Source organism: Streptomyces sp. BK79, assembly GCF_044142145.1.
Lineage (GTDB): Bacteria > Actinomycetota > Actinomycetes > Streptomycetales > Streptomycetaceae > Streptomyces.
This window is the reverse complement of record NZ_JBHVOC010000012.1, coordinates 1-56,748: the sequence shown is the minus strand read 5'-3', so window position 1 is coordinate 56,748 and position 56,748 is coordinate 1. Positions and strand designations below refer to the sequence as shown.

At 71.9% G+C, this 56,748-nt stretch carries 49 protein-coding genes, 1 tRNA gene and 1 pseudogene (1 of these 51 only partly in view); 18 read left to right on the top strand and 33 right to left on the bottom strand.

Going from position 1 to position 56,748, the window contains the following annotated elements; all coding sequences use genetic code 11:
- From ACFIF2_RS16720 to miaA, 5 genes are all read right to left on the bottom strand, one after another.
- Positions 1-574: the 5' portion of a M1 family metallopeptidase gene (locus ACFIF2_RS16720; protein ID WP_395573432.1), read on the bottom strand. Its footprint begins 953 nt before the window's first position; the window shows 574 of its 1,527 coding nt (coding positions 1-574); its start codon is at positions 572-574; its stop codon lies beyond the left edge, outside the window.
- A 302-nt stretch (positions 575-876) separates the two neighbouring features.
- The gene (locus tag ACFIF2_RS16715; RefSeq protein WP_395573431.1) at positions 877-3,042 is read right to left on the bottom strand and encodes a RelA/SpoT family protein; all 2,166 of its coding nucleotides are present in this window, start codon (positions 3,040-3,042) and stop codon (positions 877-879) included.
- 231 nt (positions 3,043-3,273) lie between these two features.
- Positions 3,274-4,143 (bottom strand): diaminopimelate epimerase, encoded by an 870-nt coding sequence (dapF, locus tag ACFIF2_RS16710; RefSeq protein ID WP_395573430.1) that lies wholly within the window; start codon positions 4,141-4,143, stop codon positions 3,274-3,276.
- Positions 4,144-4,284: 141 nt separating this feature from the next.
- Complete coding sequence (locus ACFIF2_RS16705) at positions 4,285-4,785, bottom strand: hypothetical protein (RefSeq protein ID WP_395573564.1); 501 nt, start codon at positions 4,783-4,785, stop codon at positions 4,285-4,287.
- 107 nt (positions 4,786-4,892) lie between these two features.
- Positions 4,893-5,831 (bottom strand): tRNA (adenosine(37)-N6)-dimethylallyltransferase MiaA, encoded by a 939-nt coding sequence (gene miaA, locus ACFIF2_RS16700; RefSeq protein ID WP_395573429.1) that lies wholly within the window; start codon positions 5,829-5,831, stop codon positions 4,893-4,895.
- A 183-nt stretch (positions 5,832-6,014) separates the two neighbouring features.
- Between miaA and ACFIF2_RS16695 the strand changes: the two genes are divergently transcribed.
- Both ACFIF2_RS16695 and ACFIF2_RS16690 read left to right on the top strand, forming a co-directional pair.
- Positions 6,015-6,281 carry a hypothetical protein gene (locus ACFIF2_RS16695; RefSeq protein ID WP_395573428.1) on the top strand — a complete coding sequence of 89 codons (267 nt, stop codon included), beginning with the start codon at positions 6,015-6,017 and terminating at the stop codon, positions 6,279-6,281.
- 24 nt (positions 6,282-6,305) lie between these two features.
- Positions 6,306-6,602 carry an antitoxin gene (locus ACFIF2_RS16690; protein ID WP_395573427.1) on the top strand — a complete coding sequence of 99 codons (297 nt, stop codon included), beginning with the start codon at positions 6,306-6,308 and terminating at the stop codon, positions 6,600-6,602.
- Positions 6,603-6,842: 240 nt separating this feature from the next.
- Here ACFIF2_RS16690 and ACFIF2_RS16685 read toward each other — a convergent pair whose 3' ends face one another.
- The 4 genes from ACFIF2_RS16685 to ACFIF2_RS16670 all read right to left on the bottom strand — a co-directional run bounded on the left by ACFIF2_RS16685 (position 6,843) and on the right by ACFIF2_RS16670 (position 11,031).
- Positions 6,843-7,568 (bottom strand): class III extradiol dioxygenase subunit B-like domain-containing protein, encoded by a 726-nt coding sequence (locus ACFIF2_RS16685; protein WP_395573426.1) that lies wholly within the window; start codon positions 7,566-7,568, stop codon positions 6,843-6,845.
- A gap of 49 nt (positions 7,569-7,617) precedes the next feature.
- Positions 7,618-9,135 (bottom strand): tRNA (N6-isopentenyl adenosine(37)-C2)-methylthiotransferase MiaB, encoded by a 1,518-nt coding sequence (gene miaB, locus ACFIF2_RS16680; RefSeq protein ID WP_395573425.1) that lies wholly within the window; start codon positions 9,133-9,135, stop codon positions 7,618-7,620.
- 67 nt (positions 9,136-9,202) lie between these two features.
- A complete protein-coding gene (locus tag ACFIF2_RS16675) occupies positions 9,203-9,862 on the bottom strand; it encodes a response regulator (protein WP_395573424.1) in 660 nt (219 codons plus the stop codon).
- Entirely contained in the window at positions 9,862-11,031 is a 1,170-nt protein-coding gene (locus tag ACFIF2_RS16670; RefSeq protein WP_395573423.1) for a sensor histidine kinase, read from the bottom strand. Before ACFIF2_RS16670 ends, ACFIF2_RS16675 begins: the two co-directional genes overlap by 1 nt.
- Before the next feature lie 102 nt (positions 11,032-11,133).
- Here ACFIF2_RS16670 and ACFIF2_RS16665 point away from each other — a divergent pair, with 102 nt between their 5' ends.
- Complete coding sequence (locus ACFIF2_RS16665) at positions 11,134-11,619, top strand: cation:proton antiporter regulatory subunit (RefSeq protein ID WP_395573422.1); 486 nt, start codon at positions 11,134-11,136, stop codon at positions 11,617-11,619.
- Positions 11,620-11,623: 4 nt separating this feature from the next.
- Positions 11,624-12,865 (top strand): cation:proton antiporter, encoded by a 1,242-nt coding sequence (locus ACFIF2_RS16660; protein ID WP_395573421.1) that lies wholly within the window; start codon positions 11,624-11,626, stop codon positions 12,863-12,865.
- 87 nt (positions 12,866-12,952) lie between these two features.
- Here ACFIF2_RS16660 and ACFIF2_RS16655 read toward each other — a convergent pair whose 3' ends face one another.
- Complete coding sequence (locus ACFIF2_RS16655; protein WP_395573420.1) at positions 12,953-13,381, bottom strand: MazG nucleotide pyrophosphohydrolase domain-containing protein; 429 nt, start codon at positions 13,379-13,381, stop codon at positions 12,953-12,955.
- Positions 13,382-13,511: 130 nt separating this feature from the next.
- On the opposite strand from ACFIF2_RS16655, the gene ACFIF2_RS16650 reads away from it, so the two are divergent.
- Complete coding sequence (locus tag ACFIF2_RS16650) at positions 13,512-14,507, top strand: TAXI family TRAP transporter solute-binding subunit (protein ID WP_395573419.1); 996 nt, start codon at positions 13,512-13,514, stop codon at positions 14,505-14,507.
- Here the strand turns inward: ACFIF2_RS16650 and ACFIF2_RS16645 are convergent.
- Positions 14,486-15,925: an ATP-binding protein gene (locus ACFIF2_RS16645; RefSeq protein ID WP_395573418.1), complete on the bottom strand. Its 1,440-nt coding sequence runs from the start codon at positions 15,923-15,925 to the stop codon at positions 14,486-14,488. The genes ACFIF2_RS16650 and ACFIF2_RS16645 overlap by 22 nt on opposite strands.
- A gap of 9 nt (positions 15,926-15,934) precedes the next feature.
- On the bottom strand, positions 15,935-16,621 hold the full coding sequence (locus ACFIF2_RS16640) for a response regulator transcription factor (RefSeq protein ID WP_395573417.1): 687 nt from the start codon (positions 16,619-16,621) through the stop codon (positions 15,935-15,937).
- Positions 16,622-16,905: 284 nt separating this feature from the next.
- On the opposite strand from ACFIF2_RS16640, the gene ACFIF2_RS16635 reads away from it, so the two are divergent.
- The 8 genes from ACFIF2_RS16635 (at position 16,906) to ACFIF2_RS16600 (ending at position 23,295) form a co-directional block, all read left to right on the top strand.
- Entirely contained in the window at positions 16,906-17,682 is a 777-nt protein-coding gene (locus ACFIF2_RS16635) for an amino acid ABC transporter ATP-binding protein (RefSeq protein ID WP_395573416.1), read from the top strand.
- 126 nt (positions 17,683-17,808) lie between these two features.
- A complete protein-coding gene (locus ACFIF2_RS16630) occupies positions 17,809-18,648 on the top strand; it encodes a glutamate ABC transporter substrate-binding protein (RefSeq protein WP_395573415.1) in 840 nt (279 codons plus the stop codon).
- 84 nt (positions 18,649-18,732) lie between these two features.
- A complete protein-coding gene (locus ACFIF2_RS16625) occupies positions 18,733-19,401 on the top strand; it encodes an amino acid ABC transporter permease (protein WP_395573414.1) in 669 nt (222 codons plus the stop codon).
- Positions 19,398-20,297: an amino acid ABC transporter permease gene (locus tag ACFIF2_RS16620; protein ID WP_395573413.1), complete on the top strand. Its 900-nt coding sequence runs from the start codon at positions 19,398-19,400 to the stop codon at positions 20,295-20,297. Before ACFIF2_RS16625 ends, ACFIF2_RS16620 begins: the two co-directional genes overlap by 4 nt.
- Before the next feature lie 175 nt (positions 20,298-20,472).
- The gene (locus ACFIF2_RS16615; RefSeq protein WP_395573412.1) at positions 20,473-22,098 is read left to right on the top strand and encodes an FAD-dependent monooxygenase; all 1,626 of its coding nucleotides are present in this window, start codon (positions 20,473-20,475) and stop codon (positions 22,096-22,098) included.
- A gap of 19 nt (positions 22,099-22,117) precedes the next feature.
- Positions 22,118-22,294, top strand: coding sequence for a putative leader peptide (locus tag ACFIF2_RS16610; RefSeq protein WP_395573411.1), 177 nt, complete (start codon positions 22,118-22,120; stop codon positions 22,292-22,294).
- Between the two features lie 39 nt (positions 22,295-22,333).
- Positions 22,334-22,906 (top strand): cysteine dioxygenase, encoded by a 573-nt coding sequence (locus tag ACFIF2_RS16605; RefSeq protein ID WP_395573410.1) that lies wholly within the window; start codon positions 22,334-22,336, stop codon positions 22,904-22,906.
- The gene (locus ACFIF2_RS16600; RefSeq protein ID WP_395573409.1) at positions 22,903-23,295 is read left to right on the top strand and encodes a rhodanese-like domain-containing protein; all 393 of its coding nucleotides are present in this window, start codon (positions 22,903-22,905) and stop codon (positions 23,293-23,295) included. Before ACFIF2_RS16605 ends, ACFIF2_RS16600 begins: the two co-directional genes overlap by 4 nt.
- Before the next feature lie 229 nt (positions 23,296-23,524).
- Here the strand turns inward: ACFIF2_RS16600 and recX are convergent, their stop codons facing one another.
- Together recX and recA are read right to left on the bottom strand one after the other, a co-directional pair.
- Positions 23,525-24,343 (bottom strand): recombination regulator RecX, encoded by an 819-nt coding sequence (gene recX, locus ACFIF2_RS16595; RefSeq protein ID WP_395573408.1) that lies wholly within the window; start codon positions 24,341-24,343, stop codon positions 23,525-23,527.
- A 3-nt stretch (positions 24,344-24,346) separates the two neighbouring features.
- On the bottom strand, positions 24,347-25,477 hold the full coding sequence (gene recA, locus ACFIF2_RS16590; protein WP_395573407.1) for a recombinase RecA: 1,131 nt from the start codon (positions 25,475-25,477) through the stop codon (positions 24,347-24,349).
- Positions 25,478-25,757: 280 nt separating this feature from the next.
- On the opposite strand from recA, the gene ACFIF2_RS16585 reads away from it, so the two are divergent.
- On the top strand, positions 25,758-25,958 hold the full coding sequence (locus ACFIF2_RS16585) for a DUF2191 domain-containing protein (protein ID WP_395573406.1): 201 nt from the start codon (positions 25,758-25,760) through the stop codon (positions 25,956-25,958).
- Between the two features lie 11 nt (positions 25,959-25,969).
- On the opposite strand, the gene ACFIF2_RS16580 is transcribed toward ACFIF2_RS16585, so the two are convergent.
- Positions 25,970-27,238, bottom strand: coding sequence for an AI-2E family transporter (locus ACFIF2_RS16580; protein WP_395573405.1), 1,269 nt, complete (start codon positions 27,236-27,238; stop codon positions 25,970-25,972).
- 60 nt (positions 27,239-27,298) lie between these two features.
- Positions 27,299-27,493: a DUF3046 domain-containing protein gene (locus ACFIF2_RS16575; protein WP_395573404.1), complete on the bottom strand. Its 195-nt coding sequence runs from the start codon at positions 27,491-27,493 to the stop codon at positions 27,299-27,301.
- An 81-nt stretch (positions 27,494-27,574) separates the two neighbouring features.
- Here ACFIF2_RS16575 and ACFIF2_RS16570 point away from each other — a divergent pair, with 81 nt between their 5' ends.
- Positions 27,575-28,528 (top strand): hypothetical protein, encoded by a 954-nt coding sequence (locus ACFIF2_RS16570; RefSeq protein ID WP_395573403.1) that lies wholly within the window; start codon positions 27,575-27,577, stop codon positions 28,526-28,528.
- A 6-nt stretch (positions 28,529-28,534) separates the two neighbouring features.
- On the opposite strand, the gene ACFIF2_RS16565 is transcribed toward ACFIF2_RS16570, so the two are convergent.
- Genes ACFIF2_RS16565 through ACFIF2_RS16555 form a run of 3 tightly spaced genes read right to left on the bottom strand, consistent with a single transcriptional unit; the run spans position 28,535 to position 30,452 of the window.
- The gene (locus ACFIF2_RS16565) at positions 28,535-28,843 is read right to left on the bottom strand and encodes an AzlD domain-containing protein (protein ID WP_395573402.1); all 309 of its coding nucleotides are present in this window, start codon (positions 28,841-28,843) and stop codon (positions 28,535-28,537) included.
- The gene (locus ACFIF2_RS16560; protein WP_395573401.1) at positions 28,840-29,586 is read right to left on the bottom strand and encodes an AzlC family ABC transporter permease; all 747 of its coding nucleotides are present in this window, start codon (positions 29,584-29,586) and stop codon (positions 28,840-28,842) included. The genes ACFIF2_RS16565 and ACFIF2_RS16560 overlap by 4 nt, the downstream gene beginning before the upstream one ends.
- The gene (locus ACFIF2_RS16555; protein ID WP_395573400.1) at positions 29,583-30,452 is read right to left on the bottom strand and encodes an AraC family transcriptional regulator; all 870 of its coding nucleotides are present in this window, start codon (positions 30,450-30,452) and stop codon (positions 29,583-29,585) included. Before ACFIF2_RS16555 ends, ACFIF2_RS16560 begins: the two co-directional genes overlap by 4 nt.
- Before the next feature lie 126 nt (positions 30,453-30,578).
- On the opposite strand from ACFIF2_RS16555, the gene ACFIF2_RS16550 reads away from it, so the two are divergent.
- Together ACFIF2_RS16550 and ACFIF2_RS16545 are read left to right on the top strand one after the other, a co-directional pair.
- A complete protein-coding gene (locus ACFIF2_RS16550; protein ID WP_395573399.1) occupies positions 30,579-35,687 on the top strand; it encodes an ATP-dependent helicase in 5,109 nt (1,702 codons plus the stop codon).
- A gap of 18 nt (positions 35,688-35,705) precedes the next feature.
- Complete coding sequence (locus tag ACFIF2_RS16545; RefSeq protein ID WP_395573398.1) at positions 35,706-36,545, top strand: Fpg/Nei family DNA glycosylase; 840 nt, start codon at positions 35,706-35,708, stop codon at positions 36,543-36,545.
- Positions 36,546-36,560: 15 nt separating this feature from the next.
- Here the strand turns inward: ACFIF2_RS16545 and ACFIF2_RS16540 are convergent, their stop codons facing one another.
- From ACFIF2_RS16540 to ACFIF2_RS16485, 12 genes and pseudogenes are all read right to left on the bottom strand, one after another.
- The gene (locus ACFIF2_RS16540; protein ID WP_395573397.1) at positions 36,561-37,046 is read right to left on the bottom strand and encodes an SRPBCC domain-containing protein; all 486 of its coding nucleotides are present in this window, start codon (positions 37,044-37,046) and stop codon (positions 36,561-36,563) included.
- Complete coding sequence (locus ACFIF2_RS16535; protein ID WP_395573563.1) at positions 37,046-37,471, bottom strand: ArsR/SmtB family transcription factor; 426 nt, start codon at positions 37,469-37,471, stop codon at positions 37,046-37,048. The genes ACFIF2_RS16540 and ACFIF2_RS16535 overlap by 1 nt, the downstream gene beginning before the upstream one ends.
- Positions 37,472-37,680: 209 nt before the next feature.
- Positions 37,681-37,902, bottom strand: a pseudogene (locus ACFIF2_RS16530) (hypothetical protein); the annotation flags it as partial.
- A gap of 19 nt (positions 37,903-37,921) precedes the next feature.
- Positions 37,922-38,392: a Dps family protein gene (locus ACFIF2_RS16525; protein WP_395573396.1), complete on the bottom strand. Its 471-nt coding sequence runs from the start codon at positions 38,390-38,392 to the stop codon at positions 37,922-37,924.
- 192 nt (positions 38,393-38,584) lie between these two features.
- The gene (locus ACFIF2_RS16520) at positions 38,585-38,965 is read right to left on the bottom strand and encodes a helix-turn-helix domain-containing protein (RefSeq protein ID WP_007387871.1); all 381 of its coding nucleotides are present in this window, start codon (positions 38,963-38,965) and stop codon (positions 38,585-38,587) included.
- Between the two features lie 109 nt (positions 38,966-39,074).
- Complete coding sequence (locus ACFIF2_RS16515; RefSeq protein ID WP_395573395.1) at positions 39,075-39,620, bottom strand: CinA family protein; 546 nt, start codon at positions 39,618-39,620, stop codon at positions 39,075-39,077.
- Positions 39,617-40,387: a CDP-diacylglycerol--glycerol-3-phosphate 3-phosphatidyltransferase gene (pgsA, locus tag ACFIF2_RS16510; RefSeq protein ID WP_395573394.1), complete on the bottom strand. Its 771-nt coding sequence runs from the start codon at positions 40,385-40,387 to the stop codon at positions 39,617-39,619. The genes ACFIF2_RS16515 and pgsA overlap by 4 nt, the downstream gene beginning before the upstream one ends.
- Positions 40,384-41,865, bottom strand: coding sequence for a 30S ribosomal protein S12 methylthiotransferase RimO (rimO, locus tag ACFIF2_RS16505; protein ID WP_395573393.1), 1,482 nt, complete (start codon positions 41,863-41,865; stop codon positions 40,384-40,386). Before rimO ends, pgsA begins: the two co-directional genes overlap by 4 nt.
- 91 nt (positions 41,866-41,956) lie before the next feature.
- Positions 41,957-42,817: a helix-turn-helix domain-containing protein gene (locus tag ACFIF2_RS16500; protein ID WP_395573392.1), complete on the bottom strand. Its 861-nt coding sequence runs from the start codon at positions 42,815-42,817 to the stop codon at positions 41,957-41,959.
- A 263-nt stretch (positions 42,818-43,080) separates the two neighbouring features.
- Positions 43,081-45,834 (bottom strand): DNA translocase FtsK, encoded by a 2,754-nt coding sequence (locus ACFIF2_RS16495; protein WP_395573391.1) that lies wholly within the window; start codon positions 45,832-45,834, stop codon positions 43,081-43,083.
- A gap of 224 nt (positions 45,835-46,058) precedes the next feature.
- Positions 46,059-46,733 carry a two-component system response regulator gene (locus tag ACFIF2_RS16490; protein ID WP_395573390.1) on the bottom strand — a complete coding sequence of 225 codons (675 nt, stop codon included), beginning with the start codon at positions 46,731-46,733 and terminating at the stop codon, positions 46,059-46,061.
- Between the two features lie 417 nt (positions 46,734-47,150).
- Entirely contained in the window at positions 47,151-52,628 is a 5,478-nt protein-coding gene (locus ACFIF2_RS16485) for a HAMP domain-containing protein (protein ID WP_395573389.1), read from the bottom strand.
- A gap of 392 nt (positions 52,629-53,020) precedes the next feature.
- On the opposite strand from ACFIF2_RS16485, the gene ACFIF2_RS16480 reads away from it, so the two are divergent.
- A complete protein-coding gene (locus ACFIF2_RS16480) occupies positions 53,021-55,771 on the top strand; it encodes a SpoIIE family protein phosphatase (protein WP_395573388.1) in 2,751 nt (916 codons plus the stop codon).
- A gap of 55 nt (positions 55,772-55,826) precedes the next feature.
- Here ACFIF2_RS16480 and ACFIF2_RS16475 read toward each other — a convergent pair.
- Together ACFIF2_RS16475 and ACFIF2_RS16470 are read right to left on the bottom strand one after the other, a co-directional pair.
- A tRNA-Thr gene (locus tag ACFIF2_RS16475) sits at positions 55,827-55,902 on the bottom strand.
- 77 nt (positions 55,903-55,979) lie between these two features.
- Positions 55,980-56,642 carry a DegT/DnrJ/EryC1/StrS family aminotransferase gene (locus ACFIF2_RS16470; RefSeq protein ID WP_395573562.1) on the bottom strand — a complete coding sequence of 221 codons (663 nt, stop codon included), beginning with the start codon at positions 56,640-56,642 and terminating at the stop codon, positions 55,980-55,982.
- Between the last annotated feature and the right edge of the window lie 106 nt (positions 56,643-56,748).

Genomic DNA, 56,748 nt, shown 5'->3' with positions numbered 1-56,748 from the left:
GGAACGTGAAACGCGCCTTGTCGGAAGGGTGGTCGTTGCAGGGGAACACCAGGTGGGCGACGTCGGCCTGGTTGGCCATAGCGAGGCCGTCGGCGGTGCGCACCCAGCCGCCCTCGCGGTCCTGCGGGTACACGGGGTCGCTGCTGTGCCGCACGGTGATCGTCGTCCACTCGCCCTCGTCGAGCGGGTCCTCAGGGGTGATCACGAGGTCCTCGCCGGCCGTGGCGAAGCCGGCGGGCTCGCCGTCGACCTCGACGGAGTCGACCTTTCCGTGGGCGAAGTCGAGGTTGACCCGGTCCAGGCCGGCCGTCGTCCGGGCGTCGATGGTCGTGACGGCCCGAAGCGGCTCGGTGTTGCTGCCGGAGTAGGTGAAGGAGAGGTCGTACGCCGACACGTCGTAACCGGGGTTGCCCAGGTGCGGGAAGAGGCGGTCGCCGACGCCCAGGGGGGTCGGCGGGGCGCTCGCGGCGACCAGGCAGACGGAGACGGCCGAGGCGAGCAGCGCCGCGGCCCTGAGCCGGCGGCGGGCTCCCGCGCGGAGGCGGGAAGCCGGGAGGTGAGGGGTGTGCAGCATGCCCCACGGCTATCAGCGCGCGCGTGCGCGACAGCGGCGACGCGCGCCCGGGACACCCGAACGGGTACGTCGCCGCGCCCGGCGACCGGTACGGGTATCGCGTCTCGCGGTCGGCGACCGGTCGGGGGCTCGGACCTCCCGGTCGGGTACCGGTCCAGGCCCGGACCACGCGATCGGGAACCGGTCCAGGCTCGGACCACGCGACCGGGAACCGGCCCCCGGCTCGGACTCCGCGCGGGAGCCCGCCGCCGGCTCAGGGCTCAGACTCCGCGGCCCGACCCCGTCCGGGGTCGCGGCCGGGCTCAGACCCCCGTGGTCTGCGGCTGGGCCCGGCTCACGTCGTAGACGCCGGGCACGTCGCGCATGGCGCGCATGAGGGCGGGCAGCCGGGCCGCGTCCGCGAGCAGGACGGTGTAACTGTGGCGGACCCGCTGCTGGTCGGGGGGTTCGACGGTCGCGGAGACGATCTCGGCGCCTTCGAGGGCCATGGCCTCGGTGAGGTCCGCCAGGAGATGCGGGCGGCCGAACGATTCGGCGAGCAGCGTCACCCGGCACTGGGAGCTCTCCCCCCAGCGCACGCCGACCTCGGGGCGCCCCGCGCTCCTCATGCGCGCCACCACCGCGCACCCCGCGCGGTGCACGGTCACCACTCCCCCGCGCACGGCGAAGCCGGTGATCTCGTCGGGCGGTACGGGGGTGCAGCACCCGGCCAGCCGTACGGTCGCACCCGGCGGGTCGACGAGGACGTCGGGGGCGGTGGGACGGGCGGCCGGCCCGTCGGACGCCGGACGCGAGGCGGGGGCGTCGCCCGCGGCGTCACCGCGAGGCGCCTCGGCCACGGTGGCCGCCGGCTCCGGGTGGGCAGCGAGCCGGCGCTGGATGGCGATCCGCGCGGCGGGGGTGTGGGCGTGCTCCAGCCACTCCCTGGAGGGCTCGGAGGCGGGGTCCTGCCCCATCAGGAGCTGCACGGTGTCACCGTCGCGCAGCACCGTGCTCATCGTCGCCAGGCGGCCGTTGACCCGTGCGCCCATCGTCGCGTGCGCGTCCTCGCCGTACTGGGCGTACGCGGCGTCGACGCAGGTCGCGCCCTCGGGCAGGCCGAGGGTGCCGCCGTCGGGGCGGAAGACGGTGATCTCGCGGTCCTGGGCGAGGTCCTCGCGGAGGGTGGACCAGAAGGTGTCCGGGTCGGGGGCGCCCCGCTGCCAGTCGAGCAGCCGGGAGAGCCAGCCGGGCCGGGTCGGGTCGACGCGCTCGCCGTCGCCCGCGCTCTGCTCCTCCGACGGCGTGGCGTAGGGATTGCCGAGCGCGACGACACCGGCCTCGGCGACCTTGTGCATCTGGTGGGTGCGGATGAGGACCTCGACGACCTGACCGTCCTGCGGGCGGGCCACCGCGGTGTGCAGCGACTGGTACAGGTTGAACTTGGGTACGGCGATGAAGTCCTTGAACTCCGAGACGACGGGGGTCATGCAGGTGTGCAGTTCGCCCAGGACGGCGTAGCAGTCGGCGTCCTCCTGCACGAGCACCAGCAGGCGGCCGAAGTCGGCGCCGCGCAGTCGGCCGCGTTTGCGCGACACGCGGTGCACGGACACGAAGTGGCGCAGCCGGATGAGGACTTCGGCGGTGATGTCGGCCTCGCGCAGCACCTTGCGCACGTCGTCCGCGACCTCGGCCAGGGGGTCGTCCGCGCGGGCGGCGTTCTCGTCGATCAGCTTCCGCGTGTGCTCGTACTCCTCGGGGTGCATGACCGCGAAGACGAGGTCCTCCAGCTCGGACTTGAGCGCCTGGACGCCGAGCCGTTCGGCGAGCGGGATGAGGACGTCCCGGGTCACCTTGGCGATGCGCTCCTGCTTCTCGCGGCGCATGACGCCGAGGGTGCGCATGTTGTGCAGCCGGTCGGCGAGTTTGATCGACATCACGCGCACGTCGTTGCCGGTGGCGAGGAGCATCTTGCGGAAGGTCTCGGGCTCGGCGGCGGCGCCGTAGTCGACCTTCTCCAGTTTCGTGACGCCGTCGACGAGGTAGCGCACCTCGGCGCCGAACTCCTCGCCGACCTGGTCGAGCGTCACCTCGGTGTCCTCGACGGTGTCGTGGAGGAGGGAGGCGGTCAACGTGGTGGTCTCCGCGCCGAGTTCGGCGAGGATCAGGGTGACGGCGAGGGGGTGGGTGATGTACGGCTCGCCGCTCTTGCGCATCTGGCCGCGGTGCGAGGACTCGGCCAGGACATAGGCGCGGCGCAGCGGGTCGAGGTCGGCGTCGGGGTGGTGGGCGCGGTGGGCCTCGACGACGTGGCCGATGGCGTCGGGCAGCCTGCCGCGGGCGGTGGTGCCGAGCAGCGCGGCACGGCCCAGGCGGCGCAGGTCGATCCGGGGGCGTGCCTTCCTGCGGGGCGCCGCCGGCGCGACGGCTCCGGTGGCCGCGGGCGGCACGGGGCCCGGGCTCGCTGGATTCACGGCCTCCGCGTTCATGGGCACCTCCGGCTGCGCGGACCGGCGGACGGGGTATCCCAGGGCGGACACGGCTCAGGGGATGGTGTCGTTCCCCCGTCCGGGCCGGTGCTTGATGCTATCGAGCCCATCACGTGCGGCTGACCGCCTCTCGCCGAGCGTGAAACGGATCACCCATTCGAGCGATGGTCCGAGGGTTTACGTTTTCGCACTGACTGTCATGGTCCGGGCTGTGGTTCTGCGCGTCGTACTTCAGGCGAGTACCCCTTCCAGCCATACGGCGTCGAACTCGCCCTCCGCGACGATCACCGCGGGCCCCGTCATCTCGATCTCGCCGTCGGGGCGCTCGGTGATCACCAGGGTGCCGCCGGGCACGTCGACGGTGTAGGTCGCCGGGGTGCCGGTGACCGCGGGGTCGGCGCCGTCCCTGCGGGCGGTGGCGACGGCGACGGCGCACGCGCCCGTGCCGCACGACCGGGTCTCCCCGGAGCCGCGTTCGTGCACGCGCATCGCGACGTGTCGGGCACCGCGGTCGACGACGAACTCGACGTTGACCCCGTCCGGGTACGCGGCGGCGGGCGCGAAGGGCGGCGGGGAGTACAGGTCCCCGGCGTGGGCGAGGTCGTCGACGAAGGCGACCGCGTGCGGATTGCCCATGTCGACGTTCCGCGCGGGCCAGCTGCGCTCGCCCACGCTCACCACGACGTCGCCCTCGGGGAGCCGCGCGCGGCCCATCCCGACCGTGACGTCGCCGTTCTTGGCGAGGTGCACGGTCTTCACACCTCCGCGGGTGGCGACGGCGAGGTCGCCCGCGGCGGCGTGCCCGGCGCGCTGGAGGTAGCGCGCGAAGACCCGCACGCCGTTGCCGCACATCTCCGCGACCGAACCGTCGCCGTTGCGGTAGTCCATGAACCACTCGGCCTCGGCCGCCATGTCCTTGGCCTCCGGGTGCGCCGCGGACCGCACCACGTGCAGGAGTCCGTCGCCACCGATCCCCGCGCGTCGGTCGCACAGGGCGGCGACGGCTTCGGGCGACAGGTCGAGGGCGTTCTCCGGGTCCGGGACGATCACGAAGTCGTTCTCGGTGCCGTGGCCCTTGAGGAAGGCGATCCGCGTGCTCATTCCTCGATCGTACGGGGTGGGGCGGACACGACGACGCGGGGCGGGCGAGCATCGACCGGGTGCGTACGCGCACGTACGCGCCGTGCGCGTCCCCACCGCGCGTGTGCACGGGGAGGGGAGCCGGTGGCGCCGCTCAGCCGCTCAGCCGCGCAGTCGGGCCACTCGCCACACGGCCAGGACGATGACGGCGGCGACCGCCAGGGAGTACACCAGGATCATCCGCCAGTCGGCACGGCGTCCCGAGCCGCGCTGCGGCAGGCCCGGCCAGGTGTAGCCCACCCGGCGGGCGGCCATCATGCCCCAGCCGGCCGCGCAAGAGCAGATCAGCAGCCCCAGCATCGCGATCACGGCACCGCTGTCCCCGAAGTCGAAGGCGAGCGGGAACGCGAACATCAGGGACCCGACCGCGGCCAGGCACACGATGGGCGCGAGCTGCCAGATCCGCAGCCGTCGCTGCGGACGCAGTTCGACCTCGACCTCGTCCCCGTACATCTCCTCGGGCTCGGGGCCGTCGGCGGACACGTGCTCCGGCGTCTCGTCGGGGCCGTCGGGGCTCAGAGCGGCCCCGTCCGGCTCCGGTCCGCCGTGGGCGGCGGTGCCGTGCTCGGTGCTCGGTGCGGTGTCGCGAGGGCCGGCCTCCATCGCCACGCGCCCTCCCAACTAGGACTCACTCGGTCGATCGAAGCTCGATGATGGCACGCCGTCACAGGCCGGGATGACGGCCGGGGCGTCCCGATGCCATCACGTGATCAGGCTGTAACCGGTCGTTCGACCAACGACAGCGCGAGCCGCGGAAGTTCCGTGCGGTCCGCCACAGCCCCACTCAACCAGTGCACCCGCGGGTCGCGCCTGAACCATGAATCCTGGCGGCGCGCGAAGCGTTTGGTGGCACGGACGGTCTCCGCCCGCGCCTCCTCCAGCGTGCACTCCCCGGAGAGCGCCGCGAGCACCTGCTGGTAGCCGAGCGCGCGCGAGGCCGTACGCCCCTCGCGCAACCCCTGCGCCTCCAGTGCCCGCACCTCGTCGACCAGACCCGCCTCCCACATCCGGTCGACCCGGCGGGCGATGCGCTCGTCCAGCTCGGGGCGTGCCACGTCGACGCCGATCTGCACGGTGTCGTAGACGGAGTCGTGACCGGGGAGATTGGCGGTGAAGGGCCTGCCGGTGATCTCGATCACCTCGAGGGCGCGCACGATCCGGCGGCCGTTGCTGGGCAGGATGGCCCGCCCGGCCTCCGGGTCGGCGGCGGCCAGGCGGGCGTGCAGCGCCCCCGAGCCGCGCACCGCGAGTTCCTCCTCCAGCCGGGCCCTGACCTCGGGGTCGGTGCCGGGGAACTCCAGGTTGTCGACCGCCCCGCGGACGTAGAGACCGGAGCCGCCCACGAGGACCGGCCAGCGGCCGTCGGCGAGCAACGCGTCGATACGCTCCCGCGCCAGCCGCTGGTACTCGGCGACGGACGCCGTGACCGTCACGTCCCAGATGTCGAGCAGGTGGTGCGGGACGCCACCACGCTCCTCGGGCGTCAGCTTGGCGGTCCCGATGTCCATCCCACGGTAGAGCTGCATGGAGTCGGCGTTGACGACCTCACCGCCGAGCCGCTGGGCCAGGAAGACGCCCAGATCGGACTTTCCGGCCGCGGTGGGTCCGACTACGGCGATGACGCGGGGGGTGGGGGGTGCGCTGCTCACCGCACCAGTCTCGCAAACCTCCCACCCCGCCCTCGAACGAGTTACGTGACGGAGGGGCGCCGGGGTCGTTGCCCGTTGCGAGGTTCCCGCTTCCCGGGGCCACCGGGGCCGGGCCCCGGCCAGGCAAACGGACGCACCGGATGCCGCGGGATTTCGCCCGCACGAGTAACGTATGGAGTTGATATGGGCGTTTTTGCACGGCTTTTTCGGAGGTCGACGACCACAGAGGAGGCGCCGGCCGCCGAGACTCGGGCCGACACCCCGGACACCGAGCGCGCGGCCGAGGACGACGCGGCGAAGGCCACGGAGACGGTCGAGACCGGGCCCCGGAACACGGCACAGCCCGCGGAGACCGACGAGGCCGACGACTCGGAGAGCGTCGGCATCCCCAAGCAGCAGTCCGCCGGGGAGGCCGTCGACAACGAGGCCGACAAGGGCGCCCGCACCTGACTGCCCCGTGAGGGAAGGCGAACCATGGGTCTCCTGGACAACTTGAAAGCCAAACTGGGACCAGCGAAGGGCAAGGTCTCCGACCTCGCGCAACAGCACGGGGACAAGATCGACCGCGGTCTCGACAAGGTGGCGAAGACCGTCGACGAGAAGACCAAGGGCAAGTACAGCGACCGCATCCAGACCGGCACCGGCAAGGCCAAGGGCGCCATGGACCGCCTCGCGCACAAGGACGCCGACGGCACGGACGGAAGCGGCGGCACACCGGGCACCACCCCCGGCGGCACCACCCCTCCGGCCGGGCCGCCCCCGGCTTCCTGACCCCCCACGCGCCCGCGCACCGGCGACTGCCGGTGCGCGGGCGCGTGCTTGTGCGGGGACGCTGCTTGTGCGCGGGCGCGTACTTGTGCGCGGAGGCGTTGCTTGTACGCGGAGGCGTTGCTCGTACGCGGATAGGTGCCGACGCGCCGGGTGCGAGCCCGCGCACGGGATGGGCGCCGACGTACGGGCCGGGACTGCCCGCTCGGCCCGGCTCGTCCGGTGGTGGCCTTCCGCGCCGCCCTACGACCAGGTGGCCGCGATGTACCCCACGCCGTACGGCGCGTCCTCGTACAGGGGCGTTCCGGCGAGGGCCGTGTCCTCGGCCGCGCCCGCGAGGACCTGCCAGGGGGCCCGGCCGGACACCTTCAGCTCACGGGCCAGCACGATGTCGAGGGCCAGCAGCGCGGGCACGTCCGCCGCTCCCAGCGCCCGACCGACCGCCGCGTCGAAGGGGGCCGCCCGGTCGTCGAGGTAACCGGGTGCCTTGAGCGTGCGGCACGCGCTCGCGTCGCCGAGCACCAGCAGCGCGGTCCGTCCGGCCCGTGCGACGATGTCCCGTCCTACGGCCGCGCAGCGCTCGGCCGTCAGGGACTCCCCCACGCCGATGCCCTCCACGGGGGCGTCGGCCCACCCGGTCCGGGCGAGCAGCCAGGCGCCCACGGCGAGCCCGTACGGCAGTCCGGGCACGCCCGGCTGCCTGGCCGCACCGGGGTCCGGCCCCAGGGTCACGTCGAGATCCACGCCGAAGCCGCGGAACGAGCCCCGTGCGCCCTGCGGGTAGACCTCGGGCCCGGTCGTTCCGTCAGCGGGCCCGACGACCACGAGCCGGTCGGGTCGGGCGGCCGCGAGCACGCCCAGGGCGTCCGCGCACGCGGCGCGCGCCGGGTCCAGCTCGGGTGCGGCACCCGCGGCGACCTCCGGCACGAGGAGCGGCGGGCAGGGACAGACGGCGGCGGCGACAAGCATGATCGGCAGCGTATCCCCGCGCCGCGGCCCGCGACCGCACCCCCTGCGGTCAGTCGCAGCCGCAGCCGCTCGCCACCGCAGGCTGGGGCTCGGGAACCCCGATCTTCGGCAGGCCCAGCATCACGCCCACGGGCTTGGCCTGCTCGGCCGCGTTGCGCTTCGCCCAGGCGTCGCCCGCGCGGGTGGGGCGCACGTCGAGGACCGCGCCCTCGGCGAGCAGGTGGTGCGGGGCGGCGTAGGTGATCTCCACGGTCACCACGTCGCCCGGCCGGACCTCCTGGTCGGGCTTGGTGAAGTGCACCAGGCGGTTGTCGGGGGCGCGGCCGGAGAGGCGGTGGGTGGCGCCGTCCTTGCGGCCCTCGCCCTCGGCGACCATCAGCTCCAGGGTGCGGCCGACCTGCTTCTTGTTCTCCTCCCAGGAGATCTCCTCCTGGAGGGCGACCAGACGCTCGTAGCGCTCCTGGACGACCGCCTTGGGGATCTGGCCGTCCATCTCGGCGGCCGGGGTGCCGGGGCGCTTGGAGTACTGGAAGGTGAAGGCCTGGGCGAACCGGGCCTCGCGCACCACGTGGAGGGTCTGCTCGAAGTCCTCCTCGGTCTCGCCGGGGAAGCCCACGATGATGTCGGTGGTGATCGCCGCGTGCGGGATGGCGGCCCGCACCTTCTCGATGATCCCCAGGTAGCGCTCCTGCCGGTAAGAGCGGCGCATCGCCTTGAGCACCGGGTCGGAGCCGGACTGGAGCGGCATGTGCAGCTGCGGCATCACGTTCGGCGTCTCGGCCATGGCGGCGATGACGTCGTCGGTGAAGTCGCGCGGGTGCGGGGAGGTGAAGCGGACGCGCTCCAGGCCCTCGATCTTCCCGCAGGCCCGCAGCAACTTGCTGAACGCCTCTCGGTCGCCGATGTCGGAGCCGTAGGCGTTGACGTTCTGCCCGAGGAGGGTGATCTCGGAGACACCCTCGGCCACCAGGGCCTCGACCTCGGCCAGGATGTCGCCGGGGCGGCGGTCCTTCTCCTTGCCGCGCAGCGCCGGGACGATGCAGAAGGTGCAGGTGTTGTTGCAGCCGACGGAGATGGAGACCCAGGCCGCGTACGCGCTCTCGCGGCGGGTCGGCAGCGTGGACGGGAACGCCTCCAGCGACTCGGCGATCTCGACCTGTGCCTCCTCCTGGACGCGGGCGCGCTCCAGGAGCACCGGCAGCTTGCCGATGTTGTGCGTGCCGAAGACGACGTCCACCCAGGGGGCCCGCTTCACGATGGTGTCGCGGTCCTTCTGCGCCAGGCAGCCGCCGACCGCGATCTGCATCCCGGGCCGGCTCGCCTTCTTCGGGGCGAGGTGGCCGAGGTTGCCGTACAGCTTGTTGTCGGCGTTCTCCCGCACGGCGCAGGTGTTGAAGACGACGACGTCCGCGTCGCCGTCGGCACCCTCGGGGGCGCGGACGTAACCCGCGTCCTCCAGCAGACCGGACAATCGCTCGGAGTCGTGGACGTTCATCTGGCACCCGTAGGTGCGTACTTCATAGGTGCGCGTGCCGCCCACTGACTGGCTCCGGTCGATGCTGCTCATGGCAATAAGGGTAGGTGGTCGGCGGCCATGGCCCGGGCCGCCTGTGGACAACCGGGGTCCTTGCTGGTCAGGGCTCGATGAGGCCCGCGCGGATCGCGTACCGGGTGAGTTCCAGGCGGTCCCGTACGCCGAGCTTCTGGAGGAGGTTCGCGCGGTGGCGTTCCACCGTCTTGGCGCTGATGAACAGCAGCTCGCCGATCTCCTTGGAGGTGTGGCCCTCGGCGACCAGCTTGAGGATCTCCTCCTCCCGTTCGGTGATGGGCCGCTCGGGCAGGCCGCCGCCGCCGTGCAGGCGGTCCAGGTAGGAGCGGACCAGCGCCCGCTCGGCGCCCGGGTAGATGAACGGCTCGTCGCGCACGGCCGCCCGGCAGGCCTCGACCAGGTCGCGGTCGGCGACGGACTTGAGGACGTAGCCGCAGGCCCCGGCCTTGAGGGCCTCGAAGAAGTACTGCTCGTTGTCGTACATGGTCAGGATGAGGATGCGCAGCTCGGGCAGGCGGCGGGAGAGTTCGCGGGCCGCCTGGAGGCCGGTCATGCGGGGCATGGCCACGTCCAGGACGGCCAGGTCGACCTCGGTGGCCCGCGCCGCGGCGACCGCCTCGGCCCCGTCGCCGGCCTCGGCGACGACCGTCAGGTCCGGTTCGCCGTCCAGGATGAGGCGTACGCCGCGGCGTACGAGGGTGTGGTCGTCGGCGAGCAGGACGCGGATCGGGGGCCGTGCGGGCATCAGGGGCGCTCTCCGGTTCGGTCTGCGGCTGGGTCCTCGGCCCGCTGGCCGGACCGGGCGCCGGCCGGGTCCTCGAACCCCTCGCGCGGGGCGTCCGCGGCTGCGGAACCGGGTCCGGCGCCGGCTCGGGCCCCCGGTGGGGCGGGGACACGCAGGCGTACGTCGGTGCCCCCGCCGGGGGCTGGTGCGAAGTGGATCTCGGCTCCTGTCAGCAGGGCCCGTTCGCGCATGCCCCGGATGCCGGCGCCCTCGGGGGCGGCGCCGAGGCCGGTGCCGTTGTCGCGTACGAGCAGTTCGACGCCACCGCCGGGCAGCGGGCGGAGGCTGAGCTCCGCGCGGTCGGCACGGGCGTGGCGGGCGGTGTTGGTCAGGCCCTCCTGGGCCACCCGGTAGATCACCAGTTCCGCCTCGGGTGCGAGCGGGCCCAGGTCGCCGGGGACGTGGTGCTGGACGGTCAGTCCGTGGTGCGTGTACTCGGTCGCCAGCGAGCGCAGGGCGCTGGCGAGGCCGAGTTCCTCGAGGACGCCGGGGCGCAGGCGGCGGGCGATGCGGCGGATCTCGTCCAGTCCGGCCCGGGTGGCCTCCTGCGCCAGGGACACTTCCTCGCGCAGTTCGCCGGGCACCCGGTCGGCGACGCGTTTGAGCTGGAGGAGAACGGCGGTGAGGGTCTGTCCGACCTCGTCGTGCAGTTCGCGGGCGATGCGGTGGCGTTCACGTTCCTGGGCGTGCAGGGCGCGCCCGGCGCCGGCGGCGCGCTCGGCCTGGAGGCGGTCCAGCATCGTGTTGTACGTCGCGATCAGTTCCGCGGCCTCGGCCGGTCCGGAGACCGCCGGGCGGGCGCCGGGCACCAGCAGGTCGGCGGTGGCCATGGCCCGGCCCAGCCGGTGCAGCGGGGTGAGGCCTATCCGCAGGACGACCGCGTTGCCTGCCAGCAGCGCGGCGAGGCCGGCGAGCAGGATCAGTGCCTCGTCCGGCAGGACCGGGGTCGACACGGTGACCGGTCCCAGCAGGAGTGCGGTGGCGACGACGAGGCCCGCGGCATTGAGCGAGAAGATCCGCCAGAACAGCGACACGGTCCTCTTTCCGCTCCTCCCGGCCTCGGCGCGCGACACGGCCTCGACCAGCTTCGCCGCCCGCGACCGGCCGCGTATATCCGTCACGACACCCATATCGCCACCGTACGCGCGGATGACAGCATGGCGTGGCCGCGAGCACGTCACGGGCGTGACGCGAGCACGGCAAGGCACGCAGGACGAATGAGGGGAAAACTCGTGTCAGCTCCACGCCTGAGGGCGACGCCGCTGCCGGGTATCGGGGTCCAGTACGACCTGGTGACCCGGGAACACCGCCATCTGTCGGTGGTGGCTCACCGCGACGGGGCCCGCACGGTGAACGTGTACCGGTCCGACGACCCCGATTCCTGCGCGCACTCGCTGCGGCTGGCCGCGGCGGAGGCCGGCGCGCTGATCGACGCGCTCAAGCCGTCGCACCACAGCGCGAACCTGCTCTACACCACCGACCTGGGGCTGGTCGCCGAGCGGATCGAGGTGTCCGCGACGTCCCGCTGGAACGGCCGTCTGCTGGGCGAGACGTGCATGCGGACCGAGACCGGCGCGTCCGTCGTCGCGGTGCTGCGGCGGGCCGAGGCGATCCCGTCGCCGGCGCCGGACTTCCGGCTGGTGGGTGGTGACACCTTGATCGTCATCGGCACCCGCGAGGGCGTCGACGCGGCCGCGGCGATACTCGGGCAGGAGTGAGCCGGTGCACTCCGCGGTTCTGCTGATCGAGTTCGGCTCCATCATCCTGGGGCTCGGGCTGCTCGGCCGGTTCGCCGGCCGGTACCGCCTCTCCCCCATCCCGCTGTACCTGCTGGCCGGTCTCGCCTTCGGCGAGGGAGGGCTCCTGCCGCTGGGGGCGAGCGAGGAGTTCATCGCCGCCGGCGCGGAGATCGGCGTCATCCTGCTGCTGCTGATGCTGGGCCTCGAGTACACGGCCAGCGATCTGGTCACCAACCTCAAGTCCCACTATCCGGCCGGTCTCGTCGACTGCGCGCTCAACGCCGTGCCGGGCGCGGTGGCGGCGCTGCTGCTGGGCTGGGGCCCGGTGGCCGCCGTGGTCCTCGCGGGGGTGACGTGGATCTCGTCGTCCGGTGTCATCGCCAAGGTGCTCGGTGACCTCGGCCGGGTCGGCAACCGGGAGACCCCGGTGATCCTGAGCGTGCTGGTCCTGGAGGACCTGGCGATGGCGGTGTACCTGCCGATCGTCACGGCGCTGGTGGCCGGTGCCGGGCTGATGACCGGAAGCATCACCCTGGCGATCGCGCTGGGCGCGGCGGGCCTGGTGCTGTTCGTGGCGGTCCGTTACGGCCGCCTGATCTCGCGGTTCGTCTCCAGCGACGACCCGGAGAAGCTGCTGCTGGTGGTGCTGGGCCTGACGATCCTGGTCGCGGGTGTCGCGCAGCAGCTCCAGGTGTCGGCCGCCGTGGGCGCGTTCCTGGTGGGCATCGCGCTGTCCGGTGAGGTCGCGGAGGGTGCGCACACGCTGCTGAGCCCCCTGCGGGACCTCTTCGCCGCCGTCTTCTTCGTCTTCTTCGGTCTGCACACCGACCCGGCCAGCATTCCGCCGGTCCTGCTGCCCGCTCTGGCGCTGGCCCTGCTCACCACCGTGACGAAGATCGCCACCGGTTACTGGGCGGCGCGGCGGGCCGGGATCTCCGTCAAGGGGCGCTGGCGCGCGGGCGGCGCACTGGTGGCGCGCGGCGAGTTCTCGATCGTCATCGCGGGCCTCGCGGTCTCGGCCGGCATCGAGCCGTCCCTGGGGCCGCTGGCCACGGCCTACGTCCTCATCCTGGTCGTGCTCGGCCCCCTCACCGCCCGCTTCACCGAACCGCTGGCGACCCGTCTGTTCCGCCCGCGCGACCGTCCCGACCGCCCCGGCGGCCTTCCCGGCGGGGCCGACGGGACGCCTCGCCCGGCGGGGGCGGAGGCGTCGGTCGGCGACTGACCCGCCCCCCTGCGGGGTCGCGCCACCCGACCCGGCTCGTCACGACCCCGGTACGCGGCAGGTGCCGGGGTCGTGCCGTACGCCCCCTCAGGCCCCGGGCGCGTCCACGGCGTCCGGCGTCCGCGGCTCCCATCCCTGCCGGCGCAGGACGCCCGCCACGTCCGGCGCCTCGTAGTGCTCTCCCTTGAGGACCTTGCCGTCGGCCCGGCGGCTGACCCGGCCGTCGGGGCCCAGCTTGGTCATGTTGGAGCGGTGGATCTCGGCGATCACCGCGTCGAGGTCGATGCCGTGGACGAGGGCCGTGCCGTAGGCCACGTAGACCACGTCGGCCAGTTCGTGCGCGAGGTGGTCGAGCGGTCCCCGCACCGACACCTCGGCGACCTCGGCGGCCTCCTCGGCGAGCAGCTCGCCCCGGTGGGCGGCCAGGCCGGGAGCGATCTCGGTGGGCGTGCCGCGGACGTCCAGGCCGAAGGCGAGGTGGAAGGCGCGGACTAGGTCGGCGGGCGAAGTGCTCATGTCGACGACTGTAGCCAGCGCCACTGACAGCGGGCCCCGCGCCGGTGCCGGCCCGCCGTGTGCCCGCCGTGTGCCCGTCGTGTGAGTTCGGCCCTGGTCAGCGGGGTCGCGGGCTGGCAGGATCGCGCCCATGTCCACGCTGCTCTCCCGAATCGGCAGGCGCCGGGCCGTCCAGGGGACGGTCGCCGGTGTCGTCGCCCTCGGGCTGCTGCTGTGGTGGCTGCTGCCGCTGGGCGAGGAACCGCCGCGCGGGACGATCACGTTCAGCACGGGCACCCGCGCGGGGGTCTACCAGAAGTACGGCGAGCTGCTGCGCGCCGAGCTGCGCGAGGACATGCCGGGCCTGAAGGTGCGGTTGACGACCAGCGCCGGCTCCCAGGAGAACGTCGAGCGGGTGGCCTCCGGGGAGGCCGACTTCACGATCGCCGCGGCGGACGCGGTGGAGACGTACAAGATCGCCGGACGGCCGGGCGCCGACGGACTGCGCGGGGTCGCCCGCCTCTACGACGACTACGTGCAGCTCGTGGTGCCGAGCGACTCGGACATCCAGACCGTCGCCGACCTGCGCGGCAAACGGGTCGCCATCGGGCTGCCGAACTCGGGCGTGCGGCTGATCGCCACCCGGCTGCTGGCGGCCGTCGGGATCGATCCGGAGCGGGACATCACGCCCCGCGCGGACGGCATCGACACCGGCCCCGGGCGGCTGGGCGAAGAGCTCGACGCCTTCTTCTGGTCGGGCGGTGTGCCGACGGAAGGGCTGGAGAAGATCGCGGAGAGTTCCGCGTTCCGGTTCGTGCCGATCGACGAGAGCCTCGTCGCCGAGCTGCACGAGTCAGGCGGCGCCACCCGCTACTACCGGCCCACCAACATGCCGGAGTCGGCCTACCCCACCGTCCAGAACGGTGCCGTGGTCCCCACGATGGCGGTGTCCAACCTGCTGATGACCCGCGCGGACATGGATCCCCGGCTCACCGAGTGGCTGACCAGGACGGTCCTCGACAGCCGCGACGGCATCGGGGCGCACGTCCACTCCGCGCAGCTGGTGGATCTGCGTACGGCCATCTACACCGCCCCGCTGGAACTGCACGCCGGCGCCCAGCGCTACTACCGGTCGGTCAAGCCGTAGGGCTCCGGCTCCGCCCGCGGTCCCGATCTGGGCACCGTGACCGTCACCTCCAGGCCGTGCGGCTCGTGGTGCCCGAAGGAGATCGAGCCGTCGCCCGCCGCCAGCAGCGCCCGGCAGATGGACAGGCCGAGGCCGGAGCCCTTGATGTTCTGGTGCCGGCCGCTGCGCCAGAAACGGTCTCCCACGCGCGCGAGCTCATCGTCGGTCAGCCCGGGGCCGTTGTCGGTGACGACGACACGGGCGGACTCCCCGGTGGAGGCGACCGTGACGCGCACGGTCTCGTCCGGCGGCGTGAACTTCACCGCGTTGTCGATGACCGCGTCCAGGGCGCTGGAGAGGGTCACCGGGTCGGCCCAGCCGGTGGTCGGAGGGCAGTCCCCCACCAGCCGTACGCCCTTGGCCTCGGCCGTCGGTGACCAGGCCGCCACCCGCTCGGCGGTCAGGGCGCCGATGTCGGTGACCGCGAGGTCGGCCTCGCTGTGCTCGGCGAGCGCCAGGTCGAGCAGGTCGTCCAGGACCCGGGCCAGGCGCTTGCCCTCGGCCTGGACGGAGGCGATCTCCTCGTTGCCCTCGGGCAGTTCCAGGGCGAGCAGCTCGATGCGCAGCAACAGTGCCGACAGGGGGTTGCGCAGTTGGTGCGAGGCGTCGGCGACGAACGCGCGCTGCTGTTCCAGCACGTCCTCCACGTGGTCCGCCATCTCGTTGAACGACCCGGCCAGCCGCCTCAGCTCCGGCGGCCCCCCGGCCGGCGCGACCCGGGACTTGAGCCGTCCGGTGGCGATGTCGTGGGTGGTGGCGTCGAGCACCCGTACCGGCCGCAGCACCCAGCCGGTCAGCCGGAGCGCGGCGCCGACGGCGAGCAGCATCGCGGCGACCTCCCCGGCGCCGATGATCAGCCAGCCGCGCAGGGTGCGCGAGTGCATCGAGTCGGTGGGCGAGTCGGTGACCACGACCGCGACCACGTCCCCGTCCCGGATGACCGGCGAGGCGACCACGAGCCGCCCGTCCTCCCAGGGCCACACCTGGCGCGGGTCGTGGCTGCGGCGGCTGAGCAGCGCCTCGTCGAAGGAGTCGCGCACCTCGCCGGTCTGCGGCAGGAACCAGGTCGTCGGCGCGTTGGCCATCGGGATGTGGTTGCGGTAGAAGACGCCCGCCCTGATGCCGTACACCTCGTAGTAGCTGATCAACTCGGTCTGCAGGGTCTCCAGGCGCTCGTCGGTGGTGGTCCGGCGCGACCCGCCCGGCACGTCCTCGGTGACGAACTGGGCGAGCGCGGCGAAGCGTGCCGTGTCGTCGATGCGGTCGATGACGACCTTCTGCTGCTCCGCGCGGGCGACGCTGATCCCGAGCGGAACGCCGAGCGCGAGCAGTACGGCCGCCATCAGGACGATGAGCAGCGGGAGCAGACGTGAACTCACCCGGCGCCGCTACCCGGTGGGGGCGACGAGGCGGTAGCCGACGCCGCGGACGGTCTCGATGAGCGCCGGCATGCGCAGCTTGGCGCGCAGGGACGCGACGTGCACCTCCAGGGTGCGCCCGGTCCCCTCCCAGCTGGTGCGCCATACCTCGCTGATGATCTGCTCCCGGCGGAAGACCACGCCGGGGCGCTGTGCGAGCAGGGCGAGGAGGTCGAACTCCTTGCGGGTCAGTTGGACGACCGAACCGTCCACGCTCACCTGGCGCGTCGGCAGCTCGATGCGCACCGGCCCGAGCCGCACCACGTCCTCGGCGCCGACCGGGGCGTCCTCGTGGGCGGTGCGCCTGCTGACGGCGTGGATGCGGGCGAGCAGTTCCCCGGTGTCGTACGGCTTGACCACGTAGTCGTCGGCACCGAGGTTCAGCCCGTGGATGCGGGAGCGGACGTCGGAGCGCGCGGTGACCATGATGACCGGGGTGCTGGTGCGCTTGCGGATCTTGCCGCAGACCTCGTAGCCGTCCTGGTCGGGCAGGCCGAGGTCGAGCAGGACGACGCCGAAGCAGTCGCTCTCGGGAACGAGCGCCTGGAGCGCCTCCTCGCCGCTGCGCGCGTGGGTGACGTCGAAGCCGTGCCGTGCCAGGATCGCGGACAGGGCGGCGGCCACGTGGTTGTCGTCCTCGACGAGCAGCAGTCTCATCCGCGCTCCCTTCGGTTCATCGGCCGTACGCTCGGAGTGTGTACAAAGCGTGCGCCACGCGCGTGCACCTTGCAGTGACGCCGATGGAGGGGGACGGCGTCAAGGGGGTTCCGGTTTCGGCCGCTCGAAGTTATCCGGCCGATATGCGCCCTGCTCACAAGTGCTACGACTCGTGTCCGATTGCTATCGGATCGTGATGCTCAGATTCCCCTCAGATGTAGAGACGCAGGTCGATACGCGTTACTACTGTCCTCCGAAACCGAGGAGGACGGAGCACGAGAGCGATGACCGAAGTATCGGTGGCCAAGCAGGATGCGGCCGCGACCGGCGAACTGGTCGTCCTGAAGAGTGTCAACAAGCACTTCGGCGCGTTGCACGTGCTCCAGGACATCGACCTCACGATCACCCGCGGCGAGGTCGTCGTGGTCATCGGGCCCTCCGGGTCCGGCAAGTCCACCCTGTGCCGCACCATCAACCGCCTGGAGACCATCGACTCCGGGTCGATCGCGATCGACGGCAAGCCCCTGCCCGCGGAGGGCAAGGAGCTCGCGAGGCTGCGGGCCGACGTCGGCATGGTCTTCCAGTCCTTCAACCTCTTCGCGCACAAGACGGTGCTCGAGAACGTGACCCTGGGCCAGGTGAAGGTCCGCAAGGCCGACGCCAAGAAGGCCGAGGAGAAGGCACGGGCCCTGCTCGACCGCGTCGGTGTGAGCGCCCAGGCGGACAAGTACCCCGCGCAGCTCTCCGGCGGTCAGCAGCAGCGCGTCGCCATCGCGCGGGCGCTGGCCATGGACCCCAAGGTCATGCTCTTCGACGAGCCCACGTCGGCGCTCGACCCCGAGATGATCAACGAGGTCCTGGAGGTCATGAAGCAGCTCGCCCGTGACGGCATGACCATGGTCGTCGTCACGCACGAGATGGGCTTCGCCCGGTCGGCGGCCAACCGCGTGGTCTTCATGGCGGACGGCCGGATCGTCGAAGAGGCCACGCCGGACCAGTTCTTCAGCAACCCGCGCAGCGACCGTGCCAAGGACTTCCTGTCGAAGATCCTGCACCACTGACACGGTGCGGCTCCGGCGCCCCGCGTCGTCGCCCGCCCCGGCGGCCCCGCACGCGTCGGCCGCATCCGATCGCCTGATCCTCTGATCGTCCGATCACCGTTCGATCACAGCCAAAGGATGTTCACCATGAAGCTCCGCAAGGTCACCGCCGCCTCGGCCACCGTGCTCGCCCTCGCCCTGACCGCCACCGCGTGCGGCTCCGACGACGGGGACGACAGCGGCTCCTCCGGCGGCGGCGGCAAGAAGATCACCATCGGCATCAAGTTCGACCAGCCGGGCCTCGGCCAGAAGACCCCCGACGGCTACGAGGGCTTCGACGTGGACGTCGCCACGTACGTCGCCAAGAAGCTCGGCTACACCGAGGACCAGATCGAGTGGAAGGAGTCGAAGAGCGCCGACCGCGAGACCATGCTGCAGCGCGGTGACGTCGACTTCATCGCCGCCACGTACTCGATCACCCCGGAGCGCTCGGAGAAGGTCGACTTCGCCGGCCCGTACCTGCTGGCGCACCAGGACGTGCTGCTGCGCGCCGACGAGGACTCGGTCAAGGCGCCGGAGGACCTCAACAACAAGAAGCTGTGCTCGGTCACCGGCTCCACCTCGGCCCAGAACGTCAAGGAGAAGCTGGCCCCCAAGGCCCAGCTCCAGGAGTACCCGACGTACTCGGCCTGCCTGACCGGTCTCCAGAACGGCGCCATCGACGCGCTGACCACAGACGACTCGATCCTCGCCGGTTACGCCTCCCAGTCGCAGTTCAAGGGCAAGTTCAAGCTGGGCGGCTTCAAGATGACCAACGAGAACTACGGCATCGGCGTCAAGAAGGGCAGCGACCTCAAGGCCAAGATCAACGACGCGCTCGAGGCCATGGTCTCCGACGGTGCCTGGGAGACGGCCGTCAAGGACAACTTCGGCCCGGCCAACTACAAGAACGAGCCGGCGCCGAAGATCGGCGACATCAAGAGCTGAGGCCGGGCCTGACAGGGTGCGCCGCCCTCCGGAAGGGGCGGCGCACCGGGGCGGGCATCCCTACACGCGGAAGCGCGGGAGATCGTGTTCGACTTTCTTCAGGATTACGACCTGGCGGGAGCCTTCTGGACGACAGTGCAGCTCGCTGTGCTCTCGGCCGTCGGCTCCCTGATCTGGGGCACCATGCTGGCCGCCATGCGGGTCGGCCCGGTGCCGCTGATGCGCGGCTTCGGGACCGCCTACGTGAACATCGTGCGGAACATCCCGCTGACGGTGATCATCCTGTTCGCTTCGCTGGGGCTGAACCAGACGCTGGGCGTCACACTCGGCGGCGGGGACGACTTCGAGACGATCAACTTCCGGCTCGCCGTACTCGGTCTGATCCTCTACACCTCGGCCTTCGTGTGCGAGGCGCTGCGCTCCGGCATCAACACCGTGCCGGTCGGCCAGGCCGAGGCGGCGAGGGCGATCGGGCTCAGCTTCGGCCAGGTGCTGCGCCATGTGGTGCTGCCCCAGGCGTTCCGGTCCTCCGTGGTTCCGCTGGCGAACGTTCTGATCGCGCTCATCAAGAACACCACGGTGGCTGCCGCGATCGGTGTCACCGAGGCGGCCCTCGTGATGAAGGAGATGATCGAGAACGAGGCGCAGTTGCTGCTGATCTCCGCGATCATCGCCCTCGGGTTCGTGATTCTGACGCTGCCGACCGGTCTGATTCTCGGCTGGGTGGGCAAGAAGGTGGCGGTGAAGCGATGAGCTCGGTTCTCTACGACGCCCAGGGGCCCCGCGCAAAGCGCCGCAACGTCCTGTTCACGGTCGTCTTCTTCCTTGCCTTCGCGGCTCTGCTCTGGTGGGTCATCAGTACCCTCACCGACAAGGGCCAGCTCGAATGGGCCAAGTGGGAGATGTTCTTCACCAGCGGTGAGCCCTGGTCGACCTACATCTGGCCGGGCCTGGAGAACACCTTGAAGGCCGCGGGGCTCGCGGTGGTCATCGCCCTGCCACTCGGTGCCGTGCTCGGCATCGCCCGCATGTCGGACCACGCGTGGGTTCGGATTCCGGCCGCGATCGTGGTCGAGTTCTTCCGGTCCATTCCCGTGCTGGTCCTGATGATCTTCGGCCTCGCGCTGTTCTCCGAGTACACCGATGTCAGTTCCGACGTTCGTCCGCTCTACGCGGTCGTCACGGGCCTGGTGCTGTACAACGCCTCGGTCCTCGCGGAGATCGTCCGGGCCGGCATCCTGGCCCTGCCCCGGGGGCAGGCCGAAGGCGCGATGGCGATCGGCCTGCGCAAGGGCCAGGTCATGCGGCTGATCCTGCTGCCGCAGGCGGTCACCGCGATGCTGCCGGCCATCGTCAGCCAGCTCGTGGTGATCGTGAAGGACACCGCCCTCGGTGGCGCGGTCCTCACCTTCACCGAGCTGCTCGCCTCGGGCAACACGATGAGCAGTTACTACGGCGCCAACACCATCGCCAGCTTCACCGTGGTCGCAGTGATCTACATCGGGCTCAACTTCGCGCTCACGAGCTTCGCGAGCTGGCTGGAGCGCAGGCTCCGGAAGGCCAAGAAGTCGACCGGTGCGGTGCTGGGGGCGGATGACAACCAGCCGAACGCCGGAGCGATCGCCGGTGGCGGCGGAGGCGGGTTCTGACACCCGGTCACCTCATGTGACCATCACGGAGGCAGTGGCATGATCGCCACTGCCTCCGTCGCTTGACGCCAGCAGCGGCAATAGGTTGCATACGTTCTGTGACCGTGCACCCTGCTCCAACGTCCTGTTCACCCACGTCCCCCGGGACACCGTCACGGGCAGGGGGCGTCGCGCCGTGGACCCGGTGATCATCACCGGAGCGGGGCCCGTCGGGCTCACGCTCGCCCTGGCGCTGGCGCGGCAGGAGGTGCCCTGTGTCGTCCTGGACGAAGGCCCCGGCAAGGACGAGCCGCGTCCCGCGCGCACCGTCGTCCTGCGCGAGGACACCGTCGCCCTCGTCGAGCGGCTGACCGGCACGCCGTTGACGGGCCTGGGTCTGCGTTGGGCCGGATGGCGGTCGATGCGGCGCAAGCAGGTGACACGCGAGGTCGTTTTCGGCGACACCGATCCGGCGCCCCTGCACATCGCCCAGCACGAACTGACCGGTGTCCTGCGCACGGCGCTCACCCGCGAACCGCTCGCCAGGATCGCCGCGGACAGCCGCCTGGACGGCATCGAGCAGGAGCGTTCCGGCGTCACGGCCCACACCCGCGGCGCCGACGGCACCTGGTGGCGCGGCAGCTACCTGGTCGGCTGCGACGGCCCCCGCTCCACCGTCCGCAAGCTCCAGGACATCCGCTTCCCCGGCCGTACGGCGGTGGAACGATACGCCGTCGCCGCGCTGCGCACCGAACTCCCCTGGACCGACGAGGCGCTGCTCCACCGGATGCCACCGTGGCGGACGTCCGGTCCTTCGGCGGGCGAGGTCGTCGGCCGCCCGCTGCCGGACGGTGTCTGGCGGCTGGACTGGCTGCTGCCGCCCGGCAAGGACCTGGTCACCCCCGAACTGCTGGTGAACCGGGTCCGCGAGACCCTCACCGGCTGGGCCGGCGGGACGGCCCCGTCGTACGAACTCCTCGACACCGGAGTCCACACGGTCCACCACCGGCTGGCCCGCCGCTGGCGCGTGGGCCGCGTGCTCCTCGCCGGGGACGCGGCCCACCTCCTGGGCGCGCTGGGTACGCAGGGCCTCGAGGAAGGGCTCCGGGACGCCGACAACCTCGCCTGGAAACTGGCCCTGGCCTGGCACCACGGGCCGCGCGACACCCTGCTCGACAGCTACCAGGAGGAGCGGCGCACGGCCATCGCCGCCCGGCTGCGCGCCGCCGACCAGGTGCTGCCGCTGCTGCGCGGTGGCGGGGGCCTGCGTTCCTACGTCCCCGGCTCGGCCCGCGGCAACGACTCGATGCTCACGGACGGTCACCTCGGGCACGGGGCGCTCGGTGTCCCGGGGGCGTACGCCGATTCGCCTCTCGCGCCGGTCGGCCTCGCCGGGGAGGTGGCCGTCGGCACCTCACCCGGGGCGCCCGTCACCGACGTGCGGGTGACGGCCGAGGACGGCACGTTCGTACGGCTGCGCGACCGGCTCGGGCGCGGGGCGCTGCTGGTGGTGCTGATCGCGCCGGGTACGGGGGTGTGGGACCGCAAGCACTGGGTGACCGCCGGGATCATGCCCCGGCTGGCGGCAGCGGTGACGGCACTGCCGCACCACGCCGAACTGCTGGTCGCCGAGGCGTACCCGGGTGCCGCCGCCCACACGGTGCTGCTCGTTCGTCCCGACGGCCACCTGGTCACGGCGCTGGGCGGGGTGCGTCCGGCCGACCTGTACGCGGCGGCCGAGGCGGCGCTGGGCGGGGCGCCGGCGGTGCCCGCGGACGCGGAGGAGGCGGCGGACGCGGGAGCCGCGGCCGGGACCCGCTGACCGGCCTTCTGGAGAGGGGATGCGGCCGGTGGCTGTGGGATCGGCCGGCCGTTGTCCGTATGGTGACGGTGAGTTGACCGGCCACCACCGTCGTGGTCTACTCCCGATCGTGACCGACACCTGTGTGCACCTGTGGCGGAGGGTCCATATGGACCTCGTCCGCTATGCGAGCTGCATGTGTCGCCCGTCCTGCTGAATTCGCCTCTTCTCCCTTCGCGCGGCGCCGCCCAGGCACATGGCCGCGCGCTCCCTCGCGAACCTCAGGACGGTACCCGTGTCTGTCTCCTCCTCCGCCCCTGCCTCCGTGGCGACGGCCGCTCCCACCCAGGCCGAACTCCTCGACTTCGTACGGCGTACGGCCGCCGACTCCGCCCTCCTCGCCTCCCTCCCGCTCGATCCCGGGGGCCGCACCTGGGTGCGGCTGGCCGGGCCGGGCGGCAGCGAAGCCTGGCTGATCGGCTGGCCGCCCGGCACGGGAACCGGCTGGCACGACCACGCCGAGTCCGTGGGCGCCTTCGTGACCGCGGCGGGCAAGCTTTCGGAGCACGCCCTCGCCGCCCGCCTGCCCGCCGACGGATGGAAGACCCTGGAGCTCACCGACGGCGTGGACCGTCGACGCCGGCTCCCGGCCGGCCAGGGACGCGCCTTCGGGCGGCACCACGTCCACGAGGTGCTCAACGAGTCGCCCGACCGGCACGCGGTCTCCGTGCACGCCTACTACCCGCCGCTGCCGCAGATCCGCCGCTACAGCCGCAGTGGGCAGATCCTGCGTCTGGAGCAGGTCGAGCGTCCGCAGGACTGGCAGTGAGCGAGCCCATCGGAATCGACGCGCTGCTGGAGCGGGTGCGCGGCGGGTACCAGCGGATCACGCCACGCGCGGCGTACGAGGCCGCCGAGTCCGGCACGGCGCTGCTGGCGGACATCCGCTACGCCGCCCTGCGGGAGCGGGACGGCCTGATCCCCGGCGCCCTGGTGATCGAGCGCAACGAACTGGAGTGGCGCCTCGATCCTGGTGGCAGCCACCGGCTCCCCGAGGCCACAGGGCATGACCTGCGCGTCGTCGTGGTGTGCAACGAGGGCTACGCGTCCAGCCTCGCGGCGGAGTCCCTGCACCGCCTGGGCCTGCACCGGGCCACCGATCTCATCGGCGGCTTCCAGGCGTGGCGGGAGGCGGGACTACCGGTGATCGTTCCGTAGCAGCCCGGTCGATGTCAGCCGGGTACCGGGGCCGGTGGACGGCCGCCGGGCTGGCGCACGATCGCTGGGCCGGTGGCCGACCGCTTGGCCGGTGGACGGCCGCCGGGCCGGTGGACGGCCGCTTGGCCGGTGAAGGCCAGGCGGTCTGGAAGACGGGTCCCTGGCCGGGGTTCGGGTTCGGGGCTCGGCGTGTCCTTCACGTTCGCCGGAGCGGGCCTCGGCGCCGGGGTCAGAACCCCTCGTCGAGGAACTCCGCGTCCTCGCCCTCCTCCTCCAGCGCCTGCCGGACCACCCGCAGGGCCATGCCCTCGGAGTAGCCCTTGCGGGCCAGCATCCCCGCGAGGCGGCGCAGCCTCTTGTCGCGGTCGAGACCCCTGGTGGAGCGCAATTTCCGGGCGACCAGTTCGCGTGCGGTCTCCTCCTCCTGCTCGGCGTCCAGCCGGGAGACGGCGGCGTCGATGAGCGTGGCGTCGACCCCCTTGGTCCGCAGCTCCCTGGCGAGGGCCCGGCGAGCCAGCCCGCGGCCGTGGTGCCGGGACTCCACCCAGGCGTCCGCGAAGGCGCTGTCGTTGATCAGGCCGACCTCCTCGAACCTGGACAGCACCTCCTCGGCGGCCTCGTCGGGGATCTCCCGCTTGCGCAGGGCGTCGGCGAGTTGTCTGCGGGTGCGCGGGGTCCCGGTGAGCAGGCGCAGGCACATCGCCCGAGCCTGCTCGACCGGGTCCCGCGGAGGCTCCCCCTTCTCGGCCCTCGACGAGGAAGTGGTACCTCCGTCCTCGGCGGACGACTCCGCGCGCTCACGCCGCCGTCGCCCGCGCGTGCCGCCCGTTCCCCTGCCCCGTCCGCCCCCGCGAGGCGCCCCGCCGTCACCGTGGCGCGCCTCACCGTCGTCGGGGAGGCCGGCTGCGTACGGGGTCGCGGTCGCCCCGTACGCTCCGCCGTCCGCCCCGGCGGAGCCGTCGTCACCCGGTTCCGCCTGCCCGCGCTCCCACGGCGCGGCATCCGGGTCCGGGTGGGCGTACTCGGCCCAGTCGGTTCGTCGTGTCACGGATCAGCTCTTGGCTGCCGCGGCCTTGGACTTGGTGGCCTTGGCCGTCGCGGGGGCGGGAACCACCGGTGCGGCGGCGGCCGGGGCGGCGGAGGCGGCGGCGGCGTCCGCACCCGGCTCGGTGGCCGGCTCCTCGGGACGCACTCCGACGCCCAGCTTCTCCTTGATCTTCCTCTCGATCTCGTTGGCGAGGTCGGGGTTGTCCTTCAGGAAGTTGCGCGCGTTCTCCTTGCCCTGGCCGAGCTGGTCGCCCTCGTACGTGTACCAGGCGCCGGCCTTGCGGACGAAGCCGTGCTCCACGCCCATGTCGATCAGGCCGCCCTCGCGGCTGATGCCCTGGCCGTAGAGGATGTCGAACTCGGCCTGCTTGAAGGGCGGCGCGACCTTGTTCTTGACGACCTTGACGCGGGTGCGGTTGCCGACCGCGTCGGTGCCGTCCTTCAGCGTCTCGATGCGGCGGATGTCGAGTCGCACCGAGGCGTAGAACTTCAGCGCCCGGCCACCGGTCGTGGTCTCCGGGGAGCCGAACATCACGCCGATCTTCTCGCGGAGCTGGTTGATGAAGATCGCGGTGGTCTTGGACTGGTTGAGCGCGCTGGTGATCTTCCGCAGGGCCTGGCTCATCAGGCGGGCCTGCAGACCGACGTGACTGTCACCCATCTCGCCCTCGATCTCCGCGCGGGGCACGAGGGCCGCGACGGAGTCGATGACGATGAGGTCGAGGGCACCGGAGCGGACCAGCATGTCCACGATCTCCAGGGCCTGCTCGCCGTTGTCCGGCTGGGACAGGATCAGGTTGTCGATGTCGACGCCGAGCTTCTGCGCGTACTCGGGGTCGAGGGCGTGCTCCGCGTCCACGAACGCGACCTGGCCGCCGGCCTTCTGCGCGTTCGCCACCGCGTGCAGGGTCAGGGTCGTCTTGCCCGAGGACTCGGGGCCGTAGACCTCGATGACGCGGCCGCGCGGCAGACCGCCGACGCCGAGGGCCACGTCGAGCGCGGTCGACCCGGTCGGGATGACCTCGATGGGCTCCTTCGACCGGTCGCCCATGCGCATGACCGCGCCCTTGCCGAACTGCCGTTCAATCTGTGCGAGCGCGGCGTCCAGGGCCTTCTCGCGGTCGGTTCCTGCCATGGGTTCCACCCGGTTTGCTTGATTCGATCGCTTCACGTCAAAGACGCTAATGCCTGCCACTGACAATCCACCCCGATGCGGGTCCGGCCTGTGGATAACTCGGGCACTTCTCCGCCCAAACCCAGTCGAATCACCCGTCACGAGCCTCGCCAGAGCCTCCATGAGAATGGATGTTCGATTTTGGTGTCAAGCGCACCACGCGGCACCTCCGAGCGTACGTCTGCCAGGCCGGCGGCCGGGTGGCTAGAGTGCGGACCGCGACGCGAGGAGGGGGAACGGCATGGCCAAGGTCAACGTCAGTCTCGACGCCGAACTGGTGGTGGAGGTGATGGTCCTGGCCGGCATCGGCTCGCCCCAGGACGCCGTGGAGGCGGTGGTGCGGGACTACATCGCCCGCGGCCACCGCACGGAGACCCGTACCGGCTCCAGGGACCGCGACCTGCGGGAGGTCGACGCCAAGCCGCAGGAGCCGCAGGGCTGAGCCCCACGGGCTCAGCCGCCGCCCCCGCCCTCCTCCGACCCGGAGCCCGTGGAGTCCGGTCGCCGGGCCCACAGCTTCCGCAGTCGCGTGGGGCTCCCGACCCCCGCCCTGCGGTTGCGCCGCCCGTGCACGCGCGGATCGTCCGTGACGTCGTAGCGCTTGACGTACGCACCGAGGAACGCCTGCAGCGTGGCGATCGCCGGGATGGCGATCAGCGCGCCGACGGCGCCGAGCAGCGCGGTGCCCGCGACGACCGAACCGAAGGCGACCGCGGGATGGATGTCCACGGTCTTGGACGTCAGCTTGGGCTGCAGCACGTAGTTCTCGAACTGCTGGTAGATCACCACGAAGATCAGCACCCACAGCGCGTACCAGGGGTTGACCGTGAAGGCGATCAGCATGGGCAGGGCGCCCGCCAGATAGGTGCCGATGGTGGGGATGAACTGCGACACCAGGCCCACCCACACGGCCAGCGCGGGAGCGTAGGGGACCTCCAGGAACTCCAGGAGGACGTAGTGCGCTATCCCCGAGATCAGTGCCATGAGACCGCGCGAGTACAGGTAGCCGCCGGTCTTGTCCACGGCGATCTCCCACGCGCGCAGGACCTCGGCCTGCCGCGCGGGCGGCAGGACGGAGCAGAGGGCGCGCCGCAGCCGGGGGCCGTCGGCGGCGAAGTAGAACGAGAACAACAGGACCGTCAGCAGCTGGAAGAGTCCGCCGAGGACCTGGGCCGACACGTCCAGCACTCCGGTGGCGCTGTTCTGCACGTAGGTGCGCAGCCAGTCGGAGCGGAGCAGCCCTTCTTGGATGTCGACCCGTCTCAGCTCGGTGTGGAAGTGGCCGTTGACCCAGTTGATGACGGAGTCGAGGTAGTCCGGGAAGTCCTCGACCATCTTGACGATCTGGCCGGCGAGCATGGAGCCGAGCAACGTGACGAAACCCGCCGCGGCGGCCAGCACGGCGAGGAAGACCAGGAAGGTGGCCAGCCCGCGGCGCAGACCGCGCCCGGCCATCCAGCTCACCGCGGGCTCGATGGCGAGAGCCAGGAAGAACGCGATGAGGATGTTGATCAGCAGCCCGGTGAGCTGGTGGAAGGCCCAGCTGCCCAGCTGGAAGACGGCGACGAGCGCGAGGGCCAGCACCATGGCGCGCGGCAGCCAGCGCGGCATGCGGGCGCCGGGCCCGGCGGTACCGCCGGCAGGGGGACCGGTGGGCGGCGCCGCGCCGGTCGGGGATGCGTGCTGCCGGGCCGCTCGCCCGGTCTCCTCAGTGGGTGCCACGGACCAAGTCTCGCCCACGCCACCGGCGGCCGAGTCCCCTCCGCCGATCTCCGTGACCGATCAGCGCTGTTCCTGTGGCACGTTCATGACGGTGCAGACCACCCGCCACACGTCCTTGGTGTCCCAGCCGGCGTCCAGTGCCTCGTGCACCGTACGCCCGCCCAGCTCCGTCATCACGTGGTCGCGCGCGAAGGTGTCGGCGTAACCCGGACCGAAGTGATCCGTCATCCGCTCCCAGAAGACCGTCAACCGCATGCCTCCAGTATCCCGCCCCTGAGAGTGGGCCCCGAGCCGGTGCCGGGTTCCCGGACCGTTTTTCGGCCTACGGTCTGTCCCATGGCCGAAACCGGAGCTTCCCCACTCCCCCCGACCCCCCTCACGCCGGCGTCGCACTCACCGCTCGCGCGCGCGGAGCACTTCGTCTGGCTGACGGCGCGCGTACTGGAGCAGCGTCTGTTCGCGTACCACTTCCGCGCCGGTGACGCCGAGCCGGTGGAGACCGCGCTGGACGCCTACCGCAACGGGGACGGCGGATACGGCCACGCGCTGGAGCCCGACCTGCGCGGTCCGGTCAGCCAGCCCCTGCACACCGCACGCGCCCTGCGTGTCCTGGACGCCGTCGGACGCTGCGGCGGACAGCGCGTGGAGCGGATGTGCCGCTACCTGACCTCCGTGTCCACCCCCGAGGGCGCCCTGCCGGCGATCCATCCCAGCCAGCGCGGGTATCCGTCCGCCCCTTTCGTGCCGGTCGTGGACGACCCGCCCGGCGAGCTGCTCGCCACCGGCCCGGTGGTCGGCCTGCTGCACCGCAACGACATCTGGCACGCCTGGCTGTTCCGGGCCACGGACTTCTGCTGGCAGACGGTCGAGTCGCTGGGGACCTCTCACCCGTACGAGGTCGAGGCCGCCGTGACCTTCCTGGACGCCGTTCCCGACCGCACGCGCGCGCAGGAGGCGGCCGACCGGCTGGGCCGCCTGGTGCGCGAGCAGCGCCTCGCCGTACTGGACCCGGAAGACCTGGACGCGTATCCGGTCTCCCCCGGCTACGCGCCGGGCGAGCACCATTTCCCCCACGACTACGCGAGGAATCCGCGCTCCCTCGCGCGCGCGTGGTTCACGGACGACGAGATGGACCGCTCCCTCGACTTCCTCGTGGCGGAGCAGGAGGAGGACGGCGGCTGGCCCGTCCGCTGGCAGCAGTGGGCACCGGCACCCGCGGCGGAGGCTCGTCCCGGAGTGACCCTGGAGGCCCTGCGCACGCTCCGGGCGTACGGTCGATCCCTGGACTGACCCCGCTCAACCGCCCAGGGCCCGGACGCCCGCGGTCACTCCCACGGCCGCCGCGACGACGAGCAGGAACGGCGCGCGCAGCACCAGCGCCACGGCGGCCGCGGCGACCCCCGCGGCCCGGGCGTCCAGCACGAGCGTCTGCCCGTCGGCCAAGGTCTGCTGGGCCGTCAGCGCGGCGAGGAGCGCGACGGGCAGCAGGGCCGCGAGGCGCCGGACCACAGGCCGCTCCAGGGCGCCGGCGGGCACGAGCAGCCCGAGGAGCTTGACGGCGTAACAGCCCACCGCGGTCAGACCGATCGCGATCCAGACGTTCAACGGTCCCCCTCCCCGGCACGGTCCCCGGCCGCACCTCGGCCGCGGCGTCCCCGCGCCCACAGGACGGCCGGGGCCGCCAGCGCGGCCACCAGGACCGGTACACCGGCGGGCAGCACCGGCAGCAGCCCCAGCCCCAGGACGACGGCCAGGCCGGCGACCACACGGTCCGTGGCGGTCCTGAGCATCGGCGCGAGCAGCGCCAGGAAGACCGCCGGGCCGGCGGCGTCGAGGCCCCAGGCGTCGGTGTCCCCGATGGCCTCGGCGCCCAGCGCACCGAACAGTGTGGTGAGGTTCCACAGCACGTACAGGCTGAGCCCGGTGACGGTGAACCCGATTCTCACCGCGCGCCGGGTGGGCTGCGCGAGGGCCACCGCCGTCGTCTCGTCGATCACCCACTGCGCGGCGAACGGCCGCACCGCGCGCGGGAGGGCCAGCAACTGCGACAGCCGCAGCCCGTAGAAGGCGTTGCGCACGCCCAGGAAGAAGGCCCCTGCCGCGGCGGTGAACGGGTTGCCTCCGGCCGCCAGCGCGCCCACCAGAGCGAACTGGGAGGCCCCGGTGAACACCAGGAGGCTGAGCGCGCAGGTCTGCGCGAGTGTCAGTCCGCTGCCCGCCGATGTCACCCCGAAGGCGAACCCGGACAGTCCGACGGCGACTCCGACCCCGAGGGCGTCCCGTACGACGGCGGCGTCCGGCTTGTCCTCGGCCACGCCCGTGTCGGGAACGACTGTCTGTTCTGTCACGCCTCGGACCGTAGGAGAAGCCGCCGCCGCGCGTCTTGTACGTTCTTGCGCTCCCGCTGGTAGGCACCGGGTGGCACGCCCACGATCCGCGCGAAGTGCCGGTTCAGGTGCGGCTGGTCGGTGAAGCCGACGGCGACGGCCGCCTCGGCCGGTGTCGTTCCGGCGTCGAGCAGCCGCCGCGCGCGGCGCACCCGGGCGTCCGTCAGCCAGGTGTGGGGTGGCATGCCGTAGGCGTCCCGGAAGGCGCGCAGCAGGGCGAACGGGCTGCTTCCCAGTTCCCCGGCGAGGCGCTCCAGGCTCGGCGGGTCCGCCATCCGGGCCTCCAGGGCGGCACGCGCGCGTGCCGCGGTCCTGGCCCCGGCCGTCCGCACTTCCTTCCTGGGCAGCGGCCCTCCGTTCAGCCGCAGCAGCCGGGTGACGGCCACCCGCAGGAAGGTGTCGGCGGCGAGCGCGTTTCCCTCGTCGGCCGCTCGCAGCACGCGGTGCACCAGCTCGACGGTGTACGGATCGTCGAGCACCGGCCGGACGAACCCCGGCGTCCCGCGCAGCGTCGTCGTCTCCGCCGCGATCCGGGCCACCAGTTCGGGCGCCGGGTAGACGGCGCCGTAGCGCCACCCCTCCGGCACTCCGGCCCGGCCGGTGTGCGGGGTGTCGGGGTTGATCAGGGCGAGCGATCCCGCGGTGGCGTACTGGTCGCTCCCGCCGTGGTGGAAGACCTCCACTCCGTCTGCGATGGCGGCGATGACGAAGTGCTCGTGGGTGTGACGTATGAACGTCTTCCGTATGTACCGGGCCCGCAGCAGATCGACGTCGGGCAGCTCCGCGTAGCGCCAGTGCCGTGCCCGCTCGTCCGATCCCGCCGCCATGCTCCCATTCTCCGTCAGTGCCCCGGCCCACCGATCCTCTCCTCGGAACACCCCCGCGGTCCCGTCACCGCCCCGCCGTTCGCCCAGCTCAGGCCGATTGTCAGTGCTCGGGTGCACGATGGATCCATGGTCAGCTCCGCACACCGAGCCCTGGACGGCTTCTCCCCCGCGACCCGCGGCTGGTTCACGGGGGCCTTCTCCGCGCCCACCGCCGCCCAGGCGGGGGCGTGGCAGGCCATCTCGGAGGGTTCGGACGTGCTGGTGGTCGCGCCCACCGGCTCCGGCAAGACGCTCGCCGCCTTCCTCGCCGCCCTGGACCAGCTGGCCTCGACGCCTCCGCCCGCCGACCCCAAGAAGCGCTGCCGCGTCCTGTACGTCTCCCCGCTCAAGGCCCTGGCCGTCGACGTCGAGCGCAATCTCCGCAGCCCGCTGACCGGCATCCGCCAGGAATCCGTCCGCCTCGGTCTGCCCGAGCCCGAGGTCAAGGTCGGCATCCGCTCCGGCGACACCCCGCCCGCCGAGCGCCGTGCCCTGTCCACCCGCCCGCCGGACATCCTGATCACCACCCCGGAATCCCTGTTCCTGATGCTCACGTCGGCCACGCGCGACGCGCTCACCGGCGTCGAGACGGTGATCCTCGACGAGGTGCACGCGGTCGCCGGCACCAAGCGCGGCGCCCATCTGGCGCTCACCCTGGAGCGGCTGGACGAGCTGTTGCCCAGGCCGGCCCGCCGCATCGGCCTGTCGGCGACGGTCCGTCCGGTGGACGAGGTCGCCCGGTTCCTCGCCCCGCGCGGCAAGGTGGAGATCGTCCAGCCGGAGTCGGGCAAGGAGTTCGACCTGTCCGTCGTCGTCCCCGTCGAGGACCTGGGCGAGCTGGGCGGCTCCCCGGTGGCGGACGGCAACGAGGGCGCCGAGCGCCCGTCGATCTGGCCGCACGTCGAGGAGCGGATCACCGACCTCGTCCAGTCGCACCGCTCCACGATCGTCTTCGCCAACTCCCGCCGCCTGGCCGAGCGCCTGTGCAACAGGCTCAATGAGATCGCGTACGAGCGGGCGACCGGCGAGCCCCTGGACGAACACCACTCCCCCGCCGAGTTGATGGGCGGCTCGGGAGCCGCCCAGGGTGCCCCCGCGGTGATCGCCCGTGCCCACCACGGCTCGGTCTCCAAGGAACAGCGCGCCCTCGTCGAGGAGGACCTCAAGGCGGGCCGCCTGCCCGCGGTGGTGGCCACCTCGAGCCTGGAGCTGGGCATCGACATGGGCGCCGTCGACCTGGTCGTCCAGGTCGAGTCGCCGCCCTCCGTCGCCTCCGGTCTCCAGCGCGTCGGCCGCGCGGGCCACCAGGTCGGTGCCGTCTCCACGGGCGTGGTCTTCCCGAAGTACCGCGGTGACCTGGTGCAGGCGGCCGTGGTCACCGAGCGGATGCGCAGCGGCGCCATCGAGGCCCTCAAAGTCCCCGCCAACCCGCTGGACGTCCTGGCCCAGCAGATCGTCGCGATGACCGCCCTGGTCACCTGGCAGGTCGACGACCTGCTCGCCACCGTCCGCCGCGCCGCCCCCTTCGCCTCCCTGCCGGAGTCCGCCTTCACGGCCGTCCTGGACATGCTGGCCGGCCGCTACCCGTCGGACGCCTTCGCCGAGCTGCGCCCGCGCGTGGTGTGGGACCGGGTGGCCGGCACGGTGACCGGCCGCCCGGGCGCCCAGCGCCTCGCCGTGACCTCGGGCGGGACGATCCCCGACCGCGGGCTCTTCGGGGTGTTCCTCGCCGGGGCCGATCCGAAGAAGGGCGGCGGCCGGGTCGGTGAGCTCGACGAGGAGATGGTTTACGAGTCGCGTGTCGGCGACGTCTTCACGCTCGGCACCAGTTCCTGGCGGATCGAGGACATCACGCGCGACCGGGTCCTGGTCTCCCCCGCCCCCGGTGTCCCGGGCAGGCTCCCCTTCTGGAAAGGCGACCAGTTGGGCCGCCCCCTGGAGCTGGGCCGCGCGCTGGGTGCCTTCCTGCGCGAGGTCGGCTCCCTCGACAAGGAGGACGCCCGGCTGCGCCTGGTCACCGCGGGCCTGGACGCCTGGGCCGCGGACAACGTGCTGGGGTACCTCGACGAGCAGCGCGAGGCCTGCGGACACATCCCCGACGACCGCACCATCGTCGTGGAGCGATTCCGGGACGAGCTGGGCGACTGGCGGGTGGTGGTCCACTCTCCCTTCGGCGCGCAGGTCCACGCCCCATGGGCCCTGGCGCTCGGCGCCCGCCTGACCGAGCGGTACGGCATGGACGCCCAGGTGATGCACGCCGACGACGGCATCGTGCTGCGGCTGCCGGACGCCGACCTGATGGGTCTCGACCTGCTCGACCAGGAGCCGACGAAGCCGGGCCTGGAGTACGACGCCGGGCAGGCGCCCGTCGGCGCGGCCGACGTCGTCTTCGACAAGGGCGAGGTCGACCGGGTCGTCACCGACCAGGTGGGCGGCTCGGCCCTGTTCGCGTCCCGGTTCCGCGAGTGCGCCGCCCGCGCGCTGCTGCTGCCGCGCCGCAGCCCCGGCAAGCGGACCCCGCTGTGGCAGCAGCGCCAGCGTGCCGCGCAGTTGCTGGAGGTGGCGAGCGAGTACGGCTCGTTCCCGATCGTGCTGGAGGCGGTCCGCGAGTGCCTCCAGGACGTCTTCGACGTGCCCGGCCTGGTGGAGCTGATGGGGGACTTGGAGTCCCGCAGGGTCCGCCTGGTCGAGGTCACCACTCCGGAACCGTCCCCGTTCGCCCGCTCCCTGCTCTTCGGTTATGTCGCCCAGTTCCTGTACGAGGGCGACTCACCGCTCGCCGAGCGCCGTGCCGCCGCCCTCTCGCTGGACTCGCGGCTGCTGGCCGAGCTGCTCGGCCAGGCGGAGCTGCGCGAGCTGCTCGACGCGGAGGTGCTCACCGAGCTGGAGCGCGAGCTGCAGTGGCTCACCGAGGACCGCCGCGTCAAGGACCCGGAAGGTGTGGCGGACCTGCTGCGGCTGCTCGGTCCGCTCACGGACGCCGAGCTGGCCCAGCGGGGCGCCGAGCCGCAGTGGGCGCCGGAGCTGGCCGCGGCCCGCCGTGCGATCAGGGTGCGGATCGCCGGCGCCGAGCACTGGGCGGCGATCGAGGACGCGGGCCGGCTGCGCGACGCACTGGGCACGGCCCTGCCCGTCGGCGTGCCCGAGGCGTTCACCGAGCCGGTCAAGGACCCCCTCGGCGATCTCCTCGCCCGCCACGCCCGCACCCACGGCCCCTTCACATCCGTCACCGCGGCTGCCCGCTTCGGCCTGGGCGTCGCGGTCACCGAGGGCGCCCTGCAGCGGCTCGCCGCCGCGGGCCGGGTCGTGCAGGGCGAGTTCCATCCGGCCGGCATCGGCCAGGAGTGGTGCGACGCGACGGTCCTGCGCAGACTGCGACGCCGTTCCCTGGCCGCCCTGCGGCACGAGCTGGAACCGGTGCCGCCGGCCGCGCTCGGGCAGTTCCTGCCCCAGTGGCAGCACATCGGCAAGGGCCACGCGCTGCGCGGCATCGACGGGCTGGTCCGTGCCGTCGAACAGCTGCAGGGCGCCTCCGTGCCCGCGTCGGCCCTGGAGAAGCTGGTCCTGCCCTCCCGCGTGGCGAACTACCACCCGGCCATGCTGGACGAACTCACGGCCGCCGGTGAAGTCGTGTGGGCGGGAGCCGGTTCCCTCCCCGGCAAGGACGGCTGGGTCTCCCTCTACCTGGCCGACGCGGCCCCGCTGATCCTGCCGCCACCGCATCCACTGGAGCCGACCGCCCTCCATGAATCCGTTCTGAACACCTTGTCCGGCGGATACGGCCTGTTCTTCCGGCAGATCGCCGACCAGGTCCGTGCCACCACCCACCCGGACGTCACCGATCCGCAGCTGGCCGACGCCCTGTGGGACCTGGCCTGGTCCGGACGGCTGACGAACGACACGCTCGCGCCCCTGCGTTCCCTGCTGGGCTCCGGCCGCACCGCGGGCTCCACCGCGCACCGCGCCAAGCGCGCGGTGCCACGCGGACGCTACGGCTCGCTGACGGCCGCCGCCCGCACCGCCTCGCGCACCGGTCCGCCGACGGTCGCTGGCCGGTGGTCACTGCTCCCGGCCCGCGAGCCGGACACCACGGTGCGTGCGCACGCCCTGGCCCGCACGCTCCTCGACCGGCACGGCGTGGTGACCCGCGGCGCCGTGGCCGCCGAGGGCGTCGAGGGCGGCTTCTCGGCGGTGTACCGCGTCCTGGCCGCCTTCGAGGAGAGCGGCCAGGCCCGGCGCGGCTACGTGGTGGAAGGGCTCGGGGCCGCGCAGTTCGCCATGGAGGGTGCCGTGGACCGGTTGCGCGCCGTCGCCAACGCCCGCGAGCGTGGTGACGGTCAGACCACGTTCACCGATTTCACCGGCGGCGCCGGGACGGGGACCAGGACCGCACGGGACGACTTCTCCGGCCGCCCGGCGTCCACCGCCCTCGCCGGCTCCCCGTTCGACGACTTCCCAATCCCGGCCGACGGCCACGGCACCACGGAGGCTGCGGACACCCCCGTCGAGGGGCCCGACGCCGGCGGAACCCCTCGCGTCCCCGGCGCCCCGAGCCACTCCGACGACGTCTTCGCGGACCCGGACCAGCTGGGCCGGTCACCGTCCCGGGGCGACTACATCTCGCCTCGCGACTACGCCGAACCGGGCGCCGGAGGACCACGCGGGGGCGGCACGCACGGTGGCTTCGGAAGCCCGCGCGGAGGCGACACGTACGACGACGGCTACGGAGGCCCGCGCGGGGCCTACGACACCGGCGTTCCCAGCCACCCCGGCCCGCCCGGCCGTCGAGGCCGGCCCTCCGCCGGACCACGGGCCGTCGTCCTGGCCGCCGCCGATCCGGCGAACGCGTACGGGGCGGCCCTCACCTGGCCCGAGCCACCGCCCGGCGCCACGCACAAGCCGGGCCGCAAGGCGGGGTCCCTGGTGGTGCTCGTCGAGGGCGAGCCCTCGCTCTACATGGAGCGCGGCGGCAAGACCCTCCTGCTCTGGCCCTCCGATCCGGACGCCCGGCCCACCGACGACTCCCGGCTGCGCGCGGCGACGGAAGCGCTCGCCTCGGCCGCCCGCGCCGGTTCCCTCGGCACGGTCACGGTCGAGCGCCTCAACGGCGAGGCGGCCCTGACCTCCCCCTTCGGTCCGCTTCTGGAGGAGGCCGGGTTCATCGCGACCCCACGCGGCCTGCGCATCAGAGCCTGAGCCTGTCACTCTTGACGCATGCCCGAAGGAGACACGGTCTGGCAGGCCGCGCGACGGCTGCACGACGCCCTCGCGGGTGACGTGCTGATCCGCAGCGACTTCCGCGTGCCCCGCTATGCCACGGCCGACCTCACCGGCCGGACGGTCCTGGACGTCACCGCGCGCGGCAAGCACCTGCTCACCCGCGTCGAGGGCGGCCTGACCGTGCACTCGCATCTGCGGATGGACGGCTCCTGGAAGGTGTTCGCCGCGGGGCAGCGCTGGAGCGGTGGTCCGGCGCACCAGATCCGGGTGGTTCTGGGCACCGCCGCCCGCACGGCCGTCGGCTATCGCCTGCCGGTGCTGGAGATCCTCCGCACCGCCGACGAGGAGCGCGCCGTCGGCCACCTCGGTCCGGACCTCCTGGGCCCCGACTGGGACGCCGACCTGGCGCTCGCCAACCTGCGCGCGGACCCCGCCCGTCCTCTCGGTGAGGCCCTCCTCGACCAGCGCAATCTCGCCGGCATCGGCAACGTGTACAAGAGCGAGCTGTGCTTCCTGCTCGGCGTCACCCCGTGGCTCCCGGTCGGGGACCTGCCCGACCCGCACGCCGTGAAGGTGCCCGCGCTCGCGAAGAAGCTCCTGGAGGCCAATCGCGACCGCCCGGTCCGTCGCACGACGGGCCTGCGCGGCCAGGACCTGTTCGTGTACGGTCGCGCGTCCCGCCCCTGTCTGCGCTGCGGCACACCGGTGCGCGTCGCGAACCAGGGCGACGGCTCCCGCGAGCGCCCCACGTACTGGTGCCCCGCCTGCCAGCCCGGCCCCGCCCCGCGCCCGGGCGGCTATGCCGGAACCAGGCCACGGCGCGGGGCGAGCTGACGGGTCGGCCCGGACTCAGCCGACGAGCAGACCGTCCATCTGCCCGACCGCCTCCCGCAGCCCTTCTTCCATGCCCATCTTCGTGAGCTGGTCCATCTGCTCCCGGGTGTCGAAGACCGAGCGCATCTCCATGCGTGTGCCGCTGTCGCGCTCGGTGAACGTCACGCGGGTCGCGGTCGTGGGCATGTCGGCGCTCGGCACCCCGTCCGCGTCGGCGAACCCGTCGGTGAACTCCAGGGACGTCGGCGCGTCCACCGAGGTGACCCGCCACCAGCCCCGGAACTTGTCCCCCTCCGGTCCGGTCATGAAGTACGTGACCTCTCCGCCCGGCGTCAGGTCGTGCTCCTCCACCGTCGCCGGGTAGGTCGGCGGGCCCCACCAGCGCTCGAGCTGCCGCGGGTCGGCCCACAGCTGCCACACCCGTTCGACGGGAGCGGAGAAGTCGGCGATCAGGGTGAGGGTGAGGTTGTCGAGATCCTTGTCCAAACTGGTGACACTCATCAGTCCTGTCCTTCCATCGGATCGGGCACATCGGACCGAGCCTCGGATGCCGCACCGGACCGCACCTCGGATGGCAACTCCTGGGAGAGCAGACGGGACATCCGCTCCACCCGTCCACGCCAGGCGGCCTCGAGTTCGTCCAGTGCCTGCCGGGCCCGGACCACGGCATCGGGGTCGGTGCGCACGAGCTGCTCCCGTCCGCGGCGCTGCTTGACCACCAGACCCGCCCGCTCCAGGACCGCGACGTGCTTCTGCACCGCGGCGAAGCTCATCGGATAGGCCTCGGCCAGTCGCGACACCGACAGGTCGCCCCGTACGCAGCGACGCAGGATGTCGCGGCGCGTCGTGTCGGCCAAGGCGTGGAACAGTCGGTCCACGCCTTCCTCGGTTCCTTCGGCTCCTTCGGAAGCTCCATCTACAACCATTTGGTTGTACGTTATCTCGGACACGCCCTGCTGTAAAGCACTCAGCGGTCGCTGGAGGCCGGGTCGCTGGAGGCCGGGTCGCTGGAGGCGGGGTCACCGGAGGCGCCGGTGTCCCGGCGACGGGACGCGGGTGGTCGGGGATGCCCGTGGTGGGGTGCCGGTGGTGAGGGTGCGGCCCCTGGGCCAGGCGACTCCGACACCCCCGCACCCCCGCGCAGAGCCCGCCGCCACCGCCCCGCCGCCAAGGCCCTCACCGCCCTGCGCCTGGGCACACAATGCACCGGCAGCACACTGAGCCCCCAGCCACCGACCGCGACGGTGCATTCCAGCGCCCCGGCGCCGGGTTCCAGCGCCAGGCGCAGCACGGCCCACCACCACAGGGCACCGAACCCCAGCGCGGCCGCCCGGCGAGCAGTCCGCGCGGACGTCATATCCGCGTCAGCCCCGGGATCATCCGTTCCCGGCCTGGAACATCCAGTGCTGCTTCTCGAGGTCGGCCGTGACCTGGATGAAGATGTCCTGGCTCACGGGATCCGGGTCCCCGGTCGCCGCGATCCGCTCCCGCATGCGGGTGATCACCGCGCCGAGCGCGTCCACGATCGTCTGGACGGCGGTGGTGTCGTCGACCCACCCTTCCGGGGTCACGTCGATGCCGCTGCCGACGGCCACGGTCGCGGCACGCCCGTCCGGTGACACACCGAGCGCCGACGCGCGTTCCGCCACCGTGTCGGAATGCGTGCGCGCCGTGTCCACGAGTTCGTCGAGCTGGAGGTGTACGGAACGGAAACGTGGGCCGACCACGTTCCAGTGGATCTGCTTCGCCACCAGGGCCAGGTCCACCAGGTCGACGAGGCCGCCTTGCAGCGCCTCGGAGACGGTCTTCAGGTTCGCGTCGGACAGCGGGCTCTTCACGACGTACATCCGCACCTCCGTGGGTCGGCCCCCCGGCTCCCCCGGCCATGTCCCTCCACGATGACCGCACCGCGGGAGACCGGCAAACCGGCCGGCCCGGCCGACCGCTCCCGCCCCGGACCACGCAAAAACCCCGACCGCACCCCTCCGGTCTCCCGGAGAGACCCCGGCCGGGGCCTCACACGCACACGTTCTCGGTGCTCAGGCGGCGACGACGTCCACTGCCTCGGCGGGCGCCTTGATGGTCACCCGCTCCGGTGGCACGCCGGTCACCGAGACGGAACCCAGCATCGGGCGCACCGGCGCGGGGACGGTCTCGCTGGGTGTCGCCGCGGCGGACTGGGCCAGTTCGGCCAGCGCGAGTTCGTCGCTCACTTCCCGCATGAGCTCGGACATCCGTACGTCCAGCGCGTCGCAGATGGCGGAGAGCAGCTCGGAAGAAGCCTCCTTCTGCCCCCGCTCCACCTCGGAGAGATAGCCGAGTGAGACTCGGGCGGACGAGGAGACTTCGCGCAGAGTACGGCCCTGGCGTTGGCGCTGCCGACGCAGCACGTCACCCAGTAGGCGACGGAGCAGAATCATCGGTGGCTCCCTCCTCGGACCGTGTAACCGCATCCTTCACGCCCCACCGTACCGCCTCGCGCCGCGGCCGTGCGGGGAGCGATGTCGTGTTCACTCAGGGCTGCAAACATCAAAACCCCCCGTTCCGTTCCGTATCCTGTGCCCGCTCATTCCCGGTCTGTTCGCCCGCAAGCTCCCTCAGAAGGAGGGCGAGTACGCTCCGTACACTCTCCATACGAATTTCCGCGCGGTCGCCGTTCAACCGCAGCGCCTCCACTTTTCCGCCACCGGCGGAACCGTCGCCTGTCGTGAGCGGCCCGTCGAAGGCCACGTAGACCGTGCCGACGGGCTGTCCGTCCTGCGGGTCCGGCCCGGCGACGCCCGTTGTCGCGACGCCCCAGTCGGCACCCAGCGTCTTGCGTACACCTGCCGCCATCTGGGCGGCGACCTGCGGATCCACCGCTCCACGCGCCGCGAGCACGGCACCGTCGACGCCGAGCAGCGCCTGCTTCAGCTCCGTCGCGTAGGCGGTGACGGAACCCCGGAACGCCTTGGAGGCCCCGGGCACCGCGGTGATCTCCGCGGCCACCAGTCCACCGGTCAGCGACTCGGCGACCGCGAGGGTCTCACCCCTGACCGTGAGTAGTCGCACCACCTCGGCGGCCGTGGAACTCAACCTTCCGACTCCTTCAACGCCGCTCTGCGCTCGGCGATTCCCCGGCGGCGCAGCACAATGGCCTGTTTCACGTAGTCCAGCCCGGTGACCACGGTCAGGACGACCGCCGCCGCCATCACCCAGAACCTCAGGGTGGCCAGGGGCCCCGTCAGTGCCAGCACGTACATCCCGACGGCCACGCCCTGGGTGAGGGTCTTGAGCTTGCCGCCGCGGCTCGCGGGGATGACGCCGTACCGGATGACCACGAAACGCAGCACGGTGATCCCGAGTTCCCGGCCGAGGATGACGGCCGTCACCCACCACGGCAGATCGTCCAGGGCGGACAGACAGATGAGCGCCGCTCCCATGATCGCCTTGTCGGCGATGGGGTCGGCGATCTTCCCGAAGTCGGTGACGAGGTTGTAGGTGCGCGCCAGGTGGCCGTCGAACAGGTCGGTGATCATGGCGACGGCGAAGGCCGCCCAGGCGAACGAGCGCCAGGCCGGGTCGTACCCGCCGTTGCCGAGCATCAGCGCGACGAAGGCCGGCACGAGGAGCAGCCGCAGCATCGTCAGGAGATTGGCGACGTTCCAGACGCTCGCCTGGTTGACGGCGGCGGCCGCGATCTTGCCGCCGCGCCCGGCGGCACCGCCCTCGGTCGCGCCCCGTTCCACGGCGCCTCCCGGAGTCGTACGCTCCGCCGGTTCCTGCGCGGCTCCCGAGGGCCCACGGGGCCCGGCCCGGCGCGCGCCCGAGCCGCCCGCCGCGGACGCCGGGACTCCCGTCATCTGCCGGCCTCCTCACTCCACTCGGACGAGCCCAGCAGCGGTTCGGCCACCAGGTCGACACCCTCCGTACCGACCACCTTCGCGTCGACCATACGACCGACAGCGAGACCTTCGCCGCTCGTGAGCAGCACCTGGCCGTCCGTCTCCGGCGCCTGGTGCTCCGCGCGGCCGCGCACACCGTCCCCCTCGTCGGCGGACTCGACGGACTCGACGAGCACCCGCACGGTAGCGCCGACGCGCTCCTCGGCCCGCTGGGAGACGAGTTCCTCGGCCAGCCGGGACACCCGGGCCAGCCGCTCGGCGACGACGTCCTCATCGAGCTTGCCGTCGTAGGTCGCGGCCTCGGTGCCCTCCTCGTCGGAGTAGCCGAAGACGCCGATGGCGTCCAGCCGGGCGTGGTTCAGGAACCGCTCCAGCTCGGCGAGGTCGGAGGCGCTCTCGCCGGGGAAGCCCACGATGAAGTTGGAGCGCACACCGGCCTCGGGTGCCTTGCTGCGGATGGTGTCCAGCAGCTCCAGGAAGCGGTCGGTGTCGCCGAAGCGGCGCATCGCGCGGAGCACGTTCGGCGCGGAGTGCTGGAAGGAGAGGTCGAAGTAGGGCACGACCTTCGGGGTGGAGGTCAGCACGTCGATCAGGCCGGGCCGCATCTCGGCCGGCTGGAGGTAGCTGACGCGCACCCGCTCGATGCCGTCGACGTCGGCGAGGTTCGGCAGCAGGGACTCCAGCAGGCGGATGTCGCCAAGGTCCTTGCCGTAGGAGGTGTTGTTCTCGGAGACCAGCATGATCTCCTTGACGCCCTGCTCGGCCAGCCACCGCGTCTCGTTGAGCACGTCGCTCGGGCGGCGCGAGATGAAGGAGCCGCGGAAGGACGGGATGGCGCAGAAGGAGCAGCGCCGGTCGCAGCCGGAGGCCAGCTTCACCGAGGCCACCGGGGAGCCGTCCAGGCGGCGGCGCAGGGGCGCGCGGGGACCGGAGGCGGGGGCGACGCCCTCCGGGAGGTCGGTCGGGCCGTGGCCCGGCAGGGCGACGGCGGCGCCGGCCTCCTGCCGCTCGGCGGGACTGATCGGCAGCAGCTTGCGCCGGTCGCGCGGGGTGTGCGCGGCGTGGATGCCGCCGTTGAGGATGGTCTGCAGACGGTCGGAGATGTCGGCGTAGTCGTCGAAGCCGAGCACGCCGTCGGCCTCGGGAAGTGCCTCGGCGAGTTCCTTGCCGTACCGCTCGGCCATGCAGCCCACCGCCACGACGGCCTGCGTTCTGCCGTGGCCCTTGAGGTCGTTGGCCTCCAGGAGGGCGTCCACGGAGTCCTTCTTGGCGGCCTCGACGAAGCCGCACGTGTTCACGACGGCGACGTCCGCTTCCTCGGCGTCCTCGACGAGCTTCCAGCCGTCCGCCTCCAGACGGCCTGCGAGCTCCTCCGAGTCCACCTCGTTACGGGCGCAGCCAAGGGTGACGAGTGCGACGGTACGGCTTTCAGGCATGGGCTCAAGACTACTTCGTCCCGCCGACAGCCCATGTCGACGGGGTTGGCCGATCTTGGCCAACCCCGCGGTGATGCTCCTCCCAGGCCCTCTAGCCGACCTGCGGATCGCCCTTCGTGTACGTCAGGCGCTCCACGGCCCCGGGCTGGAAGTCGTCCTCGATCTTCTTGCCGTTGACGTACAGCTGGATGGCGCCCGCGTCGCCGAGGACCAGGTTGACCTCCTCGTCGTCCTGGAACGTCTCGGAGTCGCCCTCCTTGAGGAGTCCGTCGAAGAGCCGCCGGCCGTTGTGGTCCATGGCGGAGATCCAGCTGCGGCCCTCGGTGGCGGTGACCTTGACGGTCACCTTGTCCCGGGGCGCGGCGGCGATGGCGCTGTCGGACGCCTCCGGCTCGGGAGCGTCCGGCTTCTTCGCCTCGGCGCTCGGCGAGGCGGATCCGCCGGACGTCGACTGGGGCCCCTCGGCGACGCTCGCCTCGGAGGGGCCGTCGTCGCCGCCCTTGACGAACGTGAAGCCGACAAAACCGATCACCGCGACGATCGCGGCGACCATGGCGGCGGTCCAGTTGGGTCCGCGCCGCTCGGGACGGATGCGTTCCGCCTCGAACAGGGGCGCGGCGGGAGTCGGCGCCGGGCGCCCGCCGTGCGCGGCGTCGAACTGAGCGAGCAGTTCGGCCGGATCCAGCCCGACGGCCTTGGCGAGCGTCCGGATGTGGCCCCGCGCGTACACGTCACCGCCGCACGGCGCGAAGTCGTCCGCCTCGATGGCGTGCACGATGGCGATCCGGACGCGGGTGGCGGTGGTGAGGTCGTCGACGGTCATCCCGGCGGCGATCCGCGCCTGCTGCAGGGCACGGCCGATGGAGGGGCGGGCTTCCTCGGAAACGTCTTCGGAAACGTCGGGGGACACTTCGATCGGACGCTCGTCTTCAGGGGAGTTGCCGTTGGACACGGGGGCGCCTTTCGAGCGTTTAGCCGCCTGTGCTGGACGTTCAGTCTAGGGGGGGTACGAACGGGTGGGGCAACCGGGCGGTACGACTTTGTACGCCATCGGAATGGCCCGGCATCCCGATGATGGACTACCTGTTCGTCGCTTCCCTCAACTTGACGTGCGCCTGGAGGAAACGGTTGCTCAATGCTCCCTAACGGGTGAGTCACGATCGGCCGGCCGGCCGCCGCGACCCTCCGTGCGGGGAACCCCTCGCGTACCGTTGCCTACCCTTCAGACTCCCCCCGGATCACGGCGAGCACGCCGTCCAGCTCGTCGGGCTTCACGAGAACGTCACGAGCCTTCGAGCCTTCGCTCGGCCCGACGATGCTCCGCGACTCCATCAGGTCCATCAGCCGCCCGGCCTTCGCGAAGCCGACGCGCAGCTTGCGCTGGAGCATGGAGGTCGACCCGAACTGCGTGGAGACGACCAGCTCCGCCGCCTGGCACAGCAGGTCGAGGTCGTCGCCGATGTCCTCGTCGATCTCCTTCTTCTGCTTGGTGCCGACGGTGACGTCGTCCCGGAAGACGGGCGCCATCTGGTCCTTGCAGTGCTGGACGACGACCGCGACCTCCTCCTCGGTCACGAACGCGCCCTGCATACGGGTCGGTTTGTTCGCGCCCATCGGCAGGAAGAGACCGTCGCCCTTGCCGATCAGCTTTTCGGCGCCGGGCTGGTCGAGGATGACCCGCGAGTCCGCCAGCGAGGACGTGGCGAAGGCCAGCCGCGAGGGCACGTTGGCCTTGATCAGTCCGGTGACCACGTCCACGGACGGCCGCTGGGTGGCGAGCACCAGGTGGATGCCGGCCGCGCGCGCGAGCTGCGTGATGCGCACGATGGCGTCCTCCACGTCGCGCGGCGCGACCATCATCAGGTCGGCCAGCTCGTCCACGATCACCAGGAGGTACGGATACGGCTGGAGTTCGCGCTCGCTGCCCTCGGGCGGCTTGACCTTGCCCTCGCGCACCGCGCGGTTGAAGTCGTCGATGTGCCGGTAGCCGTAGGCGGCGAGGTCGTCGTAGCGCAGGTCCATCTCGCGCACGACCCACTGGAGCGCCTCGGCGGCCCGCTTCGGGTTGGTGATGATCGGCGTGATCAGGTGCGGGATGCCCTCGTACGCGGTCAGTTCGACGCGCTTGGGGTCGACGAGGATCATCCGGACGTCCTCGGGGGTCGCGCGCATCATGATCGAGGTGATCAGGCAGTTGATGCAGGACGACTTTCCGGACCCGGTGGCGCCGGCCACCAGTATGTGCGGCATCTTCGCCAGCGAGTGCATGACGTAGCCGCCCTCGACGTCCTTGCCGAAGGCGACCAGCATCGGATCGTCGTCCTCGGCGGACTCGGCGAGCCGCAGTACGTCGCCGAGGTTGACCATCTCCCGGTCGGTGTTGGGGATCTCGATGCCGACGGCGGACTTGCCGGGGATCGGGCTGATGATCCGCACGTCGGGGCTGGCGACGGCGTACGCGATGTTCTTGGTCAGCGCGGTGATCCGCTCGACCTTCACGGCGGGTCCCAGCTCGACCTCGTAGCGGGTGACCGTCGGCCCACGGGTGAAGCCGGTGACGGCGGCGTCGACCTTGAACTCGGTGAAGACGGTGGTCAGCGAGGCGACTATGGCGTCGTTGGCGGCGCTGCGGGCCTTGCCGGGGCCGCCGCGCGTGAGGAGGTCGAGGGCCGGCAGGGAGTAGGTGATGTCGCCGGAGAGCTGGAGCTGCTCGGCGCGCGACGGGAGTGCGCGCTCCTGCGGGGGCGGCGTCTTGGTGAGGTCGGGGACGCTCCCCGTGGACGCTTCCCGGCCCTCGGGGTCCTTCTTGAGCTTCCCCGGCTGCGGACGCGCGGCCGGTACGGGCGTGGGAGCGGGCGTCGGAGCGGGCGTCGACGACTCCTGCTCCCCCGTGCTCACGCCCTGGGTGAGGTCGGCGACCACAGGCGACGGCGGCATCCCGTGCAGCACGGCACCGTCGAGCGCGGCGGCGGCCGCGGCGGCGACGTCCACGGCGTCCATCGGCCGGCCCGCCTCGGGCTGCGGCACGGCGGACCGCCGGGGCCTGCCGCGACGCCGGGCGAGCGCCTCCTGCTCGGCACCGTCGGGGTCGTACGGCCCGGCGGCCGGTCCCCCGCGCCTTCGGGGCCGCGCGGGCAGCGCCTCGCGCCACTGCTCGTCGTACCGCTCCTCGTCGTCGGCGTACTCCTCCGTCTCCGGGCCGCTCAGGACGCCGAGCCGCACCCCGAGCAGCCGCAGCCGCTGCGGGACGGCGTTCACCGGGGTGGCCGTGACGACCAGCAGGCCGAAGACCGTGAGCAGCACGAGCAGCGGCACGGCCAGCATGTCGGTCATCGTGTACGACAGCGGGGTCGCCGCTCCCCAGCCGATGAGACCGCCGGCGTCCCTTATGGCCTGCATGCCGTCGCCGCGGGCCGGCGAGCCGCACGCGATGTGCACCTGTCCGAGGACGCCGATGACGAGCGCGGACAGGCCGATCACGATCCTGCCGTTGGCCTCGGGTTTCTCGGGGTGCCGGATCAGGCGGACGGCGACGGCGCCGAGCAGGAGGGGCACCAGCAGGTCCAGCCGCCCGAAGGCGCCGGTCACGAGGATCTCGACGAGGTCGCCGACCGGTCCCTTGAGGTCGGCCCAGGTGCCCGCGGCGACGATCAGCGAGACGCCGAGCAGCAGCAGGGCGACACCGTCCTTGCGGTGCGCCGGGTCGAGGTTCTTCGCGCCCTGCCCTATGCCGCGGAAGACCGCGCCGACCGCGTGCGCGACCCCCAGCCAGAGGGCGCGTACGAGCCGGTAGACACCATTGGTGGGGCTCGGCGCCGACGCGGGCGCGGGCTTCCTGGCCGCGGCCTTCCTGGCCGGCGCCCTCTTCGCGGGCGCCTTCTTCGCAGGGGCCTTCCTCGCCGGACCCTTCGCGGGAGCGGCCGCCTTCTTCGCGGGCTGCTTCTTGGCTGCGGAGGGACGTGAGGCCATAGGTGTGAGGTTACCGGGGGAGACGGCGGTCGACACGTGTGGCCGCCGCTTCACCCGTTCGTGTCGTCCACCGACGAGTCCGGAACTGACGCCTCCGGTACTACGCCTGACAGGCCCTCACGGCGTCGCACCACCGGAACGGGCCGGGCGGGGCGGACCGGAGCCTCCAGGCCGGTCACCGGGCTCTCGCACCCGCTCCCGGGGGACCTGCCGGCCGAGCGGCCTCAGTTGACCGCGGCCTGCCCTCCGGACGCGCCCGGCTCCAGGGCGTCCAGCGCCCGTCGCAGCCCGGTGAGCTTGCGCTCCAGATGGGCCGCCGTCGCCACCGCCGCGGCGTCGGTCGATTCGTCGCCGAGCTGCTTGGACAGCGCCTCGGCCTGCTCCTCGACGGCCGCCAGCCGCGCCGACAGCTCGGCGAGCAGCCCGGCCGGCTCCTTGGCCTCGCCACCGGCTGCCTTGCCGCCGCCCTCCAACTGGAGCCGCAGCAGCGCCGCCTGTTCACGCAGCTGACAGTTCTTCATGTAGAGCTCGACGAAGACCGAGACCTTCGCGCGCAGGACCCACGGGTCGAACGGCTTGGAGATGTAGTCCACGGCACCCGCCGCGTACCCGCGGAAGGTGTGGTGCGGACCGTGGTTGATCGCGGTGAGGAAGATGATCGGGATGTCCCGGGTCCGCTCCCGCCGCTTGATGTGCGCGGCGGTTTCGAAACCGTCCATTCCCGGCATCTGGACGTCCAGCAGAATGACCGCGAAGTCGTCCGTGAGCAGTGCTTTGAGCGCTTCCTCCCCGGACGATGCCCGCACCAGCGTCTGATCGAGCGCCGAGAGGATCGCCTCCAGCGCCAGCAGATTCTCCGGCCGGTCATCGACCAGGAGGATCTTGGCCTTCTGCACCATGGCCCGCCCTCCTCGCCCCGGCGTGGGGCCTCCCCTGTCCGCAGGACTTGGGGCAGCACCGGCGGGCGCCGCCCCAGGGGACGACTCCCTTGCGCCGCCCGTCCTTGTGCCGGTCATCGTAGCCGCACCCCGCCCGTCGCCACACCCTGTCACCGCGATGTCACTGTGCACGTAGCAGAAACGTGGCGGGAGACCAGAAGGTTCCCCGAATCCCGTACTTCTACACGGCTCCGGGCACACTGAGTCAGCAACTCCGCGTGAACACCGGAGATGCCGCCACTCGCGTACACCCCACGTTCGCACACTGCCCGGACGTGCCGCGCGGCGCCCGTGCGCACGCGGGCACCGTGCCCGAAGGTGCCCCGGACGCGGAGTCCCCCCGTACCGCCCGTTTCCCGTCCGGTCCGGACCCGCTCCTCATTCCTCCCGCATCCACTGCTGCATCACGGTCAGCAGGTGATCGGGGTCGACCGGCTTCGTCACGTAGTCGGAGGCACCGGATTCGATCGCCTTCTCCCGGTCGCCCTTCATCGCCTTCGCGGTGAGCGCGATGATCGGCAGGCCGGCGAACTGGGGCATCCGGCGGATCGCGGTGGTCGTCGCGTACCCGTCCATCTCGGGCATCATGATGTCCATCAGGACGACCGCCGCGTCCTCGTGCTGCTCCAGGACCTCGATGCCCTCGCGTCCGTTCTCGGCGTACAGCACGGACAGGCCGTGCTGCTCCAGCACGCTGGTGAGCGCGAAGACGTTGCGGATGTCGTCGTCGACGATCAGCACCTTCTGCCCGCCGAAGCGGATCCCGCGGTGCGCGTGCGGCGCCGCCCCCTGCTCCGCGGCCGGCTGCTGCTCCTGCTGCGGGGCGGTGATCCGCTCCTCGGCCTCGACCGCCCGGCGGCGCCGCCGGAACAGCGCCGCGGCACCGCTCTGCGAGTCCCGGTACGACTTCACCTCGGCCGGCGGCTCGGCCTGCGCCCCCGACGGCTCCGCCTCGGCGCTCTGGGACGACGGCAGCCCGCCCGCCTCCAGGGCCGGCACGGCCTGCTGGTAGCCGTGCGGCGGCAGCTCGCTCGGGTGCAGCGGCAGGTAGAGCGTGAATGTCGACCCGCGGCCCGGCTCGCTCTGCGCGTGGATCTCACCGCCCAGCAGCTGCGCGATCTCCCGGGAGATGGACAACCCCAGTCCCGTACCGCCGTACTTGCGGCTGGTGGTGCCGTCGGCCTGCTTGAACGCCTCGAAGATCACGCGCATCTTGCTGGCCGCGATCCCGATGCCGGTGTCGCTCACCGAGAACGCGATCAGCTCCGCGTCCGCGTCGTTCATCGAACCGGCCTCCAGCAACTGCTCCCGGATGCCCTGCGGAACGTCGTCCCGGGCCGGCCGGATGACCAGCTCGACGGCGCCCGAGTCGGTGAACTTCACCGCGTTGGACAACAGGTTGCGCAGCACCTGGAGCAGCCGCTGCTCGTCGGTGTGCAGCGTCGCGGGCAGCTCCGGCGACACCCGCACCGACAGGTCCAGTCCCTTCTCCGCGGTCAGCGGCCGGAAGGTGGCCTCCACGTAGTCGACGAGCTGGACCAGCGCGATGCGCGTCGGGGAGACGTCCATCTTGCCCGCCTCGACCTTCGACAGGTCGAGGATGTCGTTGATGAGCTGGAGCAGGTCGGAACCGGCGCCGTGGATCGTCTCGGCGAACTCGACCTGCTTCGGGGACAGGTTGGCGTCGGCGTTGTCGGCGAGCAGCTTGGCCAGGATCAGCAGCGAGTTGAGCGGCGTACGCAGCTCGTGCGACATGTTGGCCAGGAACTCGCTCTTGTAGCGCATGGAGACCGCGAGTTGCTCGGCGCGCTCCTCCAGGACCTGCCGCGCCTCCTCGATCTCGGTGTTCTTCACCTCGATGTCGCGGTTCTGCTGCGCCAGCAGCTCGGCCTTCTCCTCCAGTTCGGCGTTGGAGGACTGCAGCGCCTTCTGCCGCTGCTCCAACTCCTCGGACCGCTCGCGCAGTTGCTCGGTCAGCTCCTGCGACTGCTTCAGCAGCACCTCCGTCTTGGTGTTGACGGAGATGGTGTTGACGCTGGTCGCGATCATCTCGGCGATCTGGTTGAGGAAGTCCTTCTGGATCTGCGTGAACGGGGTGAAGGACGCCAGCTCGATGACACCGAGCACCTGCCCCTCGAACAGCACCGGCAGGACGATCACCTGGGCGGGCGGGGCCTCCCCCAGCCCGGAGGAGATCTTCAGGTAGCCGCTCGGCGCGTTCTCCACGAGGATCGTGCGCTTCTCCTCGGCAGCCGTACCGACCAGCGCCTCCCCCGGCCGGAACGACGTGGGCATCGACCCCATCGAGTAGCCGTACGAGCCGAGCATGCGCAGCTCGTACTGGTCGCTCTGGGCGCCCGCCTGCTCCTGGCCGTCGACGAGGGGCATGGCGAGGAAGAACGCCCCGTGCTGCGCGGAGACGACCGGGGTGAGCTCGCTCATGATCAGCGAGGCCACGTCCTGGAGGTCCCGGCGCCCCTGCATCAGCGCGGAGATCCGGGCGAGGTTGCCCTTGAGCCAGTCCTGCTCCTTGTTGGCGATCGTGGTGTCGCGCAGGTTGGCGATCATCTTGTTGATGTAGTCCTGCAGCTCGGAGATCTCCCCGGAGGCGTCCACGTCGATCTTCAGGTTCAGGTCGCCGCGCGTCACCGCGGTCGCCACACGCGCGATGGCGCGCACCTGCCGGGTGAGGTTCCCGGCCATCTCGTTGACGGACTCGGTCAGGTCCCGCCAGGTGCCGTCGACGTCGCGCACCCGTGCCTGGCCGCCGAGCTGGCCCTCCGTGCCCACCTCGCGGGCCACGCGCGTGACCTCCTCGGCGAACGACGACAGCTGGTCGACCATCGTGTTGATGGTCGTCTTCAGCTCCAGGATCTCGCCGCGCGCGTCGATGTCGATCTTCTTGGTCAGGTCGCCCTTGGCGATGGCGGTGGTGACCATCGCGATGTTGCGCACCTGGCCGGTCAGGTTGGACGCCATCTGGTTCACCGACTCGGTGAGGTCCTTCCAGGTGCCCGCCACGCCCGGCACGTGCGCCTGACCGCCGAGGATGCCGTCCGTGCCCACCTCGCGGGCCACCTTGGTGACCTGGTCGGCGAACGAACTCAGCGTCTTCACCATCGTGTTGAACGTCTCGGCGAGCTGCGCGACCTCGCCCCGCGCCTCGATCGTCACCGTCCGCGTCAGGTCACCGTTGGCGACGGCCGCGGCGACCTGGGAAATGTTCCTCACCTGAACGGTGAGGTTCTTCGCCATCAGGTTGACGTTGTCGCTGAGGTCCTTCCAGATGCCCACGACTCCGGGCACGTGCGCCTGGCCGCCCAGGATGCCCTCCGTACCCACCTCACGGGCCACCCGCGTGACCTGCTCGGCGAAAGACGACAGCTGGTCCACCATCGTGTTGACGGTCGTGACCAGCTCCAGGATCTCGCCCTTGGCGTCCACGGTGATCTTCTTCGACAGGTCGCCCTTGGCGACGGCCGTCGTGACCTCGGCGATGTTGCGGACCTGCATGGTCAGGTTGTTGGCCATGCCGTTCACGGACTGCGTGAGGTCCTTCCAGGTGCCCGAGACGCCCTGCACCTCCGCCTGGCCGCCGAGGATGCCCTCGGTGCCCACCTCGCGTGCGACGCGCGTGACCTCCTGGGCGAACGACGACAGCTGGTCCACCATCGTGTTCAGGGTGTTCTTCAGCTCCAGGATCTCCCCGCGCGCGTCCACGGTGATCTTCTGGGAGAGGTCACCGCGGGCCACCGCCGTCGCGACCTGCGCGATGTTGCGCACCTGCGCGGTCAGGTTCCCGGCCATGCCGTTCACCGAGTCGGTCAGGTCGCGCCACACACCGGCGACACCGGGCACCTGCGCCTGACCGCCGAGGCGGCCCTCGGTCCCCACCTCGCGGGCCACGCGCGTGACCTGCTCCGCGAACGACGACAGCTGGTCCACCATCGTGTTGATGGTGTTCTTCAGCTCCAGGATCTCCCCGCGCGCGTCCACGTCGATCTTCTGGGACAGGTCACCGCGCGCCACCGCCGTCGTCACCTGCGCGATGTTGCGCACCTGGGAGGTCAGGTTCCCCGCCATCGAGTTGACGGAGTCCGTCAGCTCCTTCCAGGTCCCCGACACCCCGTCGACGCGGGCCTGACCGCCGAGGCGGCCCTCCGTGCCCACGTCCCGGGCCATCCGCGTGACCTGGTCGGCGAAGCTGGAGAGCTGGTCCACCATCGTGTTCACGGTGTTCTTCAACTGGAGCATCTCGCCGGACACGTCCACGGTGACCTTCTGCGACAGGTCACCGTTGGCGACCGCCGTCGTCACCTGGGCGATGTTCCTCACCTGACCGGTGAGGTTCCTGAACGCCGTGTTGACCGAGTCCGTCAGGTCCTTCCACGTCCCCGCGGCCCCCGGCACCTGCGCCTGCCCGCCCAGCTCGCCCTCGACACCGACCTCCCGGGCCACCCGGGTCACCTCGGCACCGAAGGAGGACAGCTGGTCCACCATCGTGTTGACGGTGTTCTTCAGCTCCAGCATCTCGCCGGCCACGTCCACGGTGACCTTCTGCGACAGATCACCGTTGGCCACGGCCGTCGTCACCGCGGCGATGTCGCGCACCTGAGTGGTCAGGTTCCGGAAGACGGTGTTGACGGAGTCGGTGAGGTCCTTCCAGATCCCCGCCGCACCCGGCACGTTCGCCTGCCCGCCGAGCTGCCCCTCGCCGCCGACCTCGTTGGCCACCCGCGTGACCTCGTCCGCGAAGATCCGCAGCGTCTCGGTCATCTGGTTGATCGTCTCGGCGAGCTGCGCCACCTCGCCGCGGGCCGGCACCGTCACCTTCCGCGACAGGTCACCGTTGGCGACCGCCGTCGTCACCTCGGAGATCCCGCGCACCTGAGCGGTGAGGTTCCCGGCCATGGTGTTGACGGAATCCGTCAGCTCCTTCCACACCCCGGCCACACCCGGCACCTGGGCCTGCCCGCCCAGGGCACCCTCGGTACCCACCTCCCGGGCGACGCGCGTCACCTCGGACGAGAACGCGGAGAGCTGGTCCACCATCGTGTTGACGGTGTTCTTCAGCTCCAGCATCTCGCCGGCCACGTGCACCGTGACCTTCCGGGACAGGTCACCCTTGGCGACCGCCGTCGTCACCAGGGCGATGTCCCGCACCTGCGCGGTCAGCCGGTACGCCATCGTGTTGACGGAGTCCGTGAGGTCCTTCCACGACCCGGACATGCCGCGCACCCGGGCCTGCCCGCCCAGCTTGCCCTCGGTGCCGACCTCGCTGGCCACCCGCGTGACCTCGTCCGTGAACGTCGACAACTGGTCGACCAGGTTGTTCACGGTCCGGCCGACCTTCAGGAACTCACCGCGCAACGGCTGCCCGACGCCCTCCGCCGTCTGCGTCCGCAGCTCCATGCGCGGCGACAGATCACCGTCCGCCACCGCGGAGAGCACCCGGCTGACCTCGGAGACCGGCCGTACGAGGTCGTCCACGAGGGCGTTCGAGTGGTCGATCGCGGCCGCCCAGGAGCCCTCGCAGGCCCCCGTCTCCAGCCGTTCCGTGAGTTTTCCCTCACGCCCGACCATGCGCCGCACCCGCGCCAGCTCACCCGTCAGGTGGAGATTGCGGTCGGCCACCTCGTTGAAGACCGCCGCGATCTCCGACATCACGCCGTCGCCGGCCACCGTGAGCCGCTTGCGGAAGTTCCCCTCCCGCATGGCCACGAGGGCCGCCAGCAGCCGGTTCAGCGCGGCCGTGTCCACGGTCGTACTGCCACCCCGCGTTTTGCCCTGGTTACTCAGGGACTGTCCGCCTTTCGCGCGCGCCTTAGTGCCCCGCGTCGCTGCGCCAGACTCCACTGTGTCCCTCCCGCAGGGGTCGACCGTTACCGCCGTGCCCGGCTGCCACCGCTCGGCGGACCGGACACTGCCGCGTACTTCCTGTGCTGCCGAGCGGTCCGGAGCCGCACGCCGGACCACTTCCCGGGCTGCTGCCCGCCGCACTCGGTGCGCATTCAACCTGCCCGGACCTTCATCGGAAGCTTGCCCAGTGTTTCACCCCGGCCGAACCAGGCCATAACAGTTCGGCAGCTTCGCACATCGTCCGCACACCCTCTGGGCGGAAACACTGCAGACCGGCATCCGCATGGACGGCGAAGGTAAGTAACCTTGCATGCGGCTGTCCAGCCACACCGGTGCGTCCGGCCTGGGCGGCGGCACGGAGACGAGCGGGCATCGGAGGGGCGGCCGGAATGACCACCGGACTGATCCCGGGGGAGCAGCCCCCGGATCCCGGGCCGACGGGTGGACTGCCGCAGCAGCGGCGCGAGCCGGTCGGCCATGAGGCCGTGCCCGGGGAGAGAGGGTCGAGGGGTTCTGTGATCACCGCGCGCGCGGCCGCCAGTTTCGAGCCCGTCGGACGATCGGTGGCGAGCGCCCGGTCCTTCGTCCGCGACACCCTCCAGGGCTGGGGCCAGGCCGACATCGTCGACGACGCCGTGGTCCTCACGAGCGAGCTGGTGACCAACGCGGTGGTGCACGCCGGCACCACCGCCGACGTCCTGTGCCTGCGCAGCGACGACGGCGTACGCATCGAGGTGGCCGATCACTACCCGGAGCGGGAGGTCCCGCTCCAGGGCTCCCCCGCCGACATGGGCAGCCCCGACCGCGAGGGCGGCCGCGGCCTCCAGCTGTGCGCGGCCCTGGCCGACCGCTGGGGTGTCGAGTACACGCCGACACTGAAGAACGTCTGGTTCCACCTCCACCTGCCCGAGCGCCCGGTCGGCACCCGCGCCGCCGGCCCCTCGCTCCCCGCCGACCTCCTCCCGGTCGCCGACGGCCGCGTCCGCGTCGCCGTCGTACAGATCGACCGCACCGGCGCCGTCACGTCCTGGAACGAGGACGCCGAGGAGCTCTTCGGTTACGCCCCCGAGCAGGTCGTCGGCAAGCCCCTGACCGACCTCGCCGCCTGGCCGCACACCCCGGGCACCAGCACCGGCATCGCCGAGGCACTCCAGCTCTCCCGCTGGGAGGGCAGCTACGGCATGCGGGACGCCAACGGCCGCGTCACCCCGGTCTACGCCTCCCACCTCCGCGTCCGCGACACCGGCGGCGAACCCTCCACGGTGTGCCTCCTCGTCCGCGATCACGAACGCGCCGTCCTCCAGACACCGTTGCGCGTCCCGGCCTCGGACTCGTCCTCATCGGAGGGCCAGAGCGCCGACCCGTTCGAGGTGTTCATCGGCTCCCCCGCCCCGGACGACCTCGACGGCCTGCTCCAGCGCACCGTCGAACGCGCCCGCGACATGCTCGACGCCGACGCCGCCTTCCTCCTCCTGGCCACCGACGACGAGACGGAGCTGGAGGTCCGCGCCTCCACCGGCCTGCCGTCCGCCCGCCAGCGCTTCGCCCGCGTCCCCGTCGAGGCCGGCCCCGGCCGCTACGGCTCGGCACGCATGCCGGCCGTCCACGACGACCTGGCCGCGGTCCCCGGTGCCGTCCCGCTGCTCAACGGCACCGGCATGCGCTCGGTCGTCACCGTTCCCCTCAAGGTCGAGGGCCGCCTCACCGGTTCCCTGGGCGTCGCCGCCGAGGCCCCGGGCAGGTACTCCAACGAGGAGGCACTGCGCCTCCAGTTCGCCGCCGACCGCATCGCCCTGGCCGTCGAGTCCGCCCGCCTCGGCGAACTGGAGCGCCTGCGCCGCGGCTCCCTCAGCTTCCTCGTGGAGGCGTCCGACCTCCTCGCCGGCACCCTGGACCGCGACCAGACCCTGGCCCTCATGGCTCAGATGACGGTCCCCACCCTCGCCACCTGGTGCGCCGTCTACACGATCGCCGACCAGGCGTCGGAGCCGTACCTCTCCTACGTCCTGCACGAGGACGAGGAGCTCATCGACGGCATCAAGTCCCTGCTCTCCAAGATCGCCCCGCCCGACCCGGTGCCCACCCCCGGCGCCCGCGTCTGGTCGGCCCCCGGCGAACTGGCCCACCAGGCCGCCCTGCGCACCTCCATGCGCGACCTGGGCCTCAACAGCGGTACGACGCCTCAGCTGAGCTCCAGCATCGGCCCGACGCTGGCCACGGCGGCCGCGGTCGGCGGCGAGACCGTGGTCCTCCCGCTGGTGGCCCGCAACCGCGTCATCGGCATGCTGACGCTCGGCAAGCCCACCGACGAGCACTTCCGCCAGGAGATCCTGGAGCTAGCCGAGGACCTGTCCCGCCGGGCCGCCCTCGCCCTGGACAACGCCCGCCTGTACTCCGAGCGCACGGCCATCAGCCAGTCCCTCCAGCGCAGCCTGCTGCCCCCGGAGCTGCCCGTCATCGACGGCGTCGAGGTCGAGGTCATCTACCGCGCGGCCGGCGAGGGCAACGAGGTCGGCGGCGACTTCTACGACCTCTTCCCCATCAGCGACGACGCGTACGGCTTCGCCATCGGCGACGTCTGCGGTACGGGCCCGAACGCGGCGGCCGTCACGGGCCTGGCCCGGCACGCCCTGCGCCTGCTGGCGCGCGAGGGCCTCAGCGGCCCGGCGGTCCTGGAGCGCCTCAACTCCGCCATCCTCGACGAGGGCGCCCGCAGCCGCTTCCTGACGCTGCTGTACGGCGAGATGCGCCCGCAGGAGGACGGCAGCGCCGAGCTGAAGGTGGTCTGCGCGGGCCACCCGCTCCCGCTCCGCCTGCGCCAGGACGGCACGGTCGAACCGGCCGCCGAACCCCAGCCCCTCCTCGGCGTCATCGAGGACCTCGAGCTCTACGAGCAGACGGTCACCCTGGATCCGGGCGACGTCCTGCTCTGCGTCACCGACGGCGTCACCGAACGCCGCGAGGGCACGCGCATGCTGGGGGACGACGGCCTCGCCGACGTGCTCACCACCTGCACCGGGCTGACGGCGGGCGCGGTGGCGGCCCGCATCATGCGCGCGGTCGAGCGCTTCGCGTCGGACGCCCCTTCGGACGACATGGCGATCCTCGCGATGCGCGTCCCGGAGCCCCACGCGGACTAGCCCGCCGGTCCACGGCACGCGAAAGGCCCCGCCCGAATGGGCGGGGCCTTCGTTATGGAGCCCCCAAACGGAATCGAACCGTTGACCTTCTCCTTACCATGGAGACGCTCTACCGACTGAGCTATAGGGGCCGGTCGCCTTTCGAGGTTTCCCTCGCGGCAACGGAATAGATCATACCCCGAACAGACTGGTGCTCCCAACCACGGATTCAGAACGCGGGCTGCAGAAGTCCGCCGAGAGCATTGCAGGCGGACACGATCCGCTGCATGTCCCGCTTGGTCAACGAGGCGTCGACCGGCAGCGCGAGCGTCTCGTCCGCGGCCCGCTCCGTCTCCGGCAACGACACACACCGCCGGAACCCGGGCATCCGGTGCACCGGCGTCTTCACCGGCACCCGGCACTCCACGCCCCGCCCGCGCACGGCCCGGGCGAACGCGTCACGGTCCGGCCGTCCGTTACCGGGCACCCGCACCACGTACTGCTGATAGGTGTGCCCGTCCCCCCAGCCAGGAGTGCGTACGCCCCTCAACTTCCCGTCCAGGTAGGCGGCCCGCTGCCTGCGCTGGGCTATCTCGTCGTACGGCGCCTCGGATTCACCCTGCTCCAGAACGAGCAACCCGTGGCGCTGCCCGACGCGGTGCAACGCTCCCATGTCCGCCGGCCGCCCGAACCGGTGTACGGCGACCACGGCGGCGGTCCGGGAGGACAGCGCCGCCTCCACGGCGGAGGCGTCCAGGCAGTACGTCTCCGGATGTATGTCGGCGAACACCGGCGACGCGCCGACCAGGGCCACGGCCTCGGCGACTTCCACGTTCCCGAAGGCAGGCACGACGACTTCGTCACCGACGCCCACGCCGGCGGCCCTGAGCATTGCTGCAGTACCCATACGTGGGATGGTCGTAGCGCAACGTGAACTTCAAGTAAAGGAAAACAAAAAAGGGTTGGACCCGGAACCGAAGTTCGGGGTCCAACCCTTT

Excerpts from the sequence above, each read along its gene's own strand:
- ACFIF2_RS16715 (WP_395573431.1), bottom strand. The coding sequence starts at position 3,042 with ATGAACGCGGAGGCCGTGAATCCAGCGAGCCCGGGCCCCGTGCCGCCC.
- dapF (WP_395573430.1), bottom strand. The coding sequence starts at position 4,143 with ATGAGCACGCGGATCGCCTTCCTCAAGGGCCACGGCACCGAGAACGAC.
- ACFIF2_RS16705 (WP_395573564.1), bottom strand. The coding sequence starts at position 4,785 with ATGGAGGCCGGCCCTCGCGACACCGCACCGAGCACCGAGCACGGCACC.
- ACFIF2_RS16695 (WP_395573428.1), top strand. The coding sequence starts at position 6,015 with ATGGGCGTTTTTGCACGGCTTTTTCGGAGGTCGACGACCACAGAGGAG.
- ACFIF2_RS16690 (WP_395573427.1), top strand. The coding sequence starts at position 6,306 with ATGGGTCTCCTGGACAACTTGAAAGCCAAACTGGGACCAGCGAAGGGC.
- ACFIF2_RS16685 (WP_395573426.1), bottom strand. The coding sequence starts at position 7,568 with ATGCTTGTCGCCGCCGCCGTCTGTCCCTGCCCGCCGCTCCTCGTGCCG.
- miaB (WP_395573425.1), bottom strand. The coding sequence starts at position 9,135 with ATGAGCAGCATCGACCGGAGCCAGTCAGTGGGCGGCACGCGCACCTAT.
- ACFIF2_RS16675 (WP_395573424.1), bottom strand. The coding sequence starts at position 9,862 with ATGCCCGCACGGCCCCCGATCCGCGTCCTGCTCGCCGACGACCACACC.
- ACFIF2_RS16670 (WP_395573423.1), bottom strand. The coding sequence starts at position 11,031 with ATGGGTGTCGTGACGGATATACGCGGCCGGTCGCGGGCGGCGAAGCTG.
- ACFIF2_RS16655 (WP_395573420.1), bottom strand. The coding sequence starts at position 13,381 with ATGAGCACTTCGCCCGCCGACCTAGTCCGCGCCTTCCACCTCGCCTTC.
- ACFIF2_RS16650 (WP_395573419.1), top strand. The coding sequence starts at position 13,512 with ATGTCCACGCTGCTCTCCCGAATCGGCAGGCGCCGGGCCGTCCAGGGG.
- ACFIF2_RS16640 (WP_395573417.1), bottom strand. The coding sequence starts at position 16,621 with ATGAGACTGCTGCTCGTCGAGGACGACAACCACGTGGCCGCCGCCCTG.
- ACFIF2_RS16635 (WP_395573416.1), top strand. The coding sequence starts at position 16,906 with ATGACCGAAGTATCGGTGGCCAAGCAGGATGCGGCCGCGACCGGCGAA.
- ACFIF2_RS16630 (WP_395573415.1), top strand. The coding sequence starts at position 17,809 with ATGAAGCTCCGCAAGGTCACCGCCGCCTCGGCCACCGTGCTCGCCCTC.
- ACFIF2_RS16620 (WP_395573413.1), top strand. The coding sequence starts at position 19,398 with ATGAGCTCGGTTCTCTACGACGCCCAGGGGCCCCGCGCAAAGCGCCGC.
- ACFIF2_RS16610 (WP_395573411.1), top strand. The coding sequence starts at position 22,118 with ATGCGGCCGGTGGCTGTGGGATCGGCCGGCCGTTGTCCGTATGGTGAC.
- ACFIF2_RS16605 (WP_395573410.1), top strand. The coding sequence starts at position 22,334 with ATGGCCGCGCGCTCCCTCGCGAACCTCAGGACGGTACCCGTGTCTGTC.
- recA (WP_395573407.1), bottom strand. The coding sequence starts at position 25,477 with ATGGCAGGAACCGACCGCGAGAAGGCCCTGGACGCCGCGCTCGCACAG.
- ACFIF2_RS16585 (WP_395573406.1), top strand. The coding sequence starts at position 25,758 with ATGGCCAAGGTCAACGTCAGTCTCGACGCCGAACTGGTGGTGGAGGTG.
- ACFIF2_RS16575 (WP_395573404.1), bottom strand. The coding sequence starts at position 27,493 with ATGCGGTTGACGGTCTTCTGGGAGCGGATGACGGATCACTTCGGTCCG.
- ACFIF2_RS16570 (WP_395573403.1), top strand. The coding sequence starts at position 27,575 with ATGGCCGAAACCGGAGCTTCCCCACTCCCCCCGACCCCCCTCACGCCG.
- ACFIF2_RS16555 (WP_395573400.1), bottom strand. The coding sequence starts at position 30,452 with ATGGCGGCGGGATCGGACGAGCGGGCACGGCACTGGCGCTACGCGGAG.
- ACFIF2_RS16550 (WP_395573399.1), top strand. The coding sequence starts at position 30,579 with ATGGTCAGCTCCGCACACCGAGCCCTGGACGGCTTCTCCCCCGCGACC.
- ACFIF2_RS16545 (WP_395573398.1), top strand. The coding sequence starts at position 35,706 with ATGCCCGAAGGAGACACGGTCTGGCAGGCCGCGCGACGGCTGCACGAC.
- ACFIF2_RS16540 (WP_395573397.1), bottom strand. The coding sequence starts at position 37,046 with ATGAGTGTCACCAGTTTGGACAAGGATCTCGACAACCTCACCCTCACC.
- ACFIF2_RS16535 (WP_395573563.1), bottom strand. The coding sequence starts at position 37,471 with ATGGTTGTAGATGGAGCTTCCGAAGGAGCCGAAGGAACCGAGGAAGGC.
- ACFIF2_RS16525 (WP_395573396.1), bottom strand. The coding sequence starts at position 38,392 with ATGTACGTCGTGAAGAGCCCGCTGTCCGACGCGAACCTGAAGACCGTC.
- ACFIF2_RS16520 (WP_007387871.1), bottom strand. The coding sequence starts at position 38,965 with ATGATTCTGCTCCGTCGCCTACTGGGTGACGTGCTGCGTCGGCAGCGC.
- pgsA (WP_395573394.1), bottom strand. The coding sequence starts at position 40,387 with ATGACGGGAGTCCCGGCGTCCGCGGCGGGCGGCTCGGGCGCGCGCCGG.
- rimO (WP_395573393.1), bottom strand. The coding sequence starts at position 41,865 with ATGCCTGAAAGCCGTACCGTCGCACTCGTCACCCTTGGCTGCGCCCGT.
- ACFIF2_RS16495 (WP_395573391.1), bottom strand. The coding sequence starts at position 45,834 with ATGGCCTCACGTCCCTCCGCAGCCAAGAAGCAGCCCGCGAAGAAGGCG.
- ACFIF2_RS16490 (WP_395573390.1), bottom strand. The coding sequence starts at position 46,733 with ATGGTGCAGAAGGCCAAGATCCTCCTGGTCGATGACCGGCCGGAGAAT.
- ACFIF2_RS16480 (WP_395573388.1), top strand. The coding sequence starts at position 53,021 with ATGACCACCGGACTGATCCCGGGGGAGCAGCCCCCGGATCCCGGGCCG.
- ACFIF2_RS16470 (WP_395573562.1), bottom strand. The coding sequence starts at position 56,642 with ATGCTCAGGGCCGCCGGCGTGGGCGTCGGTGACGAAGTCGTCGTGCCT.